Raw genomic sequence first — 56807 nt, 5'->3', positions numbered from 1 at the left:
TGGTCCTGCTGCTCAGCGAGACCGCCGGCTTCACCCTGACCCTGCCCGGCATCGCCGGGTTCATCATCGCGGTCGGTGTCACCGCCGACTCCTTCATCCTCTTCTTCGAACGCATCCGAGACGAGATGCGCGAGGGCAAGTCGATGCGGGTCGCGGTGGAGACCGGCTGGAAGCGGGCCAAGGTCACCCGGCTCGCGGCCAACGTGGTCTCGCTGCTCTCGGCAGCGGTGCTGTACATCTTCGCCACCGGCGTGGTGAAGGGCTTCGGCTTCGCGCTGGGCCTCTCCACGCTGATCGACCTCGCGGTGCTCTTCTGGTTCACCAAGCCGCTGGTCTCGTACCTCGCACGGTTCCGGTTCTTCAACGGTGGTGGGAAGTTGTCCGGTCTGAGCAAGGAAACGCTCGGCATGGACGCGGCCCCGGCAGGAGGCAAGGCCTGATGGGCAAGTTCTCGCGCTACGGAAATGATCTCTACGGCGGCACCCGGTCGTTCGACTTCGTCGGTCGACGAGGGCTGTGGTACTCCATCACGGCGGTCGTCGTGCTGGCTGCGCTCGCCGTCATCTTCGTCAAGGGGATGAACTTCGGAGTCGAGTTCACCGGCGGCACCCAGGTCCGCGCGTCGATGCCGGCCGCGGAGGTAACCCAGGACAACGCCGACGCGATCCGCGATGTGATCGCGGACGAGGGCCTCGAGGACGTCGACTCGCCGACGGTCACCACCGAGGGCACCTCGGCCATCGTGGTCGAGGTCGGCGAGGTCTCCGACGAGACCAGCGACCGGATCGGCGAGCTGATCCAGGAGACGGTCCCGGAGACCACGGACCTGTCCCAGACCGAGATCGGCGCGAGCTGGGGCCGCGAGGTCGCCCAGCAGGCGCTCACCGGTGTCGCCGTCTTCCTCGTCCTGGTCATGCTCTTCATCTGGGGCTACTTCCGTGAGTGGAAGATGTCCATCGCTGCGATGATCGCGCTCATCCACGACATCGTCATCACGATCGGCATCTACGCACTCTCCGGATTCCCGGTCACCCCGTCGGCCGTCACCGGCCTGCTCGCCATCCTGGGCTTCTCGCTCTACGACACCGTCGTGGTCTTCGACAAGATCCGGGAGAACACCCACGAGCTGCGCAAGTCCGGCCAGACGTACGGCGAGGCCGCCAACCTGGCCGTCAACCAGACCCTGGTCCGCTCGATCAACACCGGCATCGTGGCGCTGATCCCGATCGGCGCGATCCTCTACGTCAGCGCCGTACAGCTCGGTGCGAGCTCGCTGCAGGACCTCGCGCTGGCGCAGTTCGTCGGCATGGCCGTCGGCATCTACTCCTCGGTGCTGCTCGCCCCGCGCGTCCTGGTGCACCTCAAGGGCCGCGAGTCGGCGATCCAGCTCTCCGACAAGCGCGCCCGGTCGCGGGCCAAGGCCAACGCCGACCGCTACGCCTCGGTCCCGGCGTTCGTCGAGGACATGCCGGTGCAGGACGAGCCCGACCTGGAGCTCGAGGACGGCCTGGACGACGACGCTCCGGTGACCCGCCCGACCGCGCCCTCCCGCGTCGACGAGGCGAGCGGCCGCGGCCGCGTCGTACCTCCCGCCAAGGGTGAGGTGCGTGCCAGCGGGGCTTCGGGTCGGGTCCAGCCGACCCGGCAGACCAGGTCCAAGCGCGGCCTGAAGTGACGGCCGGCTCGGGGACCGCGGCCGACGTCGCGCGGGCGGCGCTCGAGCGCCTGGTGCTCGACGTCCCCGACTTCCCCGAGCCCGGTGTCGTCTTCAAGGACATCACCCCGGTCCTCGCCGACCACGACGCGCTGACGGCGGTCGTGGCGGCGCTCGCCGACGTCGGCCGGCGTGACGGCGAGACGGTGGTCGACAAGGTCGTGGGCATGGAGGCGCGCGGCTTCATCCTGGCCGCGCCGGTCGCGCTCGCGCTTGGCGCAGGCTTCGTCCCGGTGCGCAAGGCCGGGAAGCTGCCGCGCGAGACCCACGCCGTGTCGTACTCCCTGGAGTACGCCGACGCGACCCTCGAGCTGCACCGTGACGCGATCCTCCCGGGCGACCGGGTCCTGCTGATCGACGACGTGCTGGCGACCGGGGGCACCGCGCGGGCGACCCGTGAGCTGGTCGAGCGGTGCGGTGGCACCGTCACCGGCTTCGCCGTCCTGATGGAGCTCTCCTTCCTCCCAGGACGTGAGACGGTCGGCGACCTGCCGGTCACCAGCCTGATCACCGTCTGAAGCGCCGCGTAGGCTGTTCGTGTGACCGAGGAACGCACCGCCCCGCCCGGGCGGACCGGTCCGCCCCCTCGCCCGGCCGAGCGTTCCGACGCCACTCCGCCCGGCCGCAGCATGCGGGCCCGGCTCGCCCGGATGGGCACCCGCAGCCAGCCCGGGAACCCGGTCCTGGAGCCGCTCTTCCGCTCGGTGCGGGCCAACCACCCGAAGGCCGATCTGGCGCTGATCGAGCGCGCCTACCTGACGGCCGAGAAGATGCACGGCTCGCAGATGCGCAAGAGCGGTGACCCGTACATCACCCACCCGCTCGCGGTCACCACGATCCTCGCCGACATCGGGATGACGGAGCCGACGCTGGTCGCGTCGCTGCTGCACGACACGGTCGAGGACACGCCGTACACCCTCGAGCAGGTGCGCGCCGACTTCGGCGAGGAGGTCGCCCGCCTCGTCGACGGTGTGACCAAGCTCGACAAGGTCCGGTACGGCGAGACGGCCGAGGCCGAGACGATCCGCAAGATGATCGTCGCGATGTCGCGCGACATCCGGGTCCTGGTCATCAAGCTCGCCGATCGTCTCCACAACATGCGGACCCTGCGCTACGTGAAGCAGGAGACGCAGGAGCGCAAGGCCCGCGAGACCCTCGACATCTACGCTCCGCTGGCCCACCGGCTCGGCATGAACACCCTCAAGTGGGAGCTCGAGGACCTCGCGTTCGCGACCCTGCACCCCAAGATCTACGACGAGATCGTGCGGATGGTCGCCGAACGGGCCCCGTCGCGCGACCAGTTCCTCGCCGAGGTCATCGCCCAGGTCGACAACGACCTGCGCGAGGCCAAGATCAAGTGCAAGGTCACCGGCCGGCCGAAGCACTACTACTCCATCTACCAGAAGATGATCGTCGGCGGCCGCGAGTTCTCCGACATCTACGACCTGGTCGGCATCCGGATCCTCGTCGACGACGACCGCGACTGCTACAGCGTCCTCGGCGTGCTCCACTCGCGCTGGAACCCTGTCCTCGGGCGGTTCAAGGACTACGTCGCGATGCCGAAGTTCAACATGTACCAGTCGCTGCACACGACGGTGATCGGCCCGCAGGGCAAGCCCGTCGAGCTGCAGATCCGGACCTTCGCCATGCACCGCCGCGCCGAGTACGGCGTCGCCGCGCACTGGAAGTACAAGGAGGACGGCCGCACCGGGGTCGACACCGACCGCCAGGGCGACATGGACGACATGACCTGGGTCCGCCAGCTGCTCGACTGGCAGAGCGAGGTCGAGGATCCGGGCGAGTTCCTGGAGTCCCTGCGCTTCGAGATCAACCGCGCCGAGACTTACGTGTTCACCCCGCGCGGCGACGTGATCGCGCTGCCCGCGGGGGCCACGCCGGTCGACTTCGCCTACGCCGTGCACACCGAGGTCGGCCACCGCACGATCGGCGCCCGCGTCAACGGTCGCCTGGTCCCGCTGGAGTCGATGCTGGAGAACGGCGACGTCGTCGAGGTCTTCACCTCCAAGTCGCCGACGGCTGCGCCCTCGCGCGACTGGCTGACCTTCGTGAAGTCCCAGCGGGCCCGCTCCAAGATCCGCCAGTGGTTCACCAAGGAGCGCCGCGAGGAGGCCATCGAGCAGGGCAAGGAACAGATCGCCCGGCTGATGCGCAAGGAGGGGCTGCCCCTCAAGCGGCTGATGTCGCACGAGTCGCTGACCCTCGCGGCCCGCCACTTCCACCACGCGGACGTCTCGGCGATGTACGCCGCGGTCGGCGAGGGCAACCTGTCCGCGCAGGCCGTCGTACGTCGGGTGATCGACGAGCACGGCGGGAGCGACAGCGCCCAGGAGGACCTCTCCGAGGCCGTCACCATCACCGGTCGACGCGGCCGGGCGAAGACCGGCTCGGCCGGCGACGCCGGGGTGGTCGTCAAGGGCGCGCCGGACGTCTGGGTCAAGCTCGCCAAGTGCTGTACCCCGGTGCCTCCCGACCAGATTCTCGGCTTCGTCACCAAGGGCGGCGGGGTTTCGGTGCACCGCCTGGACTGCACCAACGCCGTCGACCTGAAGACCCAGCCCGAGAAGCTGCTCGAGGTCGAGTGGGCGCCCACCGGTCAGTCGACGTTCCTGGTCAACATCCAGGTCGAGGCGCTCGACCGGGCCCGGCTGCTCTCCGACATCACCATGGTGCTCTCGGACGCGCACGTGAACATCCTCAGCGCCAACCTCTCGACCACCCGCGACCGGGTCGCGAAGAGCCGGTTCACCTTCGAGATGGCCGAGGCCAAGCACCTCGACAACGTGCTACGCGCCGTACGCGGCGTGCCGGGCGTCTTCGACGCCTACCGCGTGACGCAGTAGCCGCTCGTTCGTTGGTCGAGTAGGCGGTCGCGACCGAGCCTGCGAGGGCGCGAACGACGTATCGAGACCCATCTGCCTTCGGAAGCAGCCAGGTCTCGATACGCCCGCTCGTTCCTCGCGGGCTACTCGACCGGCGACGGAAGCAGACGGGTCTCGATACGCTCGGCGCGACTTCGTTCCTCAGTCGCGGCGGGCTACTCGACCACCGACACTTCACGGGCTGCGCTCCGCTTGCCCGAGAAGTCAGCCGGAGAAGTCCTCGGACGCGCGCTTGGCCATCTCTAGGAAGGAACGACGGGACTCGAGGTTCTCCTCCAGCTCGCGCACCTTCTTCTCGTTGCCGGCGGTCCGGGCCTTCTCGAGGTCGGCCTCGACCTTGGCGATCGCCTGCTCGAGCTTGGTGACCATGTCGTCGGCGCGGGCGGACTTCTCGGGGTCGGACTTGCGCCAGGCGTCCTCCTCGACCTCGCGGATGGCCTGCTCGACCTTGCGGATCCGGCCCTCCAGCTCCTTCATCCGGTCGCGGGGGACCTTGCCCGCGGCGTCCCAGCGGTCGGCGAGGTCGCGGAAGGCGCGCTTGGCGGCCTCGACGTCCTCGATCGGCAGCAGCGCCTCGGCCTCGACGAGCAGGGCCTCCTTGACGTCGGCGTTCGCGGCGAACTCCTGGTCGAGGGCGGCGTTGGTGGCGTCGCGGGCGCCGAAGAACGCGTCCTGGGCGCCTCGGAACCGCTTCCACAGGGCGTCGTCGACGTCCTTGGGTGCGGGACCGGCGGCCTTCCACTGCTTCATCAGGTCGCGGTAGCGGCCGGCGGTCGGGCCCCACTCGGTGGACTCCGCCAGGGACTCGGCCTCCGCGGCGAGCCGCTCCTTGACCGCACGGGCGCCCTCACGCTGCTCGTTGAGCTCGGCGAAGTGCGTCTTGCGGTGTCGGGTGTACGCCGTACGCGCGGTCGAGAACCGCCGCCACAGGGCGTCGTCGGAGGATCGGTCGATGCGGGGGAGCGCCTTCCACTGCTCGAGCAGGTCGCGCAGCTTGTTGGCGCCGTGGCGCCAGTCGGTGCCCTCCGCGATCTTCTCGGCCTGGGCGACCAGGTCCTCCTTGGCCGCCTTGGCCTCGGCGGAGCGCTGGGCCCGCTCCTCGCGGCGCGCCTCGCGCTGCCGGGCGATGATCGGGCCGAGGGCGTCGAGTCGGCCGGCGAGCGAGATCAGGTCGCCGACGGCGTTCGCGTCGACCACCTGGGCCTTCACCGTCTTGACCGACTCGGTGGCCTCCTCGGGGGAGAGCACCCCGGAGTTGATCCGTTGCTCGAGCAGCTCGACCTCGAAGGCGAGGGCGGCGTAGCGCTCGGTGAAGAAGGCGAGCGCCTCGTCGGGAGTCCCCTCTGGGTACTGCCCGACCGAACGCTCCCCGTCGGCGGTACGGACGTAGACGGTGCCGTCGTCGTCGACGCGGCCCCACTCATGGCTCGTCACTTGCTGATCCCTCTTCGCATCTTCGGGTCGCTCGCGGGCGGTACGTGCAGGCGCCCACTCTAGCCACGGCCGGGCGCGGGCGAGTGCGGGAATCTCCGCCCGGAACCGGTGCGACACCGCGGCGACCCGCTCGGTAGTGTGGCCGGGTGTTGATCGCCGGCTTCCCCGCGGGTCCCTGGGGCACGAACTGCTACGTCGTCGCCACCGGCGCCGGGAGCGAGTGCGTGGTCATCGACCCCGGCAAGGACGCCGCCGAGGGCGTCGCGCAGGTCGTCGCCGAGCACCGCCTCAAGCCGGTCTCCGTGCTGGTCACCCACGGCCACGTCGACCACATGTGGTGCGTGGCCCCCGTCGCCGGCACGTACGACGCCACGGCGTGGATCCACCCCAGCGACCGGCACCTGCTCTCCGACCCGATGGCGGGCATGTCCCGCGAGACCACCCAGATGATGCTGGGCGGTGACTACCAGTGGGCCGAGCCCGACGACGTCCGCGAGCTGAGCGACGTCCAGGAGCTCGAGCTGGCCGGCCTGCGGTTCGTCGTCGACCACACCCCGGGCCATACCGAGGGGTCGGTCACCTTCCGCACGCCGTACGCCCAGCAGGAGGTCAGCGAGGTCATGTTCTCCGGCGACCTGCTCTTCGCGGGCTCGATCGGGCGCACGGACCTGCCGGGCGGTGACCACGCCACGATGCTGCGCAGTCTCACCAACAAGGTGCTGCCGCTCGCCGACGACATCGTGGTCCTCCCCGGTCACGGTGAGCAGACGTCCATCGGTCGCGAGCGAGCGACCAACCCCTACCTGCTCGACCTCCTCGACCGAGGCGATGCAGGTCGAGTCACTCGAGGTCTCTGAGTTGAGCAAGCCCACCCCGCTGAGCGGGTTCCCCGAGCTGCTGCCCGAACAGCGGTTCGTCGAGCAGCAGGTCATCGACACGCTGCGTCGTACCTTCGAGCTGCACGGGTTCGCGGGCATCGAGACCCGCGCCGTCGAGCCGCTCGACCAGCTGTTGCGCAAGGGCGACACCTCCAAGGAGGTCTACCTGCTGCGCCGGCTGCACGAGGAGTCGGCCGAGGGCCACGCCGGCCTCGGCCTGCACTTCGACCTGACGGTGCCCTTCGCCCGCTACGTGCTGGAGAACGCCGGCAAGCTGGAGTTCCCGTTCCGGCGCTACCAGATCCAGAAGGTCTGGCGCGGCGAACGGCCCCAGGAGGGCCGCTACCGCGAGTTCACCCAGGCCGACATCGACATCGTCGGTCGCGACGTGCTGCCGTTCCACCACGACGTCGAGGTCACCCGCGTGATGGTGGACGCGCTCAGTCGGCTCGCCTTCCTGCCGGGCTTCCGGCTCCAGGTCAACAACCGCAAGCTGATCCAGGGCTTCTACGCCGGCCTCGGCATCGCGAGCGGCGATGCGACCGACGAGGTCATGCGCGTGGTCGACAAGCTCGACAAGCTGCCGGTCGAGCGGGTCCGCTCGATGCTCGTCGACGAGGTCGGCCTCGACGGCGCCACCGCCGACCGGGTGCTCTCGCTGGCCACCATCCGGGCCGCCGACGACTCCTTCGTCGCGGCCGTGCGGGCGCTCGGGGTCGAGCACGAGCTGCTCGACGAGGGGCTCGCGGAGCTCGCCGAGCTCGTCACCGCCTGCGCCCCGCTGGTCACCGACCGGGTGCGCGTGGAGGCCGACCTGTCGATCGCCCGCGGCCTGGACTACTACACGGGCACGGTCTTCGAGACCCGGCTCGACGGCTACGAGTCCCTGGGCTCGATCTGCTCCGGGGGCCGGTACGACGCCCTCGCCTCGGACGGGCGTACGACGTACCCCGGCGTCGGTATCTCGCTCGGCCTCAGCCGGGTGCTGGTCACGCTGGCGACCCGCACCGGGCTCGCGGCCGACCGCAAGGTCCCCAGCGCCGTGCTCGTCGCGGTCACGGACGAGGAGTCGCGGTCCGTCAGCGACGGCGTGGCCACCGCGCTGCGTTCGCAGGGCGTGCCGTGCGAGGTCGCCGCCTCGGCGCAGAAGTTCGGCAAGCAGATCCGCTACGCGGAGCGTCGCGGCATCCCGTTCGTCTGGTTCGTGCAGGACGACGGGACCCATCAGGTCAAGGACATCCGATCGGGGGACCAGGTGGCCGCGGACCCGGCCTCCTGGACCCCACCCACCGCCGACCTGCGACCCCACGTCGCGGCGGCGAACCCAGAGGAGCAGCAGTGATCCGCACCCACGACGCAGGCACCCTTCGTGCCGAGCACGTCGGCCAGACCGTCACCCTCGCCGGCTGGGTGGCCAACCGGCGTGACCACGGCGGCGTGGCCTTCATCGACCTGCGCGAGGCCAGCGGCATCGTCCAGGTCGTCATCCGCGACGAGGCGGTGGCCCACCACCTGCGCGCGGAGTACTGCCTGAAGGTCACCGGCGAGGTGACCGCGCGCAAGGACGGCAACGAGAACCCCAACCTCGCGACCGGCGCGATCGAGGTCGTGGCCACCGACGTCGAGGTGCTCAGCGCCGCGGCACCGCTGCCGTTCCCGATCAGCGACCACGTGGACGTGGGGGAGGAGGCGCGGCTCCGGCACCGCTACCTCGACCTGCGCCGCTCGGGGCCCAACCAGGCGCTGCGGCTTCGCAGCAAGGTCAACAGGGCCGCACGCGACGTGCTCGACCGCCACGACTTCGTCGAGATCGAGACGCCCACCCTGACCCGCAGCACCCCCGAGGGCGCGCGGGACTTCCTGGTGCCCGCCCGCCTGCAGCCCGGCAGCTGGTACGCCCTCCCGCAGAGCCCGCAGCTGTTCAAGCAGCTGCTCATGGTCGCGGGCATGGAGCGTTACTTCCAGATCGCGCGCTGCTACCGCGACGAGGACTTCCGGGCCGACCGGCAGCCGGAGTTCACCCAGCTCGACATCGAGATGAGCTTCGTCGAGCAGGACGACGTGATCGCCGTCGCCGAGGAGATCCTCACGGCGCTGTGGAAGCTCGTCGGGTACGACGTACCCACCCCGCTGCCGCGGATGACCTACGCCGAGTCGATGGCCCGCTACGGCTCCGACAAGCCCGACCTGCGGATGGGCCAGGAGCTCGTCGACTGCACCGACTACTTCAAGGACACCCCGTTCCGGGTCTTCCAGGCGCCGTACGTCGGCGCCGTGGTGATGCCCGGGGGAGCGAGCCAGCCCCGCAAGCAGCTCGACGCCTGGCAGGAGTGGGCCAAGCAGCGCGGGGCGCGCGGCCTGGCGTACGTCCTGGTCCAGGAGGACGGCGAGCTCACCGGCCCGGTGGCCAAGAACATCACCGACGAGGAGAAGGCCGGACTGGCCGCCCACGTCGGCGCCGCGCCCGGTGACTGCGTCTTCTTCGGCGCCGGCCTGCCCAAGCCCAGCCGGGCGCTCCTGGGCGCCGCGCGCCTGGAGATCGGCCGCCGCTGCGGCCTGATCGACGAGTCCGCCTGGAGCTTCCTCTGGGTCGTCGACGCGCCGCTCTTCGAGCCCGCGGACGACGCGACCGCGGCCGGTGACGTCGCGGTCGGCAGTGGTGCGTGGACGGCCGTCCACCACGCCTTCACCAGCCCCCAGGAGCTGGAGGGCTTCGACAGCGACCCCGGCAACGCGATCGCCTGGGCCTACGACATCGTCTGCAACGGCAACGAGATCGGCGGCGGGTCGATCCGTATCCACCAGGAGGACGTGCAGAAGCGCGTCTTCGAGGTGATGGGCATCGCCGAGGACGAGGCTCAGGAGAAGTTCGGCTTCCTCCTCGACGCGTTCAAGTACGGCGCGCCGCCGCACGGCGGCATCGCCTTCGGCTGGGACCGGATCGTCGCTCTGCTGGCTGGAACGGACTCGATCCGCGACGTCATCGCGTTCCCGAAGTCCGGTGGCGGCTTCGACCCGCTGACGGCCGCCCCTGCGCCGATCACCCCCCAGCAGCGCAAGGAGGCCGGGGTCGACGCCGTCCCGGCGAAGGAAGTCCCGGCAGAGAACTGATCGACCGGACGGGTCAGGTCCACCTGTCGAGACCAGATCGTTACTCGCGGGTGATCGCTGAGTCCGGTCCTGGTCACATAGAGTCGCGGGCGGCGCGCTCCCGGGGTGCGCCGCCGAAGCGATTCGGCACCACGACCTGATGGGGAGAGCATGTCGCTGCCGCCGGTTTCCGCCGAGACGCTCGGACACCTGAGCGACGAGGCCCCCGAGGTGCAGAACGACGGGTCGGGTCGAGGTCCGGTCAAGAGCCAGTCCCCGCTGCGGATCGCGCTGAACCGGCTTCGTCACGACAAGCTGGCGATGATCTGCCTGGCGATCGTGCTGGTGTTCGTGTTCATCGCGATCTTCGCGGGCCAGATCGCGAAGGCCTTCGGGGTCGAGACCGGTCCCGGCAACCCCGCGAAGCAGCTGGACTACCTCAACGGCGGCATGCCGTTCAAGGGCCCGCCCAACGGCGCCTTCGACCCGAACCACCCGTTCGGCATTGCGCCGAAGACGGCCGAGGACAACCTCGCGGTCTGGCTCTACGGCTGCCGCACCTCGCTGATGGTCGCCACGATCTCCACGATCGTCGCCGGCCTGCTCGGCATCGTGCTGGGCTTGCTGGCGGGCTTCGTCGGCGGCCGGGTCGACAAGGTCATCTCGTTCTTCACCGACGCGTTCCTGACGCTGCCGTACGTCCTGATCGGCCTGATCATCGCCCCGATCCTCAACGAGCGCTTCGCGCTGAAGCCGGACGTCTACGCCCAGATGCAGGTCGTCTCGCTGGTGATCATCCTGGCCGGCTTCGGCTGGATGTCGATGGCGCGCCTGGTACGCGGCGAGGTGCTCTCGCTGCGCGAGCGCGAGTTCGTCCAGTCCGCCGAGGTGATCGGGATGCCCACGCACCGGATCATGTTCCGCGAGCTGCTGCCCAACCTGGTCGCCCCGATCGTGGTGGCGATCTCGCTGATGCTGCCGGCGTTCATCGCCGCCGAGGCCGCGCTGGCGTTCCTCGGGGTTGGCATCACCCAGGGTGAGTCCTGGGGCCAGACGATCGGGCAGGCCACCGCCTACTTCGAGCTGTACCCGCAGTTCCTGTGGCAGCCGCTGCTCGGCATCGTGGTGCTCGTGGTCACCCTCAACCTGCTCGGCGACGCGATCCGCGACGCGGTGGACCCCAAGACCCGACGCTGACGGGTCCAGGTCCCACTCCCTAGATGTGGTCGCGAGCTTCGGGTTCGTGGCACGGATGAAGAGGAAGGCAAGACACGATGAAGCGAAGCAAGTCGCTTGCAGCGGTCGCCTGCGTTGCCCTCGTCTCGACGCTCGCCGCCTGTGGCGGGGACGACGACGGCGGGAACAACGACACGAGCGACCGCGATTTCCAGGAGGCCGGCTCGGGCTTCGGCAAGGTGCCGGACGCCGCGGGCCCGGCCCCCGAGATCGAGGGGTCGGCGACCGGTGGGGACATCACCGTCCTCATCCCGAGTGACATCGGTCCCTCGGATCTCGATCCGGCCAACGGCTGGTCCGTGCTGGGCAACTCGATCCAGCAGGCCCTGACCCACCGCTCCCTGACCCAGTACCGCCGCAACGCGGACGGCGACATGGAGCTGGTCCCCGACCTCGCCACCGACCTCGGCCGGCCGAACGACGACTTCACCGAGTGGACCTTCACGCTGAAGGACGGCGTGAAGTGGGAGACCGGTGACCCGATCACCGCCGAGGAGGTCAAGTTCGGCATCGAGCGGACCTTCGACTCCGAGACCTTCACCGGTGGACCGGGTCAGGTCTACTCCGTCGAGAACATCGACTGCGGCGAGGGTTACGCGGGCCCGACGAAGTCCGGCGACTGCCCCGGCATCACCGTCGACGGCCAGGACCTCACCATCAAGATGACCCAGCCGTTCCCGGACATGGACTTCTGGGGCGCGTTCATGGCGATGGGGCCGATCCCGCTGGAGAACTCCGACTTCCCCGCCTACGGCCGCAAGCCGCTGTCGACCGGCCCCTACATGATCAAGGAGTTCCGCCCCAGCGAGTCGCTGACCCTGGTCAAGAACCCCAACTGGGACCCGGCCTCCGACCCGGCTCGCCACCAGTACGCCGACTCCTGGACCATCAAGTTCGACCAGGATCAGGAGAAGGTCGACCAGATCCTCATGAGTGAGAGCGCGGAGGGCCAGACGACCGTGAGCAACGGTCTCGGTGCCACGAACGTGCAGAAGCTCGAGCAGGCCCTGGGCGACAACTTCATCCAGCAGACCGGCCAGTGCGTCAGCTACAAGAACCCGGACTACACCAAGATCACCGACCCGAACATCCGCAAGGCGATCGCGTACTCCTACGACTTCGACAACATCACGCTGGCCGGCGGTCAGGTTCCGAACCTCACCCGGATCCCCGCGAGCACGATCATGCCTCCCGGCATGTCGGGCCGTAAGGAGTACTTCCCGGACGGTGAGCAGTTCACGTTCCAGCCCGAGAAGGCCAAGGAGCTGCTGGCCGAGGCCGGCGCCGAGGGCTACAAGCTGACGATGATCTACGACGACTCCGACGCCGAGCTCAAGGCCGCGGCCGAGCAGGAGAAGAAGGGGTACGAGCAGGGCGGCTTCACCGTCGAGATGATCCCGTTCCAGGAGGACTACTACGACCTCTACGACGACCCGGACAACCCGATCAACCAGAAGCTGAACCTGCGCAACTCCAACTGGTGCTCGGACTGGCCGTCGGCCTCGACGATGATCCCGCCGCTGGTCGTCACCGGTCAGCGCTACAACACGTCGTTCTTCTCCGAGCCGGAGATCGACGACCGGATCAAGGAGATCCCGACGCTGCCGATCGAGGAGCAGCCGGCCGCGTGGGGTGACCTCGACGAGCAGATCGGCACCGAGTTCTTCCCGTTGATCCCGGTCTCCTACCGCAACGACCTGTACGGCGCCGGCGCCAAGATCGGTGGCTTCACCGGTGACGCCGCGATGAGCGCGATCAACTACAAGGATCTCTTCATCATCCAGTGATGCAGCTGTTCCTGCTGTGAATCTGCAGCGGATGGGGGCCGGGTCCGCCTGGCCCCCATCCTCCTGCCCAATCCCGAATTCCTCGCCGTGAGAGGTGCTGGGCTCGATGCTCGCCTACATCATCAAGAGACTGCTCGCCGGAGTGGTCGTCATCATCCTCGTCTCGATGGCGATCTTCGCGCTGTTCTGGTACGGCCCGTCCAGCCCCGCGCGGCCGATCTGCCTCCAGGAGACCTCCAACCGCTGCACGCCCGAGCGGCTGGCGCAGTACGAGGAGCAGATGGGTTACAACAACAGCATCGTCACCGAGTACGGCAAGTACTTCACCGGCATCTTCACCGGGCGGGAGATCGAGGTCGGCAGCTCGACGATCGACTGCGACGCTCCGTGCCTGGGCTTCTCCTACCGCTCCCGGGGCCTGATCTGGGACGAGATGATCACCCGGCTGCCGGCCACCATCTCGCTGGCCCTCGGCAGCGCGGCGCTCTACCTGATCATCGGCATACCCGTCGGAGTGGCAGCCGCGCGAAGACGCGGCACGCTGGGCGACAAGACGCTGGTGACCACGTTCCTGTTCATCAGCTCGGTGCCGTACTACCTGCTGGCCCTACTCGCCTGGCTCTACTTCACGCTGATCTGGGACGTCCCGATCCTCGGATCGAGCGGCTACACGCCGCTGCGCGAAGACCCGGTGGCCTGGTTCACCGGCCTGTTGCTGCCCTGGCTGTGCCTGGGTCTGTGGGGCAGCACCCAGTACACCCGTTACACCCGCGGCGCGATGGTCGAGACCCTCGGTGAGGACTACATCCGTACCGCGAAGGCCAAGGGCCTGACGCCCAACAAGGTGGTCTACCGGCACGGCCTGCGCAGCGCGCTGGTGCCGGTCGTCACGATCTTCGGCATCGACCTCGGGGTGCTGTTGGCGGGCACGCTGTTCACCGAGCGGATCTTCGAGATCCAGGGCATCGGCCTGTGGGGTCTGCGCGGGGTCTACGCCCTCGATCTGCCGGTCGTCTCGGCCACCGCCTTGTTCACGGCGATCATCATGGTCAGCTGCAACCTCATCGTGGACATCGTCTACAGCGGCCTCGACCCCCGGGTGCGCCTGTCATGACCACACCCGTCTCCAGCCCCGTCGAAAGGTCAGGCACCACCGTGTCCGACAGCGACCCGTTCCTCGTCGTCGAGGACCTGTCCGTCGAGTTCCCCACCCCGGACGGCCCGCTCCGAGCGGTCAACGGGGTCAGCTACACCGTCGCGCTGGGCAAGACCCTCGGCATCGTCGGCGAGTCCGGCTCCGGCAAGTCGGTGTCCAGCATGGCCGTCCTCGGTCTGCACGACCCGCAGCGCTCGACGGTCTCCGGCTCGATCCGGGTCGGCGGCCAGGAGATCGTCGGCCTCGCCGAGCCCGCCATGCGCAAGCTGCGCGGCAACACCGTCTCGATGATCTTCCAGGACGCCCTGGCCGCGCTGCACCCGTTCTACCGGGTCGGCGCGCAGCTCACCGAGGCGTACGGCGTGCATCACCCGAGCGCCTCCAAGCGCGACGCCCGGCGCCGCGCGATCGAGATGCTCGACCGGGTGGGCATCCCGCAGCCCGACAGCCGCGTCGACGACTACCCGCACCAGTTCTCCGGCGGCATGCGGCAGCGCGCCATGATCGCGATGGGCCTGATCAACGACCCGTCGCTGCTGATCGCCGACGAGCCCACCACGGCGCTCGACGTGACGGTGCAGGCGCAGATCCTCGACCTGCTGCAGGATCTCCAGCGCGAGTTCAACTCCGCGATCGTCATCATCACCCACGACCTCGGGGTGATCGCCGAGATGGCCGACGACGTCCTGGTGATGTACGCCGGCCGCGCCGTCGAGTACGGCACGACCAAGCAGCTGCTGACCCGTCCTTCGATGCCCTACACCTGGGGTCTGCTCTCCAGCGTCCCCGACGTACAGGCCGACACCAATGCCCGGCTGATCCCGATCCCGGGCAACCCGCCCAGCCTGTTGGACCCGCCGCCGGGGTGCTCGTTCAACCCCCGGTGCGCGCACCGGGACAAGGTGCCGGGTGACCTGTGCCGCACGACGATGCCCGAGCTCGTGCCGGTCGTCCCCGGCAGCGCCCACCTCAAGCGGTGCCACCTGGCCGACCCCGAGTCGGTCTACATCGACGAGGTCCTGCCCGAGATCGCCCCCGACCTGGTCGAGGAGGCCTGATGAGTGACGAGACGACGACCCCTGGCGAGGACCTGTTCCACGAGATCGCCGGCCAGGGGCACACCGCCGCGAAGCTCGACCCGCGGGCCGAGCCGGTCCTCACCGTCGAGGACCTGCGGATGTACTTCCCGGTGAGGTCGGCCGGGCTGGTGCGCCGTACGGTCGGCCACGTCCAGGCCGTCGACGGCATCTCCTTCCAGGTGCCCGAGGGCGGCTCCCTCGGGCTGGTGGGGGAGTCCGGCTGCGGCAAGTCCACGACGGGCCGCCTGATCACCCGGCTCTACAAGCCCACGTCGGGCTCGATGCAGTTCGGCGGCCAGGACCTGGCCACGCTGAGCAAGCGCGAGCTCAAGCCGGTACGGCGCAACGTGCAGATGATCTTCCAGGACCCCTACACCTCGTTGAACCCGCGGCACACCGTCGGGTCGATCGTCGGTGCCCCGCTGTCGGTCCACAACGTGGTGCCGAAGAACCAGATCGTCGGTCGGGTCAAGGAGCTCCTCGAGGTCGTCGGACTCAACCCCGAGCACTACAACCGCTACCCCAACGAGTTCTCCGGCGGCCAGCGGCAGCGCATCGGGATCGCGCGCGCCCTGACCCTGAACCCGCGCCTGCTCGTGGCCGACGAGCCGGTCTCGGCGCTCGACGTGTCCATCCAGGCGCAGGTGATCAACCTGCTCCAGGACCTCCAGCGTGAGTTCAACATCGCCTTCCTGTTCATCGCCCACGACCTGGCGGTGGTCCGGCACTTCTGCCCGGAGGTCGCGGTGATGTACCTCGGCAAGATCGTCGAGATCGCCGACCGCGAGACGCTCTACAGCCGCCCGCACCACCCCTACACCCAGGCGCTGCTGTCGGCAGTGCCCGACGTCAAGCAGGCGGCGATCGGTGGCCGCCGGGAGCGGATCCGGCTGGAGGGCGACGTCCCGAGCCCGATCAACCCGCCGTCCGGCTGCCGGTTCCGCACCCGGTGCCACCTGGCGCAGGAGATCTGCGCCAAGGTCGAGCCGCCGCTGCTGCAGATCGGACCGCGCCACAAGGTCGCGTGCCACTTCGCCGGAGAGCTGGGCAAGGCTCCGCAGCGCCCCGTGACCACCGGCCTGCTCGGCGTCGACGACCGGGGCAACCCGGACGCGTCGTCGACGACCCAGCCGGTGGACGTCGAGCTGATGACCGGGTCGAGCTACGAGGACCGGTGGTTCGACGTGCAGAGCCGCACCGTGGTGAGCCCCTGACGCTGGGGCGGACTCGCACCTCGGGCCCCCGTAAGGTCTTCGACGTGGACGGACTCTTCGACGTGCCCCGCCCCGGCGGCGGGGGCGGTGGCTCGCTGGCGGCGAACACGCACGCCTCGGCGCCGCTCGCCGTGCGGATGCGGCCGCGCACGCTCGACGAGCTGGTCGGCCAGGAGCAGCTGCGCGCTCCCGGCGCGCCACTGCGCCAGCTGATCGAGAACGACCAGTCGATGTCCCTGCTGCTGTGGGGGCCGCCGGGCACCGGAAAGACGACGATCGCCTCGATCGTCAGCCAGCAGACCGACCGGCGCTTCGTCGAGGTCTCGGCGGTCTCGGCCGGCGTCAAGGAGGTGCGGGCGGCGATCGACTCCGCCCGGGCCCAGCTGGTGGCGACCGGCAACGAGACCGTGCTGTTCGTCGACGAGGTGCACCGGTTCAGCAAGGCGCAGCAGGACGCGCTGCTGCCAGGGGTGGAGAACCGCTGGGTGACCCTGGTGGCCGCGACCACCGAGAACCCCTTCTTCTCGGTCATCTCGCCGCTGCTCTCGCGGAGCCTGCTGCTGCGCCTGGAGTCGCTCACCGACGACGACGTGCGCGCCGTGGTCGCGCAGGCGCTGGTCGACGAGCGCGGGCTCGGCGGCCGGTTCACCATCGACAACGACGCCCTCGACCACCTGGTCCGGCTCGCCGGCGGCGACGCCCGACGCTCCCTGACCTACCTGGAGGCCGCGACGGGGGCCGCGGTCTCGACGAGACCGGGCACCGGTGAGGAGCCGATCGTCGTCGACCTGGCCACGGCCGAGCTGGCGGTCGACCAGGCGGCGGTCCGCTACGACCGCCAGGGCGACCAGCACTACGACGTCACCAGCGCCTTCATCAAGTCGGTGCGCGGCTCGGACGCCGACGCGGCCCTGCACTACCTGGCCCGGATGATGGAGGCGGGGGAGGACCCGCGGTTCATCGCGCGACGGCTGGTGATCCTGGCCAGCGAGGACATCGGGCTGGCCGACCCGACCGCGATCACCACGGCTGTGGCGGCCGCCCAGGTGGTCCAGCTGATCGGCATGCCGGAGGCCCAGCTGACCCTCGCGCACGCCACGATCGCGCTGGCCGTCGCACCGAAGTCGAACGCCGTCACCACTGCCATCGGCGCGGCGATCGCGGACGTGAAGGCCGGAAAGATCGGTCCGGTGCCCGGCCACCTGCGCGACGCCCACTACGGCGGGGCCAAGAAACTGGGGCACGGCAAGGGGTACCAGTACAGCCATGACGCGCCGTACGGCATCGCCGAGCAGCAGTACGCCCCCGACGTCGTCAACGACGCCACCTACTACCAGCCGACCGCCCTCGGTGCGGAGGCCGCGGTCAAGGAGCGCTGGGAGCGGGTCCGGCGGCTGATCCGGGGACGATAGGCTCGACTGTCATGACCGAATGGATCGCGCCCGCAGCCGCGGTGCTCGTGGCGCTGGTGGCGCTCGGGCTCGCCGTGGCGCTGCTGCGCGCCCGGTCCGCGCACGCGCAGGTGCTGGCCGCGGTCCGGGCCGAGTCCACCGAGCTGCGCGAGCGCCTCGACCGCCTGGAGCGGTCCGAGGAGCGCTCGCCGAGCCCGTCGCCTGAGCCCGCGCACGTGATCACCCGGCTCGGGGAGGAACCGTCCCCGGTGCCCGCCGCGGCGCCGACGGTCGACGGTCGGCTCTTCGCGGACCTGGTGCTGAGGGAGTCGGTCGTGCAGGCCGCCTCGCTCGCCCACGGCGTACGACGGGCGCTGGCGCCCGAGACCCGCAACCGGATCCGGTTCGAGATGCGGCGCGAGGTCAAGCGGGCCCGCAAGCAGCGCCGCGCCGACCTGCGTGAGGCCAAGCGCGACTGGGCCGCCCGTCAGCGAGCAGACCTGAACCAGGAGGGCAGCGCCGCATGAACCGCGGCCTCTGGTTCGTTGCCGGGGCCGGGGCCGGGGTCTACGCGATGATCCGCGGGCGCCGCGCGGCCGAGGCGCTCACCGCCGAGGGTCTCCGGGACCGGTGGAGTGCCGCCACCCTCGGCCTCCGGATGGTCCGCGACGAGGTCGCCCAGGGTAAGGCCGAGGCCGAGCTCGACCTCCGGGCCCGACTGGGGCTCGTCCCCGACACCACCCCGGAGCTTGAGGCTCCGACCCGCACCACCACCGAGATCAGCAGCACCGACGAGGAAGGCACCCACTGATGGACACCGCGGAGATCCGACGGAGGTTCGTCGCTCACTTCGAGCGCGCCGGCCACACCCCCGTACCGTCCGCGTCGCTGCTGCTCGACGACCCGAACCTGCTGTTCGTGAACGCCGGCATGGTGCCGTTCAAGCCGTACTTCCTCGGCCAGGAGACCCCGCCGTACACCCGCGCGACCAGCGTGCAGAAGTGCGTGCGGACCCCCGACATCGAGGACGTCGGCAAGACCACCCGGCACGGCACGTTCTTCGAGATGTGCGGCAACTTCTCCTTCGGCGACTACTTCAAGGAAGGCGCCATCGAGCTGGCCTGGGAGCTGGTCACCAAGTCCCAGGCCGACGGCGGCTTCGGGTTCGACGAGTCGGTCCTCTACCCGTCCGTGCTGGACGGCGACGAGGAGGCCGTCACGCTCTGGAAGCGGATCACCGGCCTGCCGGACGACCGGATCGTGCGCCTGCCTCCCAAGGAGAACTACTGGAGCATGGGCGTCCCCGGCCCGGGAGGTCCCTGCTCGGAGCTGTTGATCGACCGCGGCCCGGCGTACGGCGCCGACCGCGACTGGGACGCCGGCGACCGCTACCTGGAGTTCTGGAACCTCGTCTTCATGCAGGACGAGCTCTCGGCCGTGCGCAGCAAGTCGGACTTCGACATCGCCGGCGAGCTGCCGAAGAAGAACATCGACACCGGCATGGGCCTGGAGCGGGTCGCGTACCTGCTCCAGGGCAAGGACAACATGTACGAGACCGACGTGATGTTCCCGGTGATCGAGAAGGCGATGGCCCTCACCGGCAAGCGGTACGGCGCCGACCACGAGGACGACGTCCGCTTCCGCGTGGTCGCCGACCACGTGCGCAGCTCGATGATGCTGATCGGCGACGGCGTCACCCCCGGCAACGAGGCGCGCGGCTACGTGCTGCGCCGGCTGCTGCGTCGCGCGGTGCGCTCCATGCGCCTGCTCGGGTACGGCGACCCCGCGCTGCCCGAGCTGATGCCGGTCTCGCGCGACAGGATGGCCGAGACCTACACCGACCTGCGCACCGACTGGGACCGGATCGCCCGGGTCGCGTACGCCGAGGAGGAGACGTTCCGCAAGACGCTCCAGGCCGGCACCCAGATCTTCGACCTGGCCGCGACCGAGGTGAAGAAGTCGGGCTCGACCCGGCTCGCGGGCGACCAGGCGTTCGCCCTGCACGACACCTACGGCTTCCCGATCGACCTGACCCTGGAGATGGCGTCCGAGGCCGGCCTGAGCGTCGACGAGGAGGGCTTCCGCTCGCTGATGGCCGAGCAGCGCGAGCGGGCCAAGGCCGACGCGCGCTCCAAGAAGGGCCAGCACGCCGACACCGGCGTCTACCGCGGCATCCTCGACGCCAACGGGCCGACCGACTGGCTGGCCTACGAGACGCTGGAGACGGAGTCGCGCGCGCTCGCGGTGCTGCAGCAGGGTGCCCCGGTGAGCACCCTGCGCGCCGGCGAGGTCGGTGAGCTGGTCCTCGACCGCACGCCGTTCTACGCCGAGTCCGGCGGCCAGGCGGCCGACGCCGGCATCATCGAGTTCGACGGTGGCCGGCTCGAGGTGCTCGACGTACAGCGCCCGATCAAGGGTCTGGTCGTCCACCAGGTGCGCGTCGTCGACGGCGAGCTGGCCTCGGCCGAGGGAGCCACGCTGCACGCCCAGGTCGACCCGGAGTGGCGCACCGGCGCCCGCCAGGCACACTCCGGCACCCACGTCGTGCACGCCGCGCTCCGCGAGGTGCTCGGTCCCACGGCGCTGCAGTCCGGCTCCTACAACCGCCCCGGCTACCTGCGCCTCGACTTCGGCTGGACCACCGGGCTGCGCCCGGAGCAGGTCGCCGACATCGAGCTGGTGTCCAACAACGCCCTGCGCGCCGACCTGCCGGTCGGCTGGCAGTACATGACGCTGCCCGAGGCAAAGGACTGGGGCGCGGTCGCGCTCTTCGGAGAGACCTACGACGACTCGAAGGTGCGGGTCGTGGAGATCGGCGGGCCGTGGTCGCGCGAGCTGTGCGGCGGCACCCACGTCGACCACTCCTCGCAGATCGGCACCATCGTCGTGACGGGGGAGTCCTCGGTCGGCTCCGGCAACCGCCGCATCGAGGCGTTCACCGGCGTCGAGGGCTTCCGCTACCTGGCCCGCGAGCGCGACGTCGTCGGCCAGCTCACCGGCCTGCTGAAGACCCAGCCCGACGACCTGGTCGGACGGGTCTCCGACCTGGTCGAGCGCCTGCGTGCGGCCGAGAAGGAGATCGAGCGGGCGCGGCTGTCCCAGCTGCTCGCCGGGGGCGCGCAGCTCGCGGCCGGCGCGAGCGTCGTCGGCGGCGTGCACGTGGTGGCCCACCGCGTCGACGGCGCCGGGGGCGGCGACGTCCGCACCCTCGCGATGGACGTCCGCGGCCGGCTGCCCGACGGTGTCCCGGGGGTGGTCGTCGTGATCGGCGCCGCCGACGGGAAGGTCTCCGTGGTGGCCGCGACGACCGAGCGGGCCCGCGACCTCGGCCTGAGCGCCAACGACCTGGTCCGCGCCGTCGGTCCGTTCGTCGGCGGCAAGGGCGGCGGTAAGGCCGACGTCGCGCAGGGTGGCGGCACCGACGCCTCCCGCATCGACGAGGCGTTGGCCGCCGTACACGCCGAGGTCGCCCGCGCGACCGGCCAGTCCACCGGGCAGGCCTGAGCAGTTGCGTCCCGGCGTACGGATCGGCATCGACCCCGGCGACGCCCGGATCGGGGTGGCGCGCAGCGACCCGACGGGCTTCCTCGCGACGCCCGTCGAGACGGTACGCCGCGGCCGCGGCGACCTGGGCCGGATCGCGGCGATCGTGACCGAGCACGAGGCGGTCGAGGTCGTCCTCGGGCTGCCCCGGTCGCTGTCGGGACGCGAGGGCCCGGCGGCCGTGAAGACCCGCGAGTTCGCGGCCCGGCTCTCCCGATCGGTGGCGCCGGTTCCGGTGCGGCTGGTCGACGAGCGGCTGACCACGGTGTCGGCGGAGGCTATGCTGCGCGACCGAGGCCGCAAGGGGGCCGATCGACGTGCCGTGGTCGACCAGGCCGCGGCGGTGCTGATCCTTCAGCACGCACTGGACACCGAGCGCGCGACCGGGACCGCGCCGGGTGAGATCGTCGAGGAGACGAGATGAACGACGAGCACGAGCCCGGGACCTTCGACGACTCGAGCATCCTGCCCCGGGTGGCCGACGACCAGCCGGCGCGTCCGGCTTCCCCCGGCGGGTCCCGGCGCGCGAAGAAGAAGCGTGGCCGCGGCCTCTCCGGGTGCCTGGCCGTGCTGGTCGCGTTCGCCGTGATCGCCGGCCTGCTCTACGTCGGCGTCACCACCGGCCTCGACAAGCTCCAGGACCAGTTCGCCGACCCCGAGGACTACCCCGGGCCCGGCAGCGGCAGCCTGACCTTCGAGGTGGCCAAGGGCGAGAACGGCTCCGCGATCTGTCGCAACCTCGAGGCCGAGGGTGTCGTCGCCTCGGTCGACGCCTGCGTCGGCGCGGTCAACGGCAACCCGCAGGCCGGGGGGATCCAGGTCGGCTACTACGACCTGCAGAAGGAGATGGCCTCCGAGGACGCGATCGCCCTGCTCGTCGACCCGGCCAACCTGGTCACCAGCACGGTCACCATCCCGGAGGGCCTGCGCCTGACCGAGGTCGTGAAGGCCCTCGCGAAGGGCACCGGTTTCCCGGAGCGCGCCTTCAACAAGGCGCTGGAGAACCCCGCCGAGCTGGGCCTGCCCGAGTACGCCGGGGGCAACGCCGAGGGCTACCTGTTCCCGGCGACGTACGCCTTCGGTCCCAACGACAAGCCCGCCGACATGCTGAAGCAGATGGTCGCCCGGTGGTCCCAGGCGGCCGAGAGCGCCGACCTCGAGGGCGCGGCGGAGCGGCTGGGCTACACCCCGCACGAGCTGATGACCATCGCCAGCCTGATCGAGGCGGAGGGTCGCGGCGAGGACATGCCGAAGATCTCCCGGGTCATCTACAACCGGATCGAGAACCCCGGCACGGCCGGAACCATCGGCAGGCTCCAGATCGACGCGACGGTCAACTACGCCGCCGGCAACACGCTGGGTGCGGTGCCGACGTCCGACGACCTGAAGATCGACTCGCCGTACAACACCTACGAGGTCGACGGCCTGCCGCCGGGCCCGATCGAGGCCCCCGGCGACGCCGCGATCGCGGCGGCGGCGAAGCCAGCCGAGGGTGACTGGTACTACTACGTCACGGTCAACCTGGCGACGGGCGAGACGAAGTTCGCCGAGACGAACGAGGAGTTCCTGACCTACAAGAACGAGCTGCGCGACTACTGCGCGACCGAGTCCGAAGGCGCCTGCTGAGGTCGATGCGGTGCGCTGTCCTGGGTGACCCGATCACCCACTCGCTCTCGCCCGCCCTGCATCGGGCCGGGTACGCCGCCGCCGGCCTCACCGGCTGGTCGTACGACGCCGTGCGGGTGCCGGCGGGCGGCGTCCGGGGCTTCGTCGAGGCGCTCGACGCGACCTGGCGGGGTCTGTCGGTCACCGCGCCGCTGAAGCGCGAGGTGCTGGTGCTGGCCACCGAGGTCACCGAGCGGGCCCGCCTGGCCGGCGCGGCCAACACGCTGGTGATCGGCCCCGAGGGCCGGCTCGCCGACAACACCGACCTCCCGGGTGCGGTCGCCGCGGTCCGGGAGCGGTACGCCGGGCCGGTCACCTCCGCGACGGTGCTCGGTGCCGGCGCGACGGCCGCCTCGACTGGCCTGGCGCTGGTTGAGCTCGGCGCCCGCAGCGTGACGCTGCTGGCCCGCTCGCCCGAGCGTGCGGCCGAGACCGCCGCCGTGATCGCCGCCCACCCCAGCGCGCCCCGGGTCCGGGTCGGCTCGCTGGCGCTCGACCCGGTCGTCGGCGAGGTAGTCGTCTCGACCGTCCCGGCACAGGCCCAGACCGAGGACCTCGTGGCCCGCTGCGGCGCGGCCGCCGTGGTCTTCGAGGCGCTCTACGCGCCCTGGCCCACGCCGTTGTCCCGCTCGGCGGCCGACCGGGCGCTGGTGGGCGGGCTGGACCTCCTGGTCCACCAGGCAGCGCTCCAGTTCACGATGTTCACCGGCCTCCCGGCCCCGCTCGAGCAGATGCGCGCGGCCGGCGAGCAGGCGCTGGCGGAGCGGTCGGCGAGGTGAGCCCGGTGGCCGCGGCCGCCGTGGCGGCGCTGGTCGGCGCCGTGCTCGGCGCCCTCGTCCCGTCCCTGGTCGGGCGGATCCCCGAGCCCGCCGAGGACCCGCACCCCGAGGACGGCCCCAAGGTCCCGTACGCCGTGCTGGCCGCCCGGCCCGGTCTGGCCATGCGGACCGCCGTCGTCAGCGGCGTCGCCAGCGGCCTGCTCGGGTACGCCGTCGGCTGGGAGCGCGCCCTGGTCGGGCTGCTGCCGCTGGTGCCCGTGTGTGTCGCGCTGGGCCTGGTCGACCTGCGCACCCGTCTGCTCCCGCGGGTGGTGGTGCTGCCGGCGACCGCCGGGCTCGTCGTGCTCGCGGTCGTGGAGGCGCTCGCGACCGGTGACCGCGACGACCTGGTGCGAGCCGCGATCGGCCTGGTGGTGGCTCGGTCGTGCTACTGGCTGCTGTGGTTCGTGCACTCGGCCGGCATGGGGTTCGGCGACGTCCGGCTCGCGGCGCTGCTCGGCTTCGCGCTGGCCTACCTCGGCTGGGCGGAGTTCGCGCTCGGCGTGTACGCCGGCTTCCTCGTCTTCGCGCTGCCCGGTCTGCTGCTGGCGATCGTGCGTCGGGACCGGTCGCTGCTGCGGTCGCCGTACCCCTTCGGTCCGGCGATGATCGTGGGCGCCCTGCTGGGCGTCGTGCTCGGCCCCACACTGCTGTCCGGTCTCGCACTGGCATGACCGGCGACGACCGCCGTCGCGGTCGTGAAAGACTTGGCCCATGCTGCGTTGGCTCACCGCGGGCGAGTCCCACGGCCCGTCCCTGGTCGCGATCCTCGAAGGCCTCCCGGCCCATGTCCGGGTGACGAGCGAGGACGTCCAGGACTCCCTGTCCCGCCGGCGCCTCGGCTACGGCCGCGGCGCCCGGATGAAGTTCGAGCAGGACGAGGTCACCCTGGTGGGCGGCGTCCGGCACGGTGAGACCCAGGGCGGACCGGTCGCCGTCCAGGTCGGCAACACCGAGTGGCCCAAGTGGGAGAAGGTGATGGCCGCCGACCCGGTCGACCCGGTCGAGCTGGAGGGCATGGCGCGCAACGCGGCGCTGACCCGGCCCCGCCCCGGTCACGCCGACCTCGCCGGCATGCAGAAGTACGACTTCGCCGACGCCCGCCCGATCCTCGAGCGCGCCTCCGCCCGGGAGACCGCTGCCCGGGTCGCGCTCGGCCGGGTGGCCAGCAACTTCCTCGAGCAGGCCGTCGGCGCCCGCATCGTCTCCCACGTCATCGAGCTCGGCGGCGTCCGCGCCCCTGCGGGCCTGTGGCCCGAGGCGGACGACGTGCAGCGGCTCGACGACGACCCGGTGCGCTGTCTCGACGCCGACACCAGCAAGCTGATGGTGGAGCGGATCGACCAGGCCCACACCGACGGCGACACCCTCGGCGGCGTCGTCGAGGTCGTCGTCCACGGGCTCCCGCCGGGCCTCGGCTCGCACGTGCACTGGGACCGGCGCCTCGACTCGCGCCTGGCGGGCGCGCTGATGGGCATCCAGGCGATCAAGGGCGTCGAGGTCGGCGACGGCTTCGAGCTCGCGGCCACGCCGGGCTCGCTCGCCCACGACGAGATCGTCCCCACCGAGGACGGCATCCGCCGGGTCAGCGGGCGCTCCGGAGGTATCGAGGGCGGCATGACCACCGGCGAGGTGCTCCGGGTCCGGGCGGCGATGAAGCCGATCGCGACGGTCCCGCGGGCGCTGCGCACGGTCGACCTCGCCACCGGCGAGGCAGCGGTCGCCCACCACCAGCGCTCCGACGTCTGTGCCGTCCCGGCCGCCGGCATCGTCGCCGAGGCGATGGTGGCGCTGGTGCTGGCGGACGCCGTCACCGAGAAGTTCGGCGGTGACTCCGTGCGCGAGACCCGGCGCAACGCCGAGTCCTACCTCGACACGCTCCGTTTCAAGTGACACCCCGCGTCGTCCTGGTCGGCCCGATGGGGGCCGGCAAGACCACGGTCGCGGGGCTGCTCGCCGGGTCCTGGGGCGCGAGCGTGCGCGACACCGACCACGACGTCGAGGCGTTGGCCGGCAAGCCGATCAGCGAGATCTTCGTCGACGACGGCGAGGACGCCTTCCGCACGCTCGAGCGGACCGCGGTGGCGACCGCGCTGGCCGAGCACGACGGCGTGCTCGCGCTGGGCGGGGGAGCGGTGCTCGACCCGGCCACCCGCGAGCTGCTCGTCGGCCACCGGGTGGTGTTCCTGCGGGTCGGGCTCTCCGACGCCGTGAAGCGGGTCGGGCTCGGCGTCGGCCGGCCGCTGCTGCTCGGCAACGTCCGCTCGCGGATCAAGACGCTGCTCGACGAGCGCACCGCCATCTACGAAGAGGTCGCCACGCACGTGGTCGACACCGACGGGCGGGCCCCCGACGACGTCGCCCGCGAGATCGAGAAGGTGCTGGCATGAGCGACACGACCCTGCACGTCGGCGGCGCGTCGCCGTACGACGTCGTCATCGGCCACGACCTGGCCGGGCTGCTCCCGGGGATCCTGGGCGAGTCCGTCCAGCGCGTCGCCCTGCTTTACGCCGGCCCCCTCGGCGAGTTGGCCCAGCCGATCGCCGACCTGCTCGGGAAGCACTACGACGTGCTCGCCCTCGGCCTGCCCGACGGCGAAGCGGGCAAGACCTCGTCAGTGGTCAACGACTGCTGGGAGGCGCTCGGCGCGGCGGGCTTCACCCGCTCCGACGCGGTCGTCACCGTCGGCGGCGGCGCCACCACCGACCTCGGCGGCTTCGTGGCCGCGTCCTGGCTGCGGGGGGTCCGCGTCGTGCACGTGCCGACCACCCTGCTCGGCATGGTCGATGCCGCCGTGGGCGGCAAGACCGGCATCAACACGGCCGCCGGGAAGAACCTGGTCGGCGCCTTCCACGAGCCGGCCGGGGTGCTCTGCGACCTGTCCACCCTCCGCACGCTGCCGCGCGACGAGCTCGTCGCCGGCCTCGGCGAGGTCATCAAGTGCGGCTTCATCGCCGATCCGGTGATCCTCGACCTGGTCGAGGGCACCGACCCCGAGGCCATCACCGCCGACTCCCCGGTGCTCCGCGAGCTCGTCGAGCGGGCGATCCGGGTGAAGGTCGACGTCGTGGTCGAGGACCTCAAGGAGACCGGTGGTCGCGACGGCCATCCGGGCCGCGAGGCCCTCAACTACGGCCACACCCTGGCCCACGCCATCGAGCGGGCCGAGGACTACCGGATCCGGCACGGCGAGGCCGTCGCGATCGGGTGCGTCTTCGTGGCCGAGCTGGCCCGACGCGCGGGCCTGATCGACGAGGCGCTGGCTGAGCGGCACCGGTCCGCCTTCGGCCGGGTCGGCCTGCCGACGTCGTACGACGCCGCTTCCTTCGAGGACCTGCACGCCACGATGAAGGTGGACAAGAAGTCGCGTGGCTCGCAGCTGCGCTTCGTCGTGCTCGGCGCGCTGGCGACCCCCCAGGTCCTCGCCGGGCCGTCCGAGGACGAGCTGCGGGCGGCGTACGACGCACTGAGCGGAGCCGACGCATGAGGGTCCTGGTGCTCAACGGGCCCAACCTCGGACGGCTCGGCCGCCGGCAGCCGGAGATCTACGGCCACACCACCCACGCCGAGCTCGCCGAGCAGTGCGTCGCGTGGGGCCGCGAGCTCGGCCTGGACGTCGAGGTCCGCCAGACCAACCACGAGGGCCTGCTGCTCGACTGGCTCAACGCCGCGGCCGACGACGGCGACGCGGTCGTGCTGAACGCCGCCGCGTGGACGCACTACTCCTACGCGATCTTCGACGCGTGCGCCCAGCTGAGCGGCCCGCTGGTCGAGGTGCACATCTCCGACCCGCACCAGCGGCCCGAGGAGTTCCGGCACACCTCCGTGGTCACCCCGCACGCCGACGAGGTGATCGCGGGTCACGGGATCGAGGGCTACCGGATGGCGCTGGTGGCCATTTCGACCACCGAGCCGCCCCGACGCTAGAATCATCGGCTGTTGCCCGCGCACGGCGCCGGCGACGTCCCCGCCACCTGACCCGAAGGCTGACACGCGCGCATGGCATCGACGAACGACCTGAAGAACGGCATGGTTCTCAACATCGACGGCCAGCTCTGGGCCGTGGTGGAGTTCCAGCACGTCAAGCCCGGCAAGGGCCCGGCGTTCGTGCGCACCAAGCTCCGCAACGTCGAGTCCGGCAAGAACGTCGACCGGACCTTCAACGCCGGCACCAAGGTCGAGACCGCCACGGTCGACCGCCGCACGATGCAGTACCTCTACAACGACGGCACCAGCTTCGTCTTCATGGACACCGGCACCTACGACCAGCTCGAGGTCTCGCCCGAGGTCCTCGGCGACGGCGCCAACTTCCTCCTGGAGAACCAGGAGGCGATCGTGGCCACCAACGAGGGCCGCGTGCTGTTCGTCGAGCTCCCGGCCTCGGTCGAGCTGATCGTCACCTTCACCGAGCCCGGCCTCGCCGGTGACTCGGCCACCGGCCGCACCAAGCCCGCGACGCTCGAGACCGACCACGAGATCCAGGTCCCGCTCTTCGTCAACCAGGGCGACAAGATCAAGGTCGACACCCGCGACTCGTCCTACCTCGGTCGCGTGAAGTCCTAGTGTCCGCTCGTTCCAAGGCCCGCAAGCGGGCGCTGGACATCCTCTTCGCCTCCGACCTGCGGGGCGAGTCGGCGGTCGTCGCGCTCGACCGCGCGATCGCCGACGACGAGGGTCCGACCAACGACTACACCGCGGTCCTGGTCCGCGGCGTGGTCGAGCAGCAGGCGCGGCTCGACGAGCTGCTGGCGGCGTACTCCGAAGGGTGGACGCTCGCCCGGATGCCCGCGGTCGATCGCAACGTGCTGCGGCTGGGCCTGTGGGAGCTGCTGTACGCCGACGACGTGCCCGACGCGGTCGCCGTCAGCGAGGCGATGGCGCTGGTGCGCGACCTGTCGACCGACGAGTCGCCGCAGTTCGTCAACGGCGTCCTCGGCAACCTGCAGCGCAACAAGGCGTCCCTGTAGCCAGGTGAGCGGCCCACGGTCTGGGGGTACTCCCGGACCATGGACATCGCTCAGCGTGCTGATCAGGCCGGCCGACAGGCCAACTCCTCCGAGTGGATGGACCACGCCGTCCGCGCCGGGCTCATCGCCTACGGCGTGGTGCACCTGCTGATCGGCTGGCTGGCCCTCCAGCTCGCCCTCGGCGACCGCGAGGGGTCGCCGTCCAGCTCCGGTGCGCTGCAGCAGCTGGCCGAGCAGCCGTTCGGCCAGGTCCTCGTCTGGCTGGTGGCCGTCGGCATGTTCCTGCTGGTGGTGTGGCGCCTCCTCGAGGCGGCCCTCGGCCACCAGGACCAGGACGGCGCCGACAAGATCCGCAAGCGGGCCAGCTCGGCGGGCAAGGCCGTGCTGTACGGCGCGATCGGCGTCAGCGCGATCCGGGTCGCGACCGGGTCGGGGTCCTCGGGCGGCTCGGGGTCCTCGGGCGGGAAGTCGGGCACCGACTCGACCACGGCGAAGCTGATGGACCTGCCCGCCGGTCAGGCGATCGTGGTCGTCGTCGGCCTGGCGATCATCGGCTACGGGGTCTACCAGATCGCGAAGGCGTGGACCGACAAGTTCGCCAAGGAGCTCGACCCGGAGGGCAAGAGCGGCCAGAGCGGCTCGGCGTACCTGCTCTTCGGCAAGGTCGGGTACGTCGCCAAGGGCATCGCGGTCGGCATCGTCGGCGCGCTGTTCGTCTACGCCGGCTTCACCCACGAGGCCGACAAGTCCGGCGGCCTGGACCAGGCGCTCTACGAGGTGCTCGACCAGCCGTTCGGCCCGGTGCTGCTCGGCGCGATCGCGATCGGGATCGGCTGCTTCGGGCTGTTCTGCTTCGCCCGCGCCCGCCATCTCTCGCGCTGACCCTAGGGTGGTCGGCATGGTGGAGAAGCAGGTCGACGTGATCGTGATCGGACTCGGACCCGGCGGCGAGTACGCCGCCCAGAAGCTCGCCGAGGCCGGGCTCACCGTCGTCGGCGTCGAGCGCGCCCTGGTGGGCGGCGAGTGCCCGTTCTACGGCTGCATCCCCTCGAAGATGATCATCCGCGCGGCGGACGCGCTCGCCGAGGCGCACCGGGCGTCCGGGCTCGGCGGTCAGGTGAGCGTGACCCCGGACTGGGGCCTGGTCGCGGAGCGGATCGACAAGCAGGCCACCAACCACTGGAACGACGAGTCGCACACCGCCCGGCTGGAGGAGGCGGGCGTCGAGATCGTCCGCGGCCACGGCCGGCTCGACGGCACCGGACGGGTCACCGTCGACGGCACGACGTACGTCGCGGCCCGCGGCGTCGTCCTCAACGCGGGCACCGAGCCGGCGACGCCGCCGATCGAGGGGCTGGCGGGCACGCCGTACTGGACCAACCGCGAGGTGATGCGGCTGACCGAGCTGCCCGCGAGCCTGGTGGTCATCGGGGGCGGCCCGATCGGGGCCGAGCTCGCCCAGGCGTTCAGCCGGTTCGGCGTGCGGGTCACCGTCCTGGAGGCGGCCGATCGGATCCTCGGGCCGGCCGAGCCGGAGGCCGCCGCCGTGATCGCGGACGTCTTCGCCCGTGAGGGGATCGAGGTCGTCACCGGGGCCGACATCGCCCGGGTCAGCCACGACGGGTCCTTCCACGTGCAGGTCGGCGAGCGGACGATCGACGCCGAGCAGCTGCTGGTCGCGGCCGGGCGGCGTACCAACCTCGCGGACCTCGGGCTGGAGACGGTCGGCCTGGACCCCACGGCCCGGGTCGTCGACGTCGACGAGCGGCTGCGGGCCGGCGAGCGGCTCTGGGCGGTCGGCGACATCACCGGCAAGGGCCAGTTCACCCATGTGTCGATGTACCAGGCCGCCCGGGTGGTGGGCGACATCCTCGGTCGACCGGTCCCGGGCGCGGACTATCGCGCGCTCACCTGGGTCACCTTCACCGACCCGGAGGTCGCGGCCGTCGGGATGACCGAGCAGCAGGCCCGCGACGCGGGGCTGCGCGTCGTCACCGGGCACGCCGACATCTCGGAGTCGAACCGAGGCTGGATCCACCAGGCCGGGAACGACGGCATCGTGAAGGTCGTCGCCGACGCGGACCGGGGGATCCTGGTCGGGGCGAGTGTGGTCAGCCCCGCCGGCGGCGAGGTGATCGGGCTGCTCGCGACGGCGGTGCACGCCGAGGTCCCGGTGGCGACCCTGAAGGGCATGCACTTCGCCTACCCCACCTTCCACCGCACCATCGAGTCGGCCCTGGACGACCTCGGCGACGTGTGAGCGGCGCCCGTAGCGGGCATGGGTGGGCGCAGCACAAACACCTGGACGGAGCCCACGCCGATGACCCAGCAGCCGCACGACCCGGCCTTCCGCCACCCCATCGAGTCGGCCCCGGACCTCTCGGACACCAGCGATCGGCTCTACACCTCCGAGGATCTCGCCGCGTACGCCTCCGGCCAGGCTGCTCCGAGCCGTCCCGCCGCTGCGCCGGTCCCGCCGTCCTTCCCGCCGCCGGCGACCCCGCCGCCCGCCGCGGCCGTCCCTGACCGGCTCTGGCCGCCGGCCGAGCGGCTCGACCCCGATGCTCCGCTCGAGCCGTACACCCCGCCTGCGCGGTTCGTCCCGACGGCGTCCGAGCTCGTGCCGACGGCTCCCGATCCCGTCGCGTCGGAGCCTGTCGCGTCCGAACAGGTCCCGGACGGCGACGACCCCGGCGACCCGCGCCGATTCATGAGCGCGACCGACTTCCTGGACCGGCGCGCCGACGACGCCGACCACGGCCCCGCGACCTGGGGCTGGCGCGGCCGGGTGCGGCGCTGGTCGGGCGGCCTGATCAAGCCGCAGATGGGCGCCGAGGAGCTGGAGTACGCCCAGGACCGGCGCACCATCCAGCGCGACTTCGACGGACCGCGCACGATCGCGTTCATCAATCCCAAGGGCGGCGCGGCGAAGACGACGAGCGTGCTCGCGGCGGGCTTCACCTTCGGCACCGTCCGCGGGGGCGGGGTCGTCGCCTGGGACAACAACGAGACCCGCGGCACGCTCGGCATCCGGGGCACCCGCAGCACCCATCGCAACACGACCCGGGAGCTGTTGGAGGACCTCGGTCGGTTCAACGACGTCTACCAGTCCCGGATCGGCGACCTGGGGGCGTTCGTGCGCTCCCAGGTCGCCGCGCACTTCGACGTCCTGGCCTCCGACGAGCGGCCGGACGTGACCGGGATGATCCACGCCGACGACTTCAACGCCGTGCACCGGCTCCTGGAGCGGTTCTACCGGGTCGTCCTGGTCGACACGGGCAACAACATGCGCGCGGAGAACTGGCTGGCCGCCGCCGACGCCGCCGATCTGCTCGTGGTGACCAGCACGATCCGCGAGGACACCGGCTACAGCGGCCTGTGGATGCTGGACGCCCTGCAGGACGCCGGCTACCAGAACCTCAAGTACAAGACGGTGACCGTGCTCTCCGACCCGTCCGACCAGGTCGACGCCAAGCTCGCCCAGGACCTGGTCGACGTCTACGAGCAGCGCACCCGGGCGGTCTACCGGGTGCCGTACGACCCGGCTCTGGTCTCCGGCTCGGTGGTGCCCTACAGCCAGCTGTCGGCAAACACCCGGCGCCAGTGGCTGCGGGCCTGCGCGGGGATGGCCTCGGCGCTCTGAACCCGGCCGACCCGGGGCCCTGTCGCGCGTTCAGCGGAGCAGGGTGCGGGTCCAGACGTCGGCCGTCAGGGCGGCGTACTCCTCGGGCGTGCGTCCGCGCGAGGCCAGGAGCCCGAAGTACTCCGGGCCGTTCATCGACCAGACCAGGTCGGCCACGTCGTCGTCGGTGAGGTCGTCGCGGAGCTCGCCGGTGCTGCGCAGGTCGGCGGCGAGCAGGCGCATGTTCGCGGCGCGGCGCTCGGTCAGCTCCTGCCAGACCGTGCGGCAGCCGTCGTCGGTCGCGGCGGCGGCGCGGAGCGCGTCCAGGAGCGGAGTGGTGCGGGGCAGCAGCCGACCCATCGCCTCGGCGTAGGCGCCGAGCTTGGCGCGCGCGTCGGGCGCCGCACGCACCCGCTGCACGTAGGCACGCTGCTCCGCAGCGACCGCACCGGCGCCCTCGCCGAGGACGAGGTCGTGGACGGCGAGCAGCAGCCGGGGCTTGCGGCCGACGCTGGCGTAGACGGTGTCGACGGCGACCCCCGCGGCCTGCGCGACCTCGGCGACCGACGTGGCGTCGTACCCCTGGCGGACGAAGAGGTCGTGGGCGGCCTCGAGCACCGCGCGACGGGTGGCGTCGGCCGCCGCCCGCCGCCGGCTCGAGTCGTAGCGACGCGTGCTGCCGGGGCTGTTGACGGGCTCGGTCACGGGGCCTAGCGTAGCAATTCATCCGAAGCCCTTTCGGATCGAAACTCAGGAGTGCTGATGACCGAGCACGTCGTCGTCACCAGGCCGGGCGGTGGCCGCGGGACCTGGGCCATGGGGTCCCTCTTCGAGCACCTGCTGGAGGCGCCGCGCGACGCGGTGGGTCTCGGCGTCGCCCTGGTGACCCAGCCGCCGGGCATCGCGACGCCGCTGCACCGGCACACCCGGGAGGCCGAGGCCTTCTACCTGCTCGAGGGGCGAATGAGCTACCGGGCGGGAGAGGAGACGCACGACCTCGACGCCGGCTGCTTCATGTACCTGCCCGCCGGGATCCCGCACGCGTTCCGGATCCGGGGCGAGGCGCCGGCACGGTTCCTGGCGCTGACCGCGCCCGGCGGGTTGCTGAACCTGTACGACGAGGTGGGCATCCCGGCGACCGAGCTGCGCCTGCCGGGCGCCGACGGGCTGACGCCCGAGGTCGAGATCCCGCGCTGGGCCGAGGTCGGGCCGCGCTACGGTCTCGAGGTGCTGGGCCCGCCGATCCCGGAGTGACCTCGGCGCGGAGCGGCGGTGCGAGCATGGGACCTCCTGTCGTTGGTCACCCGGAGGAGGCCAGCTGCCCGACCCGAAAGAGGCGAACAAGAACATGCGAGCGGTGACGTACAGCGAGACCGGCCCCTCCAGGGTGCTGAGGCTGGTCGAGCGCGACCAGCCCGCGCCGGGTCCCGGGGAGGTGCGGGTGCGGATGGTCCGGGCCGGGGTGAACCCGACGGACTGGAAGTTCCGCGCGACCCAGATGAACGGCGAGTACGACGAGGTCGCGCCCGGTCAGGACGGCGCCGGTGTCATCGACGCGGTCGGACCCGGGGTCGCCGGCTTCGCCGAGGGCGACCGGGTCTGGCTGGTGCTCGCGCAGTACGGCCGCTGGCTCGGCACCGCCGCCGAGTACACCGTCCAGCCCGTCGAGCGCGTGGTGCACCTGCCCGTCGGTGCGTCGTACGACCTCGGTGCCTCCCTGGGCGTGCCCGCCGTCACCGCGCACCGCGCCCTGACGGCCGGCGAGGACGTCAGCCGCCTCTCGCCCGGTGCGATGTCGGGGATGACCGTCCTGGTCGCCGGGGGAGCGGGGGCGGTCGGCAACGCGGCGATCCAGCTCGCCCGGTGGGCCGGCGCGACCGTGCTGACGACGGTCAGCAGTGACGAGAAGGCGGCCCTGGCGATCGCCGCCGGGGCTCACCAGAGCGTGAACTACCGCGTCGCCGATGCCGCGAGCGAGCTTCGCGCCCTGTGCCCCGAGGGGGTCGACCTCGTCGTCGAGGTCGCGCTCGCCCAGAACGTCGGGCTCGACGTCGAGGTGCTGCGCAACCGCGGGACGATCGCCTACTACGCCGACAACGGGGGCGCCGAGGCGTCGGTGCCGGTGCGGGGCACGTTCGCGAAGAACCTGCGGCTGCAGGGGCTGTTGCTCTACACCCTCGGCGCCGACCTGCTCGAGGCGGCGACGATCGACGTCAATGCCGCTGCCGCCAACGGTGCGATCCGGGTCGGCGACGAGGTCGGGATGCCGCTGCACCACTACCCGCTGGAGGAGCTCGCCGCCGCGCACGACGCCGTCGAGGCGGGGGCTGTCGGCAAGGTGCTGGTCGACGTCGCCGAGGAGTGAGGCGCTAGCGTCCGGGGCATGGCGACCACAGTGACGCTCGAGGTGAACGACGGGGTCGCGGTGGTGACCCTCGACGGGCCGGACCGGCTCAACGTCTTCACCGCCGGGACCGGCCGGGAGCTGAGCGCGGCCTACCAGGCCTGCGAGTCCGACGACGACGTGCGCGTGATCGTGCTGACCGGCGCCGGTCGGGCCTTCTGCGCGGGCGCGGACCTCTCGCCCGAGGCGCGGTCGTTCGCCGCGCCGGGCTCGGAGTTCAGCGCGTCGCCGGTTCGGCCGCCGGCGTTCGAGCTATCGAAGCTGGTGGTCGCGGCGGTCAACGGGCACGCGATCGGCATCGGGCTGACCATCGCGCTGCAGGCCGACGTCCGGATCGTCGCGGAGGACGCGAAGCTGGCGGTGCCGCAGGTGCGCTTCGGCCTGGTCGGCGATGCCCAGAGCCACTGGACGCTCCGTCGCCTGGCGGGTACGGCGGTGGCCGCCGACCTGCTCCTGACCGGGCGCACGATCACCGGCCGCGAGGCGGCGGAGCGGGGGATCGCCTCGTTCGCGCGGCCCGCGGCGCAGGTGCTGCCGGCCGCCCTGGAGCTGGCGCGCGAGGTCGCCGCCGCGGCGGATCCGCTGGCGGTGGCGGCCAGCAAGCGGATCCTGTGGGGTGAGCTGTCGGCGAGCGAGACCGAGCGGGCGGAGACCGAGGCGCACCGGCGCCTCATGGGCAGATAGTGAAGAGCAGGGCTTCATTCAATCGAAATGAAGCTATGCTCTTCATATGGCTGAGATGAAGCCCCCGCCGATCGTCGTCATCGGCGACGTGGTGGGCTCGCGCACGGCGGCGCACCGGGGCCGGCTGCACGACCGGTTGAGCGCGGCGCTCGCGGAGACGAACCGCCGATGGGACGCCGACCTGCGGATCACGGTCGGTGACGAGTACCAGGGCACCTTGCCGAGCCTGGGCGCGGCGACGGCTGCGGTGCTCTGGTTGCGGGTCGCGCTGCTCCCCGAGCACGACCTCAGGCACGGGATCGCGCGCGGCGACGTGCGGATCCTCGACTCCCGGACCGGGGTCCAGGACGGGCCCGGATGGTGGGCCGCTCGAGCGGCGATCGACGAGGTCCACGACCTCGCCGGCCGGCCGGCCACCCGCGGCGCGCGGACGACGTACCGGGAGGCCGACGACGTGGGCGGCGGCCCGGCACCGGGGCTTCCGGGGGCCCTCCGGGCGGCGCTGCTCGCCCGCGACGAGCTGGTCGGACGCCTCGACGAGCGGTCCCTGTCGGTGCTGCGTGGTCTGCTGGCCGGACGGACGCAGCGGGAGATCGCCGCCGAGCTCGGCCTGTCGGGTTCGGCGGTCTCCCAGCGGGTCCGGCGCGACGGCATCGGGGTGGTGCTGCAGACGACGGCGTGGCTGGAGGACCTGGGGTGAGCTGGATCGGGCTGCTGCTGGTGGGAATCGGGACCACCGACCTGGTCTGCTCGCTGCTGCGCCGTCCCAGGCTCGCCGAGGTCGCGGGGGCGCTGACGGTGCTCGTCCTCGGTCCGGCTGCGGGCCTGACCTCCGCCCGCGAGCTGGCCTCGGTGGTCGTGGTGGCCGCCGTGACCGTGGCCTGGGGCAGGAGCGTGACCCGCGCCTTCGGCACCGGACCACCCGCACTCCCGCTGGCCCTCCTGGGGGTCGTGCTCGTCGTCGCGGTGGCGCTGTCCGGGGCCGCCCCGGCCACCGGCGGCCTGCTGCGCGACTGGCTCGCGGGCTCCGGACTCGAGGCCCTCGCCAGCTTCGACCCCGACCGCGCGCTCCTCCTCGCCGGGGCCGTCCTGGTGCAGCTGTCGACCGGCAACGTGGTGGTGCGGCTGGTGCTGGCGGCCAGCGGCACCGCCAATCCGATCCGGTCGGGACCGGGTGCGCCCGTGCCCACCCTGAAGGGGGGCCGGCTCCTGGGGCCGATGGAGCGGCTGGTCATCCTCGGGCTCGGGCTGGCGGGGGAGGTGACCGCGGCCGGCATCGTGATCGCCGCCAAGGGACTGCTCCGGTTCCCCGAGCTGCAGGCCACGCGGCGCGAGGGGCACCGCGGTCCCGGCATCCACGAGGTCACCGAGTACTTCCTGGTGGGCAGCTTCGTCAGCTGGCTGGTCTCGCTTGCGTCGCTCGCCCTCCTGGCCGCCTGAGCCTCCGGCACGCGGCACTAGGCTGGCCGGCGTGATCGACCTCCCCGTCCTGGATGCCGAGGAGCAGCGGGTGCTCGGCGCCCTGCTCGAGAAGCAGCGGACCGTCCCGGCGTCGTACCCCCTCTCGCTCACTGCGCTACGCACCGCCTGCAACCAGACCAGCAGCCGCGAGCCGGTCGTCGACTACGACGAGCACACCGTCGAGCAGGTCGGTCGCCGGCTCAAGGAGAAGGGCCTGCTGCGGATCGTCTGGTCCGACACCGGCCGCCGGACGCTGAAGTACCACCAGGTCCTCGACGAGGCGCTCGGCCTCGGCGACGACGAGCGCGCGTTGCTGACGGTGCTCCTGCTCCGCGGCCCGAACGCGCCGGGCGAGCTGCGCTCGCGCTCCGAGCGGCTGCACCCGTTCGCCGACCGCGGCGAGGTCGAGAGCTGCCTGACCGCGCTGGCCGAGCGCGGGCTGGTCCGCGAGCTGCCGCGGCAGCCCGGCCAGCACGACCCGCGCTGGACACACCTGCTGGGCGAGGTCGCCGCGCCGGTCACCGCCGTGACGAGGGCACCGGGGGTCGACCGCGAGACCCCGGTCGCGGACGGCGCGGAGGCCCGGGACGACCGGGTGCGGGCGACGTACGGCGCCGTCGCGGAGACCTACGCCGAGCGGCTGTCCGACGAGCTGGACGGACTGCCGTTCGAGAGGTGGCTGCTGGACCGGGTGGCCGCGCACGCCGACGGCGGGCCGGTCGTCGAGGTCGGCAGCGGGCCGGGCCACGTGACCGCCTACCTCGCCGCTGCCGGAGCCGACGCCCGTGGGCTCGACCTGACTCCCGAGATGGTCGAGCAGGCCCGGGCGCGTCATCCCGGGGTCCGCTACGACGTCGGCCACCTCCGGCGGCTGATGCGCCCCGAGACCGCTCCGGGCTGGCGGGCGGTGCTCGCGTGGTACTCCCTGATCCACCTGGCGGAGTCCGAGCTGCCCGCCTCGCTGATGGCGTTGCTGCGCCCGATCGACGCGGGCGGGTGGCTGGTGCTCGCGATGCACGCCGGTGACGAGGTGCGGCGGATCACGAGCTGGTTCGACCAGGAGGTGCCGGCGATCGACGTCGTGGGCCACGACCCGGCCACGATCGTCGCGCTCCTCGAGGCGGCCGGCCTGGTCGACGTCGAGTGGTACCTCCGCGGCCCCATGGCCGAGCGCGGCGAGTCCACCCAGCGCCTCTACGTCCTAGGCCGGGTCCCCACCTAGGTCGACTCGGGAATCCTGACGATTGAGTCCGGAACTCGCGTGCCGGGAATGCCGGACTCAACGGTCAGGGAGGCGGACTCGACCGGTCCGGGGGTCGCTCAGGCGGTCGTCAGTACGACGTCGCCGAGCACCGGCGCGCCGTCGCGCTCGCCGCCCGCGACCGTGGCCGAGCCGATGATCCGGCCGTCCTCGCGCCAGCCCCGCACCCGGATCGTCTCGCCCGGGAACAGCACGCCCGCGAACTTCACCCCGAAGCCGGCGACGGTGGACGCGTCACCGCCGAGCAGCTGCTCGGTCAGGGTCCGCAGCACGATGCCGTAGGTGCACAGGCCGTGCAGGATCGGCGCCGGGAAGCCGGCGGCCTTCGCGAAGTCCGGGTCGGCGTGCAGCGGGTTGCGGTCGCCGCACAGCCGGTAGAGCAGCGCCTGCTGCGGCAGCACGTCGTACGACGTGTCGGTGTCGGGCGCGCGCTCGGGCGGCACCACCGGCGTGGCCGTGCCGCGGTCGCCGCCCCAGCCGCCCTCGCCCTTGACGAACATCGACGAGCGGGTGGTCCACAGCTCCTGGCCGGACGGCGAGACGGCGACGCCCTCCTGCCAGATCACGGCGGCCTTGCCCTTGTCCCAGATGTCGCTGATCCGGGTCGAGACCGTGGCGGTGCCCGAGGTGGGCAGCGGGCCGGTCACGCTGATCGACTGCGAGCCGTGCACGATCTGGGCCAGGTTGATGTCGCAGCCGGGGAGGTCCAGCGGCGGCGGGTCGCTCATGTGGAATGTCGGGGCGACGACGCCGAAGGACGGCAGCACCTGCAGGGCCGGACCCTCGAGGGTGTAGGAGAGGTCGGTCGCGCCGATGACGAGGTGGTAGAGCAACACGTCGCTCTCGGACCAGGAGAACTCCTGGCTGCCGGTGTCGGCGCCGATGGCGACGGTCGGGTCGATGGGCATCAGGCGCTCTTCGGCGACGAGGACGTCCCGGCCGTCCGGGCGATGTCCTCCGCCGCGAGATAGCCGAAGGCCATCGCCGGCCCGATGGTGGCGCCGGGTCCTGCGTAGGTGTGCCCCATGACGGCGGAGGAGACGTTGCCGGCGGCGTACAGCCCGGGGATCACCGAGCCGTCGGGCCGCACCACGCGGGCGCGCTCGTCGGTGACCAGGCCGCCCTTGGTGCCGAGGTCGCCGGGCACGATCTTGACGGCGTAGAACGGGCCCTCGTCGATGGTGTGCAGGGACGGGTTCGGCTTGACCGTGGGGTCGGAGTAGTACTTGTCGTAGGCGCTCTCGCCGCGGTGGAAGTCCTGGTCGACACCGGTGCGCGCGAAGCCGTTGAAACGGTCGACGGTCGCGCCGAGCGACTCGGCGGGTACGCCGATCTCCGCGGCCAGGTCGGCCAGCGAGTCGGCCTTCACCACGGCGCCGCTCTTCAACCACCGGCCCGGGAAGGGCTGGCGCGGCATCAGGCCGGCGAAGACGTAGCGGTTGCGGTAGCGCTGGTCGATGATCATCCAGGCCGGCACGTGCCCGACGCCGGTCGCCTCGCCGTCGTAGATCGCGTGCACGGCCTCGACGTACGGCAGCGCCTCGTTCATGAACCGCTCGCCCGCCTGGTTGACGATGATCGAGCCGGGCAGGTTGCGCTCGGCGAGGCAGAACCACGGGCCGTTGGGGAGCGGGATGGTCGGGCCCCACCAGGCGTCGTCGAGCAGGTCGGTCTCGGCGCCCGCCGCGATGCCGGCCAGGATGCCGCCGCCGGTGTTGAACTCGGAGCCGGTCGTCCAGTCGACCGAGGTCGGCTGCGGCTGGTACTTCTCGCGCATCTCCAGGTTGCGCTCGAAGCCGCCGCTGCCCAGGATCACGCCGCGGCGGGCGCGGATGGTCTCGGTCTCGGCGCCGTCGGGGCCCCGTCGTACGACGACGCCGGTGACCCGGCCGTCCTCGATCAGCAGATCGGTCAGCTCGGTCTCGTAGTGGACCGGGACGCCCGCGTCGATCAGGCCCTTGCGCAGGCCGATCGCGATGGCGTTGCCCATCGCGAACATCTTGCGACCCAGCAGCCCGCTGATGATCCGCTTGATCGCCACCTTGACCATCGTGATCGGGCCGCGGATGGTGCGCATCCCGAGGCTGATCTTCCGGAAGTCGGCCTGCGTCACGATCATGTTGGCCGGTGCCTTGGTGTACTGCGGGTGCAGTCGCTCCAGCTCCTCGCCGAGGAAGCGCGCGTCCAGCGGGATCGGCTCGCAGCTGCGTCCCTCCGGGCGCCCGCCGGGCTGCTCGGGGTGGTAGTCGGCGTACTGCGGCACCCAGGTGAAGCGCAGCGGGGTGTGCTCCCGGACGAAGTCGAGGACCTCGGCGCCGCGCTCGACGTAGGTGTCACGGCGGACCTTCGGGACGACGTCGCCGACGATGGCGTCGAGGTACTGCTTGGAGCGGGCGAGGTCGTCGGTCTGGCCGGCGGCCTTCAACGCGTAGTTGCCCGGCAGCCAGACGCCGCCGCCGCTGCGCGCGGTCGAGCCGCCGAAGTAGGCGCTCTTCTCGACGAGGACGGTCTCCAGCCCCTGCTTGCGCGCGGCGAGCGCGGCGGTCATCCCGGCCCCGCCGGCCCCGACCACCACCACGTCCACCTCGGTGGGAAGGACCCCTGTCGAAGGCGCTGTCGTACTACCCGTCATGGCGCGGAACTGTAACAGGTTCTACTGTTGACCCGTGACCGATCAGGACGTCGTCGAGGCCGCCGTCGCGCGGATCGCCCAGGCCCAGGCGACCCGGGTGCCGTGCGCCCCCGTGCGCGACCTGATCGGCACCGACGACCTCCCGGCGGCGTACGCCGTGCAGCAGGGTCTGGTCCGGGCGCGGCTCGCGGGGGGAGTCTCGGTGGTGGGGCGCAAGATCGGCGCCACCTCCGAGGCCGTGCAGCGCCAGCTCGGGGTCGACCAGCCCGACTTCGGCTACCTGCTCAGCGACATGGATGTGAGCGACGGCGCCGCCGGTGGCGGCCCGATCTCGATGCGCACCCTGGTGCAGCCCCGGGTCGAGGCCGAGGTCGCCTTCGTCCTCGGCCGGGACATCGACCCACCCGACGGAGCCGAGATCACCCTCGAGGTCGTGCGGGACGCCGTCGAGGTGGCCCTGCCGGCGCTCGAGATCGTCGACTCGCGGATCGCCGACTGGGACATCGAGTTCACCGACACCGTCGCCGACAACGCCTCCAGCGGGCTGTTCGTCGTGGGCCGCGACGGCCGCGGCCTCGACGACCTGGTGCCGCGCGACGTCACGATGTCGCTGACCATCAACGGCGAGGAGCGCTCGTCGGGCACCGGCGCCGCCTGCCTCGGCGACCCGCTCGAGGCGCTGCGCTGGCTCGCCGTACAGGCCCAGCGCTTCGGTGACCCGCTGCGCGCCGGCCACCTGATCCTGTCCGGGGCCCTGGGCCCATTCGTGCCGTTCGCACCGGGAGACCGGGTGTCGGCGTCGATCAGCGGATTCGAGCCGCTGACTGTCGAGTTCGAGGAGTAGGCGTGAGCCAGAAGCTGACCGCTGCGATCGTGGGGCCCGGCAACATCGGCACCGACCTGATGTTCAAGCTGTTGCGCAGCGACGTGATCGAGCCACGCTGGATGATCGGCGTCGACCCGTCGAGCGAGGGGCTCAAGCTCGCCGCGGCCCAGGGGCTGGAGGCGACGCACGAGGGGGTCGACTGGCTGCTGAAGCAGGACCAGCTGCCCGACCTGATCTTCGAGGCGACCTCGGCGTACGTGCACCGGGAGTACGCCCCGCGCTACGAGGAGGCGGGCATCCGCGCGGTCGACCTGACCCCGGCCGCGGTCGGCCCGGCGGTGATCCCGCCGGTCAACGGCCAGGAGCACGTCGCCGCGATGAACGTCAACATGATCACCTGCGGCGGCCAGGCCACGATCCCGATGGTCGCGGCGGTCTCGCGCGCGGTCGCGTCGTACGGCGGGGTGTCGTACGCCGAGATCGTGGCGTCGGTCTCGAGCATGTCGGCCGGGCCCGGCACCCGCGCCAACATCGACGAGTTCACCCGCACCACCGCCGCCGGGGTGCAGAGCATCGGCGGAGCCGAGCGGGGCAAGGCGATCATCATCCTGAACCCGGCCGAGCCGCCGATGATCATGCGCGACACGATCTACTGCGCGGTGTCGCCCGACGCCGACCGCGACGCGATCGTGCAGTCGGTCTTCGCCATGGAGAAGGCGGTCCAGGAGTACGTCCCGGGCTACCGGCTGCTCCAGGAGCCGCAGCTCGACGAGCCCTCGCCCGCGACCCAGGGGCAGCTGAAGGTCTCCGTCTTCGTCGAGGTGGAGGGCGCCGGCGACTACCTGCCGCCGTACGCCGGCAACCTCGACATCATGACCGCCGCGGCCACGCAGGTCGGCCAGAACATCGCAAGGAGCCTGCTGTGAACGACCTCAACACGCTCAACCGGACCTGGACCGACACCGACCCGGGCAGTGGCCTGGACCTCCGCCTGACCGACACCTGCCTGCGCGACGGGTCGCACCACAAGCGGCACCAGTTCACCGCGCAGGAGGTGCACGACATCGTCGAGGCCCTGGACGACTCGGGCGTGCCGGTCATCGAGGTCACCCACGGCGACGGGCTCGGGGGCTCGTCGTTCAACTACGGCTTCTCGCGCACGCCCGAGCAGGAGCTGATCCGGATCGCGGCCGAGACCGCGAAGCGGGCCAAGATCGCGTTCCTGATGCTGCCCGGCGTCGGCACCAAGGACGACATCCGCGCCGCGCAGGACAACGGCGGGCAGATCTGCCGGATCGCCACGCACTGCACCGAGGCCGACACCTCGATCCAGCACTTCGGGCTGGCCCGCGAGCTCGGGCTGGAGACCGTCGGCTTCCTGATGATGAGCCACACCCAGCCCCCGGAGGTGCTGGCCAAGCAGGCGCGGATCATGGTCGAGGCCGGGAACCAGTGCGTCTACGTCGTCGACTCCGCCGGCGCGCTCGTCATGGAGCAGACCGCCGACCGGGTCGCCGCGGTGGTGGCCGAGATCGGCCACGAGGCGACCGTCGGCTTCCACGGCCACGAGAACCTCGGTCTCGGCGTCTCGAACACCGTCATCGCGGCCCGCGCGGGCGCCACTCAGATCGACGGGTCGGTGCGCCGGTTCGGTGCCGGCGCCGGCAACACGCCGCTCGAGGCGTTCGTCGGGGTGTGCGACAAGCTCGGCTGGAAGACCGGCATCGACTTCCTCACCATCGTCGACGCCTCCGAGGACGTCATCAAGCCGGCGATGCCCGAGGAGTGTCAGCTCGACCGGATGACGCTGATGATGGGCTACGCCGGCGTCTACTCCTCGTTCCTCAAGCACGCCGGCAACGCCGCCGAGCGGTACGGCGTCTCCGGCGCGAAGATCCTGCTGGAGGCCGGTCGCCGCAAGCTGATCGGCGGCCAGGAGGACCAGCTCGTCGACATCGCGCTGATGCTCAAGGCGGAGCAGGACAAGGTCGCGGCGAACCGCTGAGCAACGCTTCGGGCCCAGGTCGTGCGATTCCCTGGTTTCCCGGTCGCCGGGGCGCTACTGTGCCCAAAACTAGAATGCGTTCCAGTTTTGTGACTGGTGCTGAGGAGAGTCGTATGACCGCGGTACCCCACGAGATGTTGCCGACGATGCTGGGCCGCGCGACGCTCATCCTGGATGCGTTCGAGGAGCCCGAGCGGCGCCTCACCCTGGGTCAGGTCGCCCTGCAGACCGGGCTGCCGCGGTCGACCGCACACCGGATCCTCGACCAGCTGGTGGGCCTGGACTGGCTCTCCCACACCGACGGCGGCTACGTCCTCGGCCGTCGCGGCCGGACCTGGGGCCGGCCGGGCCAGGTCCGGGCCGACCTGCAGCAGGTCGCGGCGCCGGAGCTCGCCCGGCTGGCCAGCTGTGGGGGAGCCGTGCACCTCGGGCGGCTCGACGGCGCGGACGTGGTGCTCGTCGACGGCCGCGGCGACGGAGCCGGCCGGGTCGGCACCCGCCGGCGGGCCGAGCGCTCCGCTCTGGGCCGGGCCGCCCTCGCGACGCTGACCCCCGAGGAGGTCGACGGCCGGGTGAGCGGTGCCGACCTCGCCCAGCTGTACGCCGACCTGCACCGCGCCCGTCGTACCCAGCTGGTGTGCCGGGACATCGGTGGCGGCCTGGTCGCCATCGCTTCGCCCGTCGCCGCCGGCGCGGCGCTGGAGCTCGTGGTGCCCGCCGGCCGCGCCGACCGACTCGGTCCGCTGACCCGGGCCGCTGCGTGTCGGGTGCGCGAGGCGCTCGGCGCCTGAGTCGATCCCGGCTACGTCTCGGGGGACTGTCCCCGGACGGTGCCAGGGTGGGTCGCATGACTCCCGCACCCAAGGACACCCTGGTCCGCTACCTGCAGTCCGCCCGCGAGGCCGTGCTCTGGAAGCTCGACGGCCTCACGGAGTACGACGCCCGCCGCCCGCTCACCCCGACCGGCACCAGCGTGCTCGGCCTGGTCCAGCACCTGGCGAGCGTGGAGCTCGGCTACCTCGGCGACACCTTCGCCCGTCCGCACGGGGAGCGGCTGCCGTGGGACAGCGAGGACGCCGACCACAACGACGACCTCTGGGTCGCCCCGGAGGTCTCGCGCGAGGATGTGGTCGGGCTGTACCGCCGGGCCTGGGCGCACGGTGCGGAGACGATCGCCGCGCTCGACCTCGACGACACCGGCGAGGTCCCGTGGTGGCCGCCGGAGCGCCGGGTCGTCACGCTGCACCAGATCCTCGTGCACCTGATCGCCGAGACCGCTCGGCATGCGGGGCACGCCGACATCGTGCGTGAGCTGGTCGACGGGGCGGCCGGGCTGCGCGCGGATGCCACCAACCTGCCGGAGGGCGGCTACGACTGGTCCGCCCACCGCGATCGGGTGGACGCGGCGGCACGCGAAGGCGCCCGGCTTCACCAAAACGAGAACGTGTTCTAGTATTCCTCCTGTCCGACCACGACAGGAGAAGTCCATGCCCCAGGCTGTTCTCGACGGCGTCCGTGACCTGCTGCCCATCTTCCGGGAGCGCGCTGACGAGGCCGAGCGTCTCCGCGTGGTTCCGGAGGCGTCGATCAAGGAGCTCGAGGACACCGGCTTCTTCCGGCTGCTTCAGCCGAAGCGGTTCGACGGCTTCGAGGCCGACCCGGTCACCTTCTACTCCGCGGTGCGCGACATCGCCTCGGCGTGCGGCTCGACGGGCTGGGTCTCCAGCGTCGTCGGCGTGCACCCCTGGCAGGTGGCGCTGTTCGCGGACGAGGCGCAGCAGGCGGTGTGGGGCGAGGACACGTCGACCCGGCTGAGCTCGTCGTACGCCCCGACCGGCAAGGCGACGGTGGCCGACGGCGGCTACACCCTCTCGGGCAAGTGGAGCTTCTCCTCGGGCTGCGACCACTGCCAGTGGGTGCTGCTCGGCGGTCTGGTCTTCAACGCCGAGGGTCAGGTCGTCGACTTCAAGACCTTCATGGTGCCGCGTGAGAAGTACACGATCCTCGACGTGTGGCACACGGTCGGCCTCGCCGGCACCGGCTCCAACGACATCGTGGTCGACGAGGTGTTCATCCCCGAGGCGTTCACGTTGTCGATGAGCGAGACCGGCCAGTGCCGCGGCCCGGGCCAGGAGCAGAACACCTCCGACCTCTACAAGCTGCCGTTCCACTCGATCTTCACCGGCACCATCACCACCCCGATCATCGGCATGGCCCGGGGCGCGTACGCCGAGCACGTCGCCATGCAGCAGCAGCGCACCCGCGCGGCGTACCTGGGGGAGAAGGCCTCGCTCGACCCGTTCGCGGCCGTCCGGATCGCCCGTGCCTCCTCCGACATCGACGCGGCCTGGGCGCTGCTGATCAACAACATCCGCGAGGAGATGGACCACGTCGCCCGCGGCGAGAAGATCCCGCTCGGCGTGCGGCTGAAGGTCCGGCGCGACCAGGTCCTCGGCTCGCAGCGGGCGCTCGACGCGATCGACGTGCTGTTCGAGGCCTCGGGCGGTCGCGCGCTGGCCACCGGCACCTACCTCCAGCGGGCCTGGCGCGACGCCCACGCGGGCCGGGTGCACGCGGCCAACGACCCCGAGCGGGCCCTGCAGATGTACGGCGCGCACGAGTTCGGGCACAAGGTCGACCCGGGGATGTACTGACGTGGACCTGTCCCAGGAGTCCGTGCGCCGCTCGGCCAAGGCCCGCGACATCACGCTCAACTACTACGAGGCCGGGGAGCCCGGCGCCACCGGTGGCGGACTGCCGCTGGTGATGCTGCACGGCGGCGGTCCCGGCGCGTCGGCCTGGTCCAACTTCGGCCGGGCGCTGCCGCACTTCGCGGGTCACTTCCGCACCCTGCTGGTCGACCAGCCGGGCTTCGGTGGGTCCGAGAAGCCGCCGGTGGCCGGCAACTTCTACCGGCACGCCGCCGACCACGTCGTCGCGCTGCTCGACGAGCTCGGGATCGAGCGGGTGCACCTGCTCGGCAACAGCCTCGGCGGCGGCACGGCCATGCGGCTCGCGCTCACCTATCCCGACCGGGTCGGCCGGCTGGTCCTGATGGGGCCGGGCGGGCTCTCGCTCAACCTCTTCCACGCGGACCCGACCGAGGGTGTGCAGCGGTTGATGGACTTCGGCGCCAACCCGACCCGCGAGGCGCTGCGGGCGTTCATCTCCACGATGGTCGTCAACCAGGCGCTGGTGACCGACGAGCTGGTCGAGGAGCGGTTCGCCGACGCGACCGCGCCGGGCGCCCAGGAGGCGATGCGCTCGATGGGCATGTCGTTCTGGAACCCCGAGACCGCCGAGGACGGGATGCTCTGGCGTGAGGCGCACCGGCTGCGCAAGCACACCCTGCTCACCTGGGGCCGCGAGGACCGGGTCAATCCGCTCGACGGGGCGATGGTCGCGCTGAAGCTGATCCCCAAGGCGTCGCTGCACGTCTTCCCGAACTGCGGGCATTGGGCGCAGATCGAGGCCGCGGAGGAGTTCGCCGAGGTCGCCACCGCGTTCCTGTCCCGCCACACCGAGAGGTCCTCATGATCGACATCAAGTCCATGGGCTACGTCCGGGTAGCCAGCACCGACCTGGCGCAGTGGGAGACCTTCGCGGGCAAGGTGCTCGGGCTGGCCAAGGGCCGCGGCCCGAACCCCGCCCACCAGTACTGGCGCATCGACGAGGTGTCGGCGCGCCTGGTCGTCGTACCCTCCGACGTCGACCAGCTCGACTGCGTCGGCTGGGAGGTCGCCGACCACCGGGCGCTGCAGGAGGCCCGCGAGCACCTGCAGAAGGCGGGCGTCGCCTTCGAGGAGGGCACCCGCGAGGAGCTCGACGAGCGCCGCGTGCAGGAGCTGGTGCGCTTCCGCGACCCGTGGGACAACGTCTTCGAGCTCTTCCACGGCATCACCTACGAGTCCCGGCCGGTCGTCACGCCGTACGCCGCGACCTTCGTGACCGGCGACCAGGGGATGGGACACATCGTGCTGCCCGTGCTCGACGACGTGGAGGCGCTGCGCTTCTACACCGACGTCCTGGGCTTCCGGCTGCGCGACTCGATGAGCATGCCCGGCGAGTTCGTCGGCAAGGAGCCGGGCTCGAAGATCTGGCTGCGGTTCCTCGGCGTCAACCCGCGGCACCACTCGCTGGCGTTCCTCCCGATGCCGAACCCCGCCAAGTGCGTCCACATCATGCTGGAGGTCGACAAGCTCGACCACGTCGGCCGGGCGCTGGAGCGGGTCCGCAAGCACGGCGCACCGCTGTCGGCCACGCTCGGTCGGCACATGAACGACGAGATGGTGTCGTTCTACGTCCGCTCGCCCGGCGGCTTCGACATCGAGTTCGGCACCGAGGGGATGATGGTCGACGACGCCCGCTGGGTCGCTCGCGAGTCGACCGCGGTGTCGTACTGGGGCCACGACTTCGGCGGCGGCCAGTAGGAGCGGGAGCGAGTGGCGAGGGTCGAGACGGTGAGCTCGGGAGCCAGCGCAGAGACCCCGGACGTCCCCGACGTCCCGGACGTCCCGGACGGGATGAGCCCGGACGCGCGCGAGACCTGGCCCAGCCCGGAGCTGATCAGCTCCTGGCTCGGTGACGCCGGCTACGACTTCGAGCTGCGCCCCGGCGAGGACGTCGAGGTCCCCGAGGACCCGGCGGCGCTGGCCGCGGCGCGCCAGTTCCGCGACGTGCTCGGCCGCTTCGCCTCGGGCGTCACGGTCGTGACCTCGATCAGTGGCGGGGAGCCGGTCGGGATGACCTGTCAGTCGTTCTCCAGCGTCTCCCTCGACCCGCCGCTGGTGCTGTTCATCCCGGCCAAGACCTCCCGTGCCTGGCCGCTGATCCAGCGCTCCGGGCGGTTCTGCGTGAACTTCCTGGCCGCCGGCCAGGCCGAGCTGTCGAACACGATGGCCAGTCGCGGCATCGACAAGTTCGCCGACGTCGACTGGATCCCCGCCGAGGCCACCGGCTCCCCGGTGCTCCCCGGCACCCTCGGCCATGTCGACTGCACCATCCACGCGGTCCACGAGGCCGGCGACCACTTCGTCGTCATCGGTCGGGTCCTCGCCCTCGCCACCACCGAGACCCCCGACCCCCTCCTGTTCTTCCAGGGCAAGTACCGCACCACCGACTGAACCTGCTCCCTCGCCGACCCGTCACTTTCTCGGCAGTTTTGGCGGCGTGTTGCCGCACGATTGACGGGTCGATCTCCGGGGCTGTGGATGACGCGGGCGAGGGCCCGCGACTTTGCCGACGATGCTGGGCATGGAGCTGCCCGACCTGCATGTCCTTCATGACCTGCCGGATCGCCACCCGGCGCTGCCGATCGACGTACCTTTCACGACGGCGCAGGCCGCGGGCGTCGGCGTCGGACGTGACGTCCTTACGCGGTTGGTGCGCTCGGGCCTGCTGCGCCGCGTGGTCGACGGGGTGTACGTCGATGCCGCCGTCCCGGACTCCACCCTGACCCGCACTCGCGCCGTCTCGCTGGTGATCCCCGAGACGGCCGTCGTGTGCGACGAGTCGGCGGCCTGGGTGCACGGCGTCGACCTCGACCCGCCGCAGGCCCATGTGGTCGCGCCGCCCGTCTCGGTCTTCCAGCTGCCCGGCAACACCCGCGTGCGCAAAGACGGCTGCGCGGGCGGGGAGCGGACCCTGCTGCCGCGAGACGTGATCGTGGTCGACGGAGTCCGAGTGCTGTCCCCGCTGCGACTGGCCTGCGACCTGGGCCGCCTGCGCTCGCGCGACCAGGGGCTGGGCGCGATGGACGCGCTGGCTCGGAAGGCGGGCTTCGTCGCGGCAGACGTCGTACGCGAGACGGTGCGGTTCCGCGGCATGCGCGGCGTCGTACAGCTGCGAGACCTGGGTCCGCGCGTCGACGGCCGCGCGATGTCGCTCCTGGAGTCCTGGACGCGGTTGCGCTGCGATGACGGCGGGCTGCCGGCCCTGACCCCGCAGGTGGAGGTACGACGCGGAGGCCAGCCGTGGGGTGAGCTCGCGATGCTGGATCTGGCCAACGAGCAGCTCCGCTTCGCGGTCGAGTACGACGGCGAGGACTGGCACACCAGCGACGAACAGCGCGCGCAGGACCGACGCCGGCGAGGTTGGCTGACTCGCGAGGAGTCCTGGGGGATCGTCGTACTGACGCGCAGGCACGTGCCGACGCACGATCGGGCGGTGACCGTCGACGCCGTACGACGGGCGCTGGAGCGGCACCTCGCCGGCCAGCCGTGCGAACCGGACTGAGGGCCGGGACTGAGGGCCGAGCCGTCAATGCTGCGACGACACACCGCGAAAACTGCCGAGAAAGTGACGGGTCGCGCTCCAACTAGGCTCGAGGGCATGGACACCCACCCCCTCTGGCGCCCGTACGACGTCCCGAGCGAGGAGCAGGTCGCGGCGGCGCGGGTGCGCACACACGTGCCGGAACGGGTCGAGGTGGTGCCGCCCGATCCGGCGTGGCCGGCGGCGTACGACGAGGTCCGCCGCCTGGTCGGGAGGGCGCTGGGGGAGCGGGTGCTGGCGATCGAGCACGTCGGCTCGACGTCGGTGCCGGGACTGCACGCGAAGCCCTTCATCGACGTCGACCTCACCGTGGCCGACACCGAGCGCGAGGCGGACTACCTGCCGGCACTGGAGGCGGCCGGCTTCGTGCTGCGGGTGCGCGAGCCGGAGTGGCAGCACCGGGTGTTCCGGATGACCCGGCCGCTGACCACCCTGCACGTGTGGAGCCCCGGCGCCCAGGAGCCGCAGCGGCACGTGGCGTTCCGCGACTGGCTGGCGAGCCACGCCGACGACCGCGCGACGTACGCCGACCTGAAGTGCCGGCTGGGCGAGCGGGGTTTCACCGACTCGATGGTCTACAACAACGAGAAGGCCGGCCTGATCTACGACATCTACGAGCGGATCTTCGTGGCCGACCCGGAGCATCCCCACACGCCGCAGCCGAGGAGCTAGGCCGGGCGACCGTCACGAGGGTCGAGCCGTCAATGCTGCGGCGACACACCGCGAAAGACGCCGAGAAAGTGACGGGTCGCGCAGGCGGCGGCCTGAGGTTCCGCTACCCGTCCCAGCGTCCGGGTGGCGGGTCGACGTTGACCGTCGGGATCCCGCCGCCGGCGCGGGCGATCACCGCGAGGGACGGCTCGTCGGCGGGGTTGCTCTCGCGGTGCACCGTGTGAGCGGGGACGTGCACGAAGTCGCCGGGCCGGGCGTCCAGCCAGCCCTCGTGGCCCTCGAACTCCAGGCGCAGGATGCCGGAGACGACGTACAGGCTGGACTCGTTGACGTCGTGGTGGTGCCATCCGGACACGGCCCCGGGTGCGGTCGTCACCTGGCCGACCCACAGCCGCTCGAGCTCGAAGGCCCGGCGCCGGTGCATGCCCGGTGTCGGGTCCGCGTCGAGGAGGTCCTCGACGCGGAAGACCCGCACGGGCCCGGACAAGGTCAGATCCGCACGCGGGTCGGGTTGGCCAGCATGCCGTCGGGGACCGCGTCGGACGGCGTCTCGATCTGCGGGGTCTCGGTCACCTCGATGTCGGTCATGATCTGAACCTATCGATGGTGGTGACGACGGCTCCTCACGGGTCCGGATATGCGTCAGGGGCGCATCAGGACCTTCACGCAGTCGGCGGTCCGGGCGGCGACGGCGGCGTACGCCGAGGCCGCGTCGGCGAGCGCGAACTCGTGGGTGAAGAGCCCGGTCGTGTCGATCCGGCCGTTCCCGATGAGTGGGACGAGCGAGGACCAGGTGCCCTGGATCGGGGCGGTCGTCATCCGCAGCGTGATGCTGCGGAAGAGGGCGCCCAGGATCGGCAGCGGGTACGGCGTCAGGTCATGCACGCCGATCACCGACACGGTGCCGCCGGCGCGCACGGCACCGAACGCGTCGTCCAGCGTGGCGTCGAGCGCCACGGCGTCGATGACCGCGTCGGCGCCACGCCCGCCGGTCGCCTCGAGCACGGCCTCGACGGTCGGCCCCTCGATCGCGATGCCGCCCGCGGCGACGGCTCGATCGCGACGCCCGGCGACCGGGTCGGCCACCAGCACCCGCCCCGCGCCGAGGGCGTACGACGCGCGTACGGCGCACTGCCCGACCGCGCCCAGCCCGAGGACCACCACCGTGCCGCCCGGCGCGAAGTCGGCTCGCTGCGCGCCCGCCCAGCCGGTGGCCAGGTTGTCGGTGAGCAGCAGCGCGGCCTCGTCGCTCATCCCCTCCGGGACGGCGAGCAGCTGGAAGTCGGCGACCGGCACGGCGACCAGGTCGCTCTGCGCCCCGCCCAGCTCGCCCGCGCCGAACACCTTGCCGCCCTGCACGCAGGTCACCGAGTCGCCCAGCGCGCAGCGGTCGCAGGCGCCGCAGCCGGCCACCGACGCGATCAGCACCCGGTCGCCGACGGCGAAGCGTCGTACGTCGGGGCCGGCCTCGACGATCCGGCCGATGGCCTCGTGGCCCACCGCGACGGGGTACATCGGCAGGTCGCCGTCGTAGAAGTGCAGGTCGGACCCGCAGATGGAGGTGGCCTCGACCTGGACGATCGCGCCGTCCGGGCCGGGCAGGGTGGGGTCCGGACGGGTCTCGACGGTGACGGACCCCGGGGCTTCGATGACGACGGTGCGCATGGCCGGACGCTAGAGCGGTAGACAGATTCCCACAAGTGTGTACCAATGCCGCATGCGGAACCCCCACTCCGGCGTACCGTTCACGGCCGCCGAGACGAGCGACGAGGCGATCGCGGCGGCGCTCGAGAACCTCTCGGTGCCGACCCTGCTGCTCTCATGCGTCCATATGACCGACGACCCGGCGGTGGTCGAGGAGATCCTCACCGGTCCGCTGCGCCCGCAGGGGCTGTTCCTCAACGAGGTGCAGGGCTTCATGAGCCCGGAGGACCAGGCGGCCGCCCGAGCGCGAGCGGTCGAGATCGTCCGCGACTGGCGCGACCGCGGCTGCCCCGAGCCGGAGCCCGTCGGCGCGGACCTCCTCAAGCGGATGATGGACTGGATCACCTGCGAGGACGTCGGGTCGGAGTACGTCCCGATGCTGCTGGAGGAGATGGAGCTCGACGGCGCAGACGCCCGCGCCGCGGCCCGACCGCAGGACCCGGCCACGGCCACCGACCTGCCGGTCGTGATCATCGGCTGCGGCATGTCCGGTCTGCTGGCCGCGATCCGCCTGCAGGAGGCCGGCTTCCCGTACACCGTCGTCGAGAAGAACCCCGGTGTGGGCGGGACCTGGTGGGAGAACACCTACCCGGGCGCCCGGGTCGACGTCGGCAACCACTTCTACTGCTACTCCTTCGAGGGCTCCGAGCACTGGACCGAGTTCTTCGCCCGCCAGCCCGAGCTGCAGGCGTACTTCCAGCGAGTCCTCGAGAAGTACGACGTGGGCCGCCACGTCCGCTGGTCCACCGAGGTGACCGGCGCGACCTGGGACGAGCCGAGTGGCACCTGGGCGGTCGCGCTCGACACCGGCGAGACGCTCACCGCCCGCGCCGTCGTCTCCGCGGTCGGCATGCTCAACCGGCCCGCGCTGCCCGACGTACCGGGGCACTTCGACGGACCCTCCTTCCACACCGCGCGCTGGGACCACGACGTCGACCTCGCCGGCAAGGACGTCGTGATGATCGGCGCCGGTGCGACCGGCTTCCAGGTGGCTCCGGCGATCGCGGAGCAGGTCGGCAGCCTCACCGTCATCCAGCGCAGCGCGCAGTGGATGTTCCCGAACCCGAACTACCACGCCGAGGTCGGCCCCGGGGTGCGGTGGGCGTTGCGGCACCTGCCGTTCTACGCGCGCTGGTACCGCTTCCTGATCTTCTACCCCGGCTGCGACACCGGCCTGGTCGCGGCGCGGGTCGACCCGGAGTGGGAGCCGCAGGAGCGCTCGGTCAGCGAGGCCAACGACCTGGCCCGGATGATGTTCGCCGACTGGATCACCAGCCAGGTCCCGGACGACCCCGAGCTGCTCGCGATGGTGCTGCCCGACTACCCGCCCACCGGCAAGCGGACCCTGCAGGACAACGGCAGCTGGCTGCGCACCCTGCAGCGGGAGAACGTCGAACTGGTCCGCGCCGGCGTCGACCGGCTGGAGCCCGACGGGGTCGTCGACAGCGACGGCCGGTTCCACCGCGCCGACGTACTGGTCTGGGCGACCGGCTTCCGCGCCAACGACTTCCTGCTGCCGCTCCGGATCACCGGCCGCGACGGCGTCGACCTGCGCGAGCACTGGGGCACCCGCCCGCGCGCCTACCTGGGCATGACCGTGCCGAGCTTCCCGAACCTCTTCTGCCTCTACGGCCCCGGCACCAACCTGGCCAGCGGCGGCAGCCTGATCATCAACTCCGAGATGGAGGTCCGTTACGTCGTGCAGTGCCTGACCGCGCTGGCCGACGGTGGGCTGCGCTCGCTCGAGCCGCGTCAGGAGCGGTACGACGAGTGGTACGACCGCTGCCAGGCCGAGCTGCGCGCCACGGTCTGGGCCTCGCCGCACATCGAGCACAACTACTACACGAACGACGACGGCGAGGTGCACGTGCTGAGCCCCTGGCGGATCGTCGACTTCTGGGCCTGGACCCGCACCGTCGACCTCGACGACTTCGTGCTGGGGTGAGCCGGTGAGCACCCGGGACCGACTGCTCGACGCCGCCGAGCGCTGCCTGCGCCGCGACGGCATCCGTCGTACGACGGTCGGGCGGGTGGCCGAGGAGGCCGGCGTGTCGCGGTCCGGCCTGTACCTGCACTTCCCCGACAAGCCGACCCTGCTGTCCGCCGCCCTGATCCGCCGCGACGAGGCGTTCTGGGCCGAGGCCCACGAGCGGGTGGGCAGCGCCGAGGGGATGGCGGCCAAGGTGGCCGAGGCGGTCGTGATGTCGCGCAGCTCGCCGCTCGGTCCGCTGGCCCTGGAGCTGCGGGAGAGCGAGCCGCAGGCGTTCGCGGCGGTGATGGGCACCTTCGCCGACGACATCGTCCCGGGTCTCGCGGGTTTCTGGGAGCACCACCTGGAGCTGGCCCGGTCGGCCGGCGAGGTCCGCGCCGACCTCGACCTGGCCGGTGCCGCGGAGTGGATCCTGCGGGTCGTCATCTCGCTGGTCGCGGTGCCGGGCGTGGCCGTCGACGTCGGCGACCGCGCGTCGGTGCGCGCCTACCTGCAGACCTATCTCGTCCCCGCCCTGACCTGAGCCACCTGAGGAGACCCATGGATCCCGCCGACCTCCCGACCCTCGATCCCGCCCTGGCGGACATCGTCGCTCTGCTGCCGGACCTGACCGAGTCCCTGGCCGACGTCGCGGGTGCCCGCGCGATGCTCGCGAGCTTCGTGCCCGAGGGCCCGGTGCCGGGCGAGGAGCTCGTCGAGACCAGCGAGGTGCCGGTCGGCGAGGCGGCGCGGGTGCGCTTCTACCGCCCGCGCGGCGCGACCGGCCGGCTGCCCGGGCTGCTCTACCTGCACGGCGGCGGGTTCTGCCTCGGCGACCTCGACCTGGAGCACGGGCTGGCCGTCGAGCTGTGCCACACCCTCGGGGCGGTGGTGGCCAGCGTCGACTACCGACTGGCGCCCGAGCACCCGTACCCCGCCGGGCTCGACGACTGCTACGCCGCCCTGCAGCTGCTCGCGGCGCGCGACGACGTCGACGCCGCGCGGGTCGCCGTACACGGTCAGAGCGCCGGCGGGGGACTGGCCGCGGCGACCGCGCTGCTCGCCCGGGACCGGGGCGGTCCGGAGCTGTGCTTCCAGGCCCTCGGCATCCCGGAGCTCGACGACCGGCTCGACACCTGGTCGATGCGAGCCTTCACCGGCACCCCGATGTGGAGCCGCCCGCAGGCGGTGCTGTCCTGGCAGTACTACCTCGGCGGTCGGGAGGCCGACCAGTACGCCGCTCCTGCGCGCGCCGAGGACCTCAGCGGGCTGCCGCCGGCGTACGTCGTCACCTGCGAGCTGGACCCGTTGCGCGACGAGGGCATCGAGTACGCGATGCGGCTGTTGCAGGCCGGCGTCTCGGTCGAGCTGCACTCGTTCCCGGGAACGGTGCACGGGTCGGCGATCGTGCGGGACGCGGCCGTGGTGAAGCGGATGGACGCGGAGCTCGTGGACGCCCTGCGCCGGGCGCTGGCACCGGACGCGGCTCAGGCGTAGCAGATGGCCAGGCCGACGACCGTCGGCACCAGCCCGAGCAGCAGCCACGGCGTCGCGATCGGCTTGCGGTGGATCACCAGGGCGACGGCGACCGCGATCATGCCGAACGCGCCCGCGATCAGGTTGAGCCCGATCTTGGCCGGGTCGTTGCCGTCGTCGAGAAACACGGCCGACACCACCAGGCCCGCCGAGAGGTGGAGGATCGTGGTGGCGAGGAGGACCGACAGGACCCACTTCTGCACGCCCTCGATGGCCTTGCTGCCGGGCGGCGGCGGCGCGGGACGCGGGTTGTCGGGGTCCATCAGGTGCCGGCGACGTCGCGGCGCCTGCTGTTGGCTCATACGGCGACTTTACGCCGCCCCGCGGTGAGGCTGAGCAGCAGGACCGGCCGAAGCCCCGCACCGGATATCCAGGTGCGCCCGCTCGCCCGCCGGATGCATGCTCGACGGATGATCCTCGATCAGGTGGACCCCGGGGAGGCGGCCGCGGTCGGCGACTTCGTGACGGTCTCGAACCTCGTCCGCGCGGTCGATTCGCACTGGGGGCACCCGCTGACCGCGCACGAGGCCGTCGGCGAGCTCCGGCACGGCTGGGACGGCGAGCCGTCGATCGGGTTCGTCGCTCGAGTGGACGGCGTACCGGTGGCGACAGGCGAGTACTCCGTCAGCGAGTACGACAACCGGCACGTCGCCTGGGTGTTCGCGCAGGTCGACCCGACTCACCGTCGCCGGGGGATCGGGAGCGCCGTACTGGAGGCGCTTCGGGACCGGGCCCGCGCCGAGGGACGCACGTCGCTGGGCACCGCCGGGTGGGAGTCCCCGGCGACCGTCGGGTTCGCGACGCGGCACGGGCTGTCGCAGAAGTCGGTCGAGGTCAACCGGCGCCAGCACCTCGCCGAGCTGGACCGGGCCGCCGTCGACGCGGC

At 71.7% G+C, this 56807-nt stretch carries 56 protein-coding genes (1 of these 56 running past the window's edge); 49 read left to right on the top strand and 7 right to left on the bottom strand.

Annotated elements, in window-relative coordinates; translation table 11 throughout:
- The 4 genes from secD to MUB56_RS18225 form a co-directional block, all read left to right on the top strand.
- On the top strand, positions 1 to 440 hold the end of the coding sequence (gene secD / locus MUB56_RS18240; protein WP_244928431.1) for a protein translocase subunit SecD. Its footprint begins 1339 nt before the window's first position; the window shows 440 of its 1779 coding nt (coding positions 1340-1779); the start codon falls outside the window, past its left edge; it ends in the stop codon at positions 438 to 440.
- Complete coding sequence (gene secF, locus MUB56_RS18235; protein WP_244928430.1) at positions 440 to 1675, top strand: protein translocase subunit SecF; 1236 nt, start codon at positions 440 to 442, stop codon at positions 1673 to 1675. Before secD ends, secF begins: the two co-directional genes overlap by 1 nt.
- Complete coding sequence (locus MUB56_RS18230; RefSeq protein ID WP_244928429.1) at positions 1672 to 2232, top strand: adenine phosphoribosyltransferase; 561 nt, start codon at positions 1672 to 1674, stop codon at positions 2230 to 2232. Before secF ends, MUB56_RS18230 begins: the two co-directional genes overlap by 4 nt.
- A 111-nt stretch (positions 2233 to 2343) precedes the next feature.
- A complete protein-coding gene (locus MUB56_RS18225) occupies positions 2344 to 4575 on the top strand; it encodes a bifunctional (p)ppGpp synthetase/guanosine-3',5'-bis(diphosphate) 3'-pyrophosphohydrolase (RefSeq protein ID WP_244932443.1) in 2232 nt (743 codons plus the stop codon).
- 243 nt (positions 4576 to 4818) lie between these two features.
- Here the strand turns inward: MUB56_RS18225 and MUB56_RS18220 are convergent, their stop codons facing one another.
- Complete coding sequence (locus tag MUB56_RS18220) at positions 4819 to 6048, bottom strand: DUF349 domain-containing protein (protein WP_244928428.1); 1230 nt, start codon at positions 6046 to 6048, stop codon at positions 4819 to 4821.
- 146 nt (positions 6049 to 6194) lie between these two features.
- On the opposite strand from MUB56_RS18220, the gene MUB56_RS18215 reads away from it, so the two are divergent.
- The 25 genes from MUB56_RS18215 (at position 6195) to MUB56_RS18095 (ending at position 32515) form a co-directional block, all read left to right on the top strand.
- Positions 6195 to 6905, top strand: coding sequence for an MBL fold metallo-hydrolase (locus tag MUB56_RS18215; RefSeq protein ID WP_244928427.1), 711 nt, complete (start codon positions 6195 to 6197; stop codon positions 6903 to 6905).
- Position 6906: 1 nt separating this feature from the next.
- Positions 6907 to 8268 (top strand): histidine--tRNA ligase, encoded by a 1362-nt coding sequence (gene hisS / locus MUB56_RS18210; RefSeq protein ID WP_244928426.1) that lies wholly within the window; start codon positions 6907 to 6909, stop codon positions 8266 to 8268.
- Positions 8265 to 10037, top strand: coding sequence for an aspartate--tRNA ligase (aspS, locus tag MUB56_RS18205; RefSeq protein WP_244928425.1), 1773 nt, complete (start codon positions 8265 to 8267; stop codon positions 10035 to 10037). The genes hisS and aspS overlap by 4 nt, the downstream gene beginning before the upstream one ends.
- A 150-nt stretch (positions 10038 to 10187) precedes the next feature.
- Positions 10188 to 11213, top strand: coding sequence for an ABC transporter permease (locus MUB56_RS18200; protein WP_244928424.1), 1026 nt, complete (start codon positions 10188 to 10190; stop codon positions 11211 to 11213).
- Positions 11214 to 11290: 77 nt separating this feature from the next.
- Positions 11291 to 13039: an ABC transporter substrate-binding protein gene (locus tag MUB56_RS18195; RefSeq protein ID WP_244928423.1), complete on the top strand. Its 1749-nt coding sequence runs from the start codon at positions 11291 to 11293 to the stop codon at positions 13037 to 13039.
- Between the two features lie 106 nt (positions 13040 to 13145).
- Positions 13146 to 14153, top strand: a complete 1008-nt coding sequence (locus tag MUB56_RS18190; RefSeq protein WP_244928422.1) for an ABC transporter permease — start codon at positions 13146 to 13148, stop codon at positions 14151 to 14153.
- Positions 14154 to 14194: 41 nt separating this feature from the next.
- Complete coding sequence (locus tag MUB56_RS18185) at positions 14195 to 15253, top strand: ABC transporter ATP-binding protein (RefSeq protein WP_244928421.1); 1059 nt, start codon at positions 14195 to 14197, stop codon at positions 15251 to 15253.
- A complete protein-coding gene (locus tag MUB56_RS18180) occupies positions 15253 to 16488 on the top strand; it encodes a dipeptide ABC transporter ATP-binding protein (RefSeq protein ID WP_244928420.1) in 1236 nt (411 codons plus the stop codon). The genes MUB56_RS18185 and MUB56_RS18180 overlap by 1 nt, the downstream gene beginning before the upstream one ends.
- Before the next feature lie 44 nt (positions 16489 to 16532).
- Complete coding sequence (locus MUB56_RS18175) at positions 16533 to 17900, top strand: replication-associated recombination protein A (RefSeq protein WP_244928419.1); 1368 nt, start codon at positions 16533 to 16535, stop codon at positions 17898 to 17900.
- An 11-nt stretch (positions 17901 to 17911) separates the two neighbouring features.
- Positions 17912 to 18406, top strand: a complete 495-nt coding sequence (locus tag MUB56_RS18170; RefSeq protein WP_244928418.1) for a hypothetical protein — start codon at positions 17912 to 17914, stop codon at positions 18404 to 18406.
- Positions 18403 to 18690, top strand: a complete 288-nt coding sequence (locus tag MUB56_RS18165) for a DUF6167 family protein (protein ID WP_244928417.1) — start codon at positions 18403 to 18405, stop codon at positions 18688 to 18690. Before MUB56_RS18170 ends, MUB56_RS18165 begins: the two co-directional genes overlap by 4 nt.
- Positions 18690 to 21383: an alanine--tRNA ligase gene (alaS, locus tag MUB56_RS18160; protein WP_244928416.1), complete on the top strand. Its 2694-nt coding sequence runs from the start codon at positions 18690 to 18692 to the stop codon at positions 21381 to 21383. Before MUB56_RS18165 ends, alaS begins: the two co-directional genes overlap by 1 nt.
- Positions 21384 to 21387: 4 nt before the next feature.
- Entirely contained in the window at positions 21388 to 21846 is a 459-nt protein-coding gene (gene ruvX / locus MUB56_RS18155) for a Holliday junction resolvase RuvX (RefSeq protein ID WP_244928415.1), read from the top strand.
- Positions 21843 to 23048, top strand: a complete 1206-nt coding sequence (gene mltG, locus MUB56_RS18150) for an endolytic transglycosylase MltG (protein WP_244928414.1) — start codon at positions 21843 to 21845, stop codon at positions 23046 to 23048. Before ruvX ends, mltG begins: the two co-directional genes overlap by 4 nt.
- Positions 23049 to 23053: 5 nt before the next feature.
- A complete protein-coding gene (locus tag MUB56_RS18145) occupies positions 23054 to 23866 on the top strand; it encodes a shikimate dehydrogenase (RefSeq protein WP_244928413.1) in 813 nt (270 codons plus the stop codon).
- 5 nt (positions 23867 to 23871) lie between these two features.
- Positions 23872 to 24579, top strand: coding sequence for an A24 family peptidase (locus MUB56_RS18140; RefSeq protein ID WP_244928412.1), 708 nt, complete (start codon positions 23872 to 23874; stop codon positions 24577 to 24579).
- A 40-nt stretch (positions 24580 to 24619) separates the two neighbouring features.
- Positions 24620 to 25798: a chorismate synthase gene (gene aroC, locus MUB56_RS18135; RefSeq protein WP_244928411.1), complete on the top strand. Its 1179-nt coding sequence runs from the start codon at positions 24620 to 24622 to the stop codon at positions 25796 to 25798.
- 26 nt (positions 25799 to 25824) lie between these two features.
- The gene (locus MUB56_RS18130; protein WP_244932442.1) at positions 25825 to 26295 is read left to right on the top strand and encodes a shikimate kinase; all 471 of its coding nucleotides are present in this window, start codon (positions 25825 to 25827) and stop codon (positions 26293 to 26295) included.
- Positions 26292 to 27392 carry a 3-dehydroquinate synthase gene (gene aroB, locus MUB56_RS18125; RefSeq protein ID WP_244928410.1) on the top strand — a complete coding sequence of 367 codons (1101 nt, stop codon included), beginning with the start codon at positions 26292 to 26294 and terminating at the stop codon, positions 27390 to 27392. Before MUB56_RS18130 ends, aroB begins: the two co-directional genes overlap by 4 nt.
- Entirely contained in the window at positions 27389 to 27832 is a 444-nt protein-coding gene (locus MUB56_RS18120) for a type II 3-dehydroquinate dehydratase (RefSeq protein ID WP_244928409.1), read from the top strand. The genes aroB and MUB56_RS18120 overlap by 4 nt, the downstream gene beginning before the upstream one ends.
- 72 nt (positions 27833 to 27904) lie before the next feature.
- Entirely contained in the window at positions 27905 to 28468 is a 564-nt protein-coding gene (efp, locus tag MUB56_RS18115; protein WP_244928408.1) for an elongation factor P, read from the top strand.
- Positions 28468 to 28872 carry a transcription antitermination factor NusB gene (nusB, locus tag MUB56_RS18110; protein ID WP_244928407.1) on the top strand — a complete coding sequence of 135 codons (405 nt, stop codon included), beginning with the start codon at positions 28468 to 28470 and terminating at the stop codon, positions 28870 to 28872. The genes efp and nusB overlap by 1 nt, the downstream gene beginning before the upstream one ends.
- Positions 28873 to 28911: 39 nt before the next feature.
- Positions 28912 to 29754, top strand: coding sequence for a DUF1206 domain-containing protein (locus MUB56_RS18105; RefSeq protein WP_244928406.1), 843 nt, complete (start codon positions 28912 to 28914; stop codon positions 29752 to 29754).
- 16 nt (positions 29755 to 29770) lie between these two features.
- Positions 29771 to 31132, top strand: coding sequence for an NAD(P)/FAD-dependent oxidoreductase (locus MUB56_RS18100; RefSeq protein ID WP_244928405.1), 1362 nt, complete (start codon positions 29771 to 29773; stop codon positions 31130 to 31132).
- 60 nt (positions 31133 to 31192) lie between these two features.
- On the top strand, positions 31193 to 32515 hold the full coding sequence (locus MUB56_RS18095) for a hypothetical protein (RefSeq protein WP_244928404.1): 1323 nt from the start codon (positions 31193 to 31195) through the stop codon (positions 32513 to 32515).
- Positions 32516 to 32545: 30 nt separating this feature from the next.
- Here MUB56_RS18095 and MUB56_RS18090 read toward each other — a convergent pair whose 3' ends face one another.
- On the bottom strand, positions 32546 to 33199 hold the full coding sequence (locus MUB56_RS18090; RefSeq protein ID WP_244928403.1) for a TetR/AcrR family transcriptional regulator: 654 nt from the start codon (positions 33197 to 33199) through the stop codon (positions 32546 to 32548).
- Between the two features lie 57 nt (positions 33200 to 33256).
- Between MUB56_RS18090 and MUB56_RS18085 the strand changes: the two genes are divergently transcribed.
- The 6 genes from MUB56_RS18085 to MUB56_RS18060 all read left to right on the top strand — a co-directional run bounded on the left by MUB56_RS18085 (position 33257) and on the right by MUB56_RS18060 (position 38265).
- Entirely contained in the window at positions 33257 to 33748 is a 492-nt protein-coding gene (locus tag MUB56_RS18085) for a cupin domain-containing protein (RefSeq protein WP_244928402.1), read from the top strand.
- Positions 33749 to 33842: 94 nt separating this feature from the next.
- Positions 33843 to 34859: an NADPH:quinone reductase gene (locus MUB56_RS18080; RefSeq protein ID WP_244928401.1), complete on the top strand. Its 1017-nt coding sequence runs from the start codon at positions 33843 to 33845 to the stop codon at positions 34857 to 34859.
- An 18-nt stretch (positions 34860 to 34877) separates the two neighbouring features.
- Positions 34878 to 35582 carry an enoyl-CoA hydratase/isomerase family protein gene (locus MUB56_RS18075; protein WP_244928400.1) on the top strand — a complete coding sequence of 235 codons (705 nt, stop codon included), beginning with the start codon at positions 34878 to 34880 and terminating at the stop codon, positions 35580 to 35582.
- 46 nt (positions 35583 to 35628) lie between these two features.
- Positions 35629 to 36282 carry a SatD family protein gene (locus MUB56_RS18070; RefSeq protein ID WP_244928399.1) on the top strand — a complete coding sequence of 218 codons (654 nt, stop codon included), beginning with the start codon at positions 35629 to 35631 and terminating at the stop codon, positions 36280 to 36282.
- The gene (locus MUB56_RS18065) at positions 36279 to 37022 is read left to right on the top strand and encodes a hypothetical protein (RefSeq protein WP_244928398.1); all 744 of its coding nucleotides are present in this window, start codon (positions 36279 to 36281) and stop codon (positions 37020 to 37022) included. Before MUB56_RS18070 ends, MUB56_RS18065 begins: the two co-directional genes overlap by 4 nt.
- Before the next feature lie 31 nt (positions 37023 to 37053).
- Positions 37054 to 38265, top strand: a complete 1212-nt coding sequence (locus tag MUB56_RS18060) for a DUF480 domain-containing protein (protein ID WP_244928397.1) — start codon at positions 37054 to 37056, stop codon at positions 38263 to 38265.
- A 98-nt stretch (positions 38266 to 38363) separates the two neighbouring features.
- Here MUB56_RS18060 and MUB56_RS18055 read toward each other — a convergent pair whose 3' ends face one another.
- Entirely contained in the window at positions 38364 to 39212 is an 849-nt protein-coding gene (locus MUB56_RS18055; protein WP_244928396.1) for a MaoC family dehydratase, read from the bottom strand.
- The gene (gene kstD / locus MUB56_RS18050; protein ID WP_244928395.1) at positions 39212 to 40936 is read right to left on the bottom strand and encodes a 3-oxosteroid 1-dehydrogenase; all 1725 of its coding nucleotides are present in this window, start codon (positions 40934 to 40936) and stop codon (positions 39212 to 39214) included. The genes MUB56_RS18055 and kstD overlap by 1 nt, the downstream gene beginning before the upstream one ends.
- A gap of 34 nt (positions 40937 to 40970) precedes the next feature.
- On the opposite strand from kstD, the gene MUB56_RS18045 reads away from it, so the two are divergent.
- The 11 genes from MUB56_RS18045 to MUB56_RS17995 all read left to right on the top strand — a co-directional run bounded on the left by MUB56_RS18045 (position 40971) and on the right by MUB56_RS17995 (position 50712).
- Positions 40971 to 41780, top strand: a complete 810-nt coding sequence (locus tag MUB56_RS18045) for a fumarylacetoacetate hydrolase family protein (protein ID WP_244928394.1) — start codon at positions 40971 to 40973, stop codon at positions 41778 to 41780.
- Positions 41781 to 41782: 2 nt separating this feature from the next.
- A complete protein-coding gene (locus tag MUB56_RS18040; protein WP_280637306.1) occupies positions 41783 to 42688 on the top strand; it encodes an acetaldehyde dehydrogenase (acetylating) in 906 nt (301 codons plus the stop codon).
- On the top strand, positions 42685 to 43767 hold the full coding sequence (gene dmpG / locus MUB56_RS18035) for a 4-hydroxy-2-oxovalerate aldolase (RefSeq protein WP_244928393.1): 1083 nt from the start codon (positions 42685 to 42687) through the stop codon (positions 43765 to 43767). Before MUB56_RS18040 ends, dmpG begins: the two co-directional genes overlap by 4 nt.
- 113 nt (positions 43768 to 43880) lie before the next feature.
- Entirely contained in the window at positions 43881 to 44558 is a 678-nt protein-coding gene (locus MUB56_RS18030) for a helix-turn-helix domain-containing protein (RefSeq protein WP_244928392.1), read from the top strand.
- Positions 44559 to 44614: 56 nt separating this feature from the next.
- Positions 44615 to 45220 carry a DinB family protein gene (locus MUB56_RS18025; RefSeq protein ID WP_244928391.1) on the top strand — a complete coding sequence of 202 codons (606 nt, stop codon included), beginning with the start codon at positions 44615 to 44617 and terminating at the stop codon, positions 45218 to 45220.
- Positions 45221 to 45254: 34 nt separating this feature from the next.
- A complete protein-coding gene (hsaA, locus tag MUB56_RS18020; RefSeq protein WP_244928390.1) occupies positions 45255 to 46421 on the top strand; it encodes a 3-hydroxy-9,10-secoandrosta-1,3,5(10)-triene-9,17-dione monooxygenase oxygenase subunit in 1167 nt (388 codons plus the stop codon).
- Position 46422: 1 nt separating this feature from the next.
- On the top strand, positions 46423 to 47304 hold the full coding sequence (gene hsaD, locus MUB56_RS18015; protein ID WP_244928389.1) for a 4,5:9,10-diseco-3-hydroxy-5,9,17-trioxoandrosta-1(10),2-diene-4-oate hydrolase: 882 nt from the start codon (positions 46423 to 46425) through the stop codon (positions 47302 to 47304).
- Positions 47301 to 48197 (top strand): iron-dependent extradiol dioxygenase HsaC, encoded by an 897-nt coding sequence (hsaC, locus tag MUB56_RS18010; protein ID WP_244928388.1) that lies wholly within the window; start codon positions 47301 to 47303, stop codon positions 48195 to 48197. The genes hsaD and hsaC overlap by 4 nt, the downstream gene beginning before the upstream one ends.
- Positions 48198 to 48227: 30 nt before the next feature.
- Positions 48228 to 48890, top strand: coding sequence for a flavin reductase family protein (locus tag MUB56_RS18005; protein ID WP_244928387.1), 663 nt, complete (start codon positions 48228 to 48230; stop codon positions 48888 to 48890).
- Positions 48891 to 49020: 130 nt separating this feature from the next.
- Positions 49021 to 50001, top strand: coding sequence for a type IV toxin-antitoxin system AbiEi family antitoxin domain-containing protein (locus tag MUB56_RS18000; protein ID WP_244928386.1), 981 nt, complete (start codon positions 49021 to 49023; stop codon positions 49999 to 50001).
- Positions 50002 to 50097: 96 nt separating this feature from the next.
- Positions 50098 to 50712, top strand: coding sequence for a GrpB family protein (locus MUB56_RS17995; RefSeq protein ID WP_244928385.1), 615 nt, complete (start codon positions 50098 to 50100; stop codon positions 50710 to 50712).
- Positions 50713 to 50815: 103 nt separating this feature from the next.
- Here MUB56_RS17995 and MUB56_RS17990 read toward each other — a convergent pair whose 3' ends face one another.
- Together MUB56_RS17990 and MUB56_RS17985 are read right to left on the bottom strand one after the other, a co-directional pair.
- Positions 50816 to 51199, bottom strand: coding sequence for a cupin domain-containing protein (locus MUB56_RS17990; protein WP_244928384.1), 384 nt, complete (start codon positions 51197 to 51199; stop codon positions 50816 to 50818).
- Between the two features lie 155 nt (positions 51200 to 51354).
- Entirely contained in the window at positions 51355 to 52377 is a 1023-nt protein-coding gene (locus MUB56_RS17985) for an alcohol dehydrogenase catalytic domain-containing protein (protein WP_244928383.1), read from the bottom strand.
- Between the two features lie 52 nt (positions 52378 to 52429).
- Here MUB56_RS17985 and MUB56_RS17980 point away from each other — a divergent pair, with 52 nt between their 5' ends.
- Genes MUB56_RS17980 through MUB56_RS17970 form a run of 3 tightly spaced genes read left to right on the top strand, consistent with a single transcriptional unit; the run spans position 52430 to position 55882 of the window.
- A complete protein-coding gene (locus MUB56_RS17980; RefSeq protein WP_244928382.1) occupies positions 52430 to 54361 on the top strand; it encodes an NAD(P)/FAD-dependent oxidoreductase in 1932 nt (643 codons plus the stop codon).
- A gap of 4 nt (positions 54362 to 54365) precedes the next feature.
- A complete protein-coding gene (locus MUB56_RS17975) occupies positions 54366 to 54929 on the top strand; it encodes a TetR/AcrR family transcriptional regulator (RefSeq protein ID WP_244928381.1) in 564 nt (187 codons plus the stop codon).
- Between the two features lie 17 nt (positions 54930 to 54946).
- Positions 54947 to 55882: an alpha/beta hydrolase gene (locus tag MUB56_RS17970; RefSeq protein ID WP_244928380.1), complete on the top strand. Its 936-nt coding sequence runs from the start codon at positions 54947 to 54949 to the stop codon at positions 55880 to 55882.
- Here MUB56_RS17970 and MUB56_RS17965 read toward each other — a convergent pair.
- The gene (locus MUB56_RS17965; protein ID WP_244928379.1) at positions 55873 to 56223 is read right to left on the bottom strand and encodes a hypothetical protein; all 351 of its coding nucleotides are present in this window, start codon (positions 56221 to 56223) and stop codon (positions 55873 to 55875) included. The genes MUB56_RS17970 and MUB56_RS17965 overlap by 10 nt on opposite strands.
- Positions 56224 to 56807 lie beyond the last annotated feature (584 nt).

Origin of the sequence: Nocardioides sp. W7 (assembly GCF_022919075.1) — a bacterium.
GTDB lineage: Bacteria > Actinomycetota > Actinomycetes > Propionibacteriales > Nocardioidaceae > Nocardioides.
Note: the sequence above shows the minus strand (reverse complement) of the source record. Positions and strands in the feature narration are given on the sequence as shown.

Excerpts from the sequence above, each read along its gene's own strand:
- MUB56_RS18190 (WP_244928422.1), top strand. The coding sequence starts at position 13,146 with ATGCTCGCCTACATCATCAAGAGACTGCTCGCCGGAGTGGTCGTCATC.
- efp (WP_244928408.1), top strand. The coding sequence starts at position 27,905 with ATGGCATCGACGAACGACCTGAAGAACGGCATGGTTCTCAACATCGAC.
- MUB56_RS18105 (WP_244928406.1), top strand. The coding sequence starts at position 28,912 with ATGGACATCGCTCAGCGTGCTGATCAGGCCGGCCGACAGGCCAACTCC.
- MUB56_RS18170 (WP_244928418.1), top strand. The coding sequence starts at position 17,912 with ATGACCGAATGGATCGCGCCCGCAGCCGCGGTGCTCGTGGCGCTGGTG.
- hsaC (WP_244928388.1), top strand. The coding sequence starts at position 47,301 with ATGATCGACATCAAGTCCATGGGCTACGTCCGGGTAGCCAGCACCGAC.
- MUB56_RS18130 (WP_244932442.1), top strand. The coding sequence starts at position 25,825 with ATGGGGGCCGGCAAGACCACGGTCGCGGGGCTGCTCGCCGGGTCCTGG.
- MUB56_RS18070 (WP_244928399.1), top strand. The coding sequence starts at position 35,629 with ATGGCTGAGATGAAGCCCCCGCCGATCGTCGTCATCGGCGACGTGGTG.
- aroB (WP_244928410.1), top strand. The coding sequence starts at position 26,292 with ATGAGCGACACGACCCTGCACGTCGGCGGCGCGTCGCCGTACGACGTC.
- aroC (WP_244928411.1), top strand. The coding sequence starts at position 24,620 with ATGCTGCGTTGGCTCACCGCGGGCGAGTCCCACGGCCCGTCCCTGGTC.
- MUB56_RS18145 (WP_244928413.1), top strand. The coding sequence starts at position 23,054 with ATGCGGTGCGCTGTCCTGGGTGACCCGATCACCCACTCGCTCTCGCCC.
- MUB56_RS17980 (WP_244928382.1), top strand. The coding sequence starts at position 52,430 with ATGCGGAACCCCCACTCCGGCGTACCGTTCACGGCCGCCGAGACGAGC.
- secF (WP_244928430.1), top strand. The coding sequence starts at position 440 with ATGGGCAAGTTCTCGCGCTACGGAAATGATCTCTACGGCGGCACCCGG.
- mltG (WP_244928414.1), top strand. The coding sequence starts at position 21,843 with ATGAACGACGAGCACGAGCCCGGGACCTTCGACGACTCGAGCATCCTG.
- MUB56_RS18000 (WP_244928386.1), top strand. The coding sequence starts at position 49,021 with ATGGAGCTGCCCGACCTGCATGTCCTTCATGACCTGCCGGATCGCCAC.
- MUB56_RS18100 (WP_244928405.1), top strand. The coding sequence starts at position 29,771 with ATGGTGGAGAAGCAGGTCGACGTGATCGTGATCGGACTCGGACCCGGC.
- MUB56_RS17985 (WP_244928383.1), bottom strand. The coding sequence starts at position 52,377 with ATGCGCACCGTCGTCATCGAAGCCCCGGGGTCCGTCACCGTCGAGACC.
- MUB56_RS18180 (WP_244928420.1), top strand. The coding sequence starts at position 15,253 with ATGAGTGACGAGACGACGACCCCTGGCGAGGACCTGTTCCACGAGATC.
- MUB56_RS18095 (WP_244928404.1), top strand. The coding sequence starts at position 31,193 with ATGACCCAGCAGCCGCACGACCCGGCCTTCCGCCACCCCATCGAGTCG.
- MUB56_RS17965 (WP_244928379.1), bottom strand. The coding sequence starts at position 56,223 with ATGAGCCAACAGCAGGCGCCGCGACGTCGCCGGCACCTGATGGACCCC.
- MUB56_RS17995 (WP_244928385.1), top strand. The coding sequence starts at position 50,098 with ATGGACACCCACCCCCTCTGGCGCCCGTACGACGTCCCGAGCGAGGAG.
- hsaA (WP_244928390.1), top strand. The coding sequence starts at position 45,255 with ATGCCCCAGGCTGTTCTCGACGGCGTCCGTGACCTGCTGCCCATCTTC.
- MUB56_RS18165 (WP_244928417.1), top strand. The coding sequence starts at position 18,403 with ATGAACCGCGGCCTCTGGTTCGTTGCCGGGGCCGGGGCCGGGGTCTAC.
- alaS (WP_244928416.1), top strand. The coding sequence starts at position 18,690 with ATGGACACCGCGGAGATCCGACGGAGGTTCGTCGCTCACTTCGAGCGC.
- MUB56_RS18085 (WP_244928402.1), top strand. The coding sequence starts at position 33,257 with ATGACCGAGCACGTCGTCGTCACCAGGCCGGGCGGTGGCCGCGGGACC.
- MUB56_RS18120 (WP_244928409.1), top strand. The coding sequence starts at position 27,389 with ATGAGGGTCCTGGTGCTCAACGGGCCCAACCTCGGACGGCTCGGCCGC.
- MUB56_RS18225 (WP_244932443.1), top strand. The coding sequence starts at position 2,344 with ATGCGGGCCCGGCTCGCCCGGATGGGCACCCGCAGCCAGCCCGGGAAC.
- MUB56_RS18080 (WP_244928401.1), top strand. The coding sequence starts at position 33,843 with ATGCGAGCGGTGACGTACAGCGAGACCGGCCCCTCCAGGGTGCTGAGG.
- MUB56_RS18055 (WP_244928396.1), bottom strand. The coding sequence starts at position 39,212 with ATGCCCATCGACCCGACCGTCGCCATCGGCGCCGACACCGGCAGCCAG.
- MUB56_RS18025 (WP_244928391.1), top strand. The coding sequence starts at position 44,615 with ATGACTCCCGCACCCAAGGACACCCTGGTCCGCTACCTGCAGTCCGCC.
- kstD (WP_244928395.1), bottom strand. The coding sequence starts at position 40,936 with ATGACGGGTAGTACGACAGCGCCTTCGACAGGGGTCCTTCCCACCGAG.
- MUB56_RS18030 (WP_244928392.1), top strand. The coding sequence starts at position 43,881 with ATGACCGCGGTACCCCACGAGATGTTGCCGACGATGCTGGGCCGCGCG.
- MUB56_RS18200 (WP_244928424.1), top strand. The coding sequence starts at position 10,188 with ATGTCGCTGCCGCCGGTTTCCGCCGAGACGCTCGGACACCTGAGCGAC.
- MUB56_RS18195 (WP_244928423.1), top strand. The coding sequence starts at position 11,291 with ATGAAGCGAAGCAAGTCGCTTGCAGCGGTCGCCTGCGTTGCCCTCGTC.
- MUB56_RS18075 (WP_244928400.1), top strand. The coding sequence starts at position 34,878 with ATGGCGACCACAGTGACGCTCGAGGTGAACGACGGGGTCGCGGTGGTG.
- MUB56_RS17970 (WP_244928380.1), top strand. The coding sequence starts at position 54,947 with ATGGATCCCGCCGACCTCCCGACCCTCGATCCCGCCCTGGCGGACATC.